Consider the following 55199-nt stretch of genomic DNA (forward strand, 5'->3'; position numbering starts at 1 on the left):
ATAGGCCAGCAGCAGAAACGGCGCGTTGATGACAATGATGAGCACCGACAGCGGCCAGCCCGTCACGTGGGCCGTCAGCAAGGACATGCCCGTCACGCCGCCGTCGATGAAGTCGTTGGGCAGCAGAAAGCCCTTCAGCCCCAGCGCCGCCGAGAAAATACCGGCCACCATCAGGCCCGCGTTGACGAGCTGCCGCCGCAGCAGCCGCCGGGCCTGCTGCCACAACTCATGGTTGGAGGGGCCGGGCGTGGGGCCGCCGGCCTGTTGCTGGCGAAGGACGTTGCGGATGATGAGTTGTTGGATGAGCATGCGGCGGCTAGGCTTGGTGTAAGTTCTGGGTACGGCCAAAGATGGGTTTTTGCCCGGAATGAGCGGGCCCCAACCGGGCGGGCATAAAAAAGGGCGGCCCAACGGGCCGCCCTTTTCCGGGTTAGTATGCGAGCGGAGCGCGGCGGCCTTAGATGCCGGCGCGGATGATGATCCAGTTCGTGCCGTCGGATATGACCGTGACGACCTTGGACGAGCCCGTGGTGTTCATGTCGAAGGTGTTGCCGCTGCTGATGGTGTTCGTGCCGTCGAAGATGGAGCTGTTGCTGGAGAGCTTGGCCGCGATGCTGCCGCCGTTGCGCAGGTAGTAGATGCGCCCCTTGCAGGAGCTGGCCGCCGGCAGAAAGTAGTGCTGGTTGCTGGTGCTGCTGGGCGCCAGGCCATAGTAGCCGGCACCCAGGTCCGTCTGGCTGGGTATGCCCTGGTCCAGGCCGTTGGCGCTGCCGAGGGGGCCGCCGCCGCCGCCGTAGCCCGTTTGCACGCCCACGGCAAAGGTGCCGTTTACCTGCAGGCTGCTGCTGGGCGCCGACGTGCCGATACCCACCCGAATGGCGTCGTTATTGCCAGGTAATGCCCCGATTACCAGGGAATTGCTCTGGGTGACCGAGGCGCTGTTGCCGATGATGTAGGCATCGTACAAGCCCGGACTGGCCTGCACGCTGCCGCCGATGAGGATGTTGTTGTTGCTGTTGTTGCTCAGGCCGGTACCGGAAAAGCCCCCGAGAATGATGTTGCCGTTGCCCAGGGCCCGGCTTGCGGTCTGACTGCCGGCGGAGTTGCCGACGAACACGTTGTTGCCGCCACTGGTCATGTTCACCCCGGCCTCGGTGCCCAGCAGGGTATTGCCCGCATCCGTCGCCTGTTGGCCGGCGCGGTAGCCGACGAACGTATTCGAGCCGGCGTTGCTGCTTTCCCCGGCTTTGGCCCCCACGAAAACGTTCTGCGTGGCAGTGGTCACCGCCGCGCCGGCATTGAAGCCCAGCAGCACCGAATACGAGGAGGGCGTGTTGTTGCCCAAGCTTACCCGTCCGTTGCTGAACACCCGGAAGGCCTCCGCCCCGTTGCGCTTAAAGATCAGGTCCTCGTTGTTGTTCGAGCCCAGGAATTGGTTGCCGTCGATGGTATTGCCGCTCAGGCTCCAGCCGCTGCTGGTAGGCAGGGTGGCCCAGGTGTTGTCGCCGCGCAGGTAGGTGGTGGCGCTGGCCGTACCCGTAGCCGCTAGCTTCGGAATGGTCACCGCGTCGTCGGCCAGCTTGGCGCTGGTTACGGCGTTATTGATCAGCTTATTGGTCGTCACGGCGTTATCGACCAGCTTGCCGCTGTTCACCGCGTTATCGGCCAGCTCGCTGGTACCAACGACGCCGGCCGCTATAGAAGGGTTCGGGTAGGTGCCCGTCAGGTCGCCGCCGGCCGTGCCGCTGGCCGTGGCGGTGGGCGTGGCCCAGGTGTTGTCGCCGCGCAGGAAAGTGGTGGCGCTGGCCGTACCGGTGGCCGCCAGCTTCGGGATGGTTACCGCGTCGTCGGCCAGCTTGCTGGTGTTGATGGCGCTGGCCGCCACCGTGGGGTTCGGATAGGTACCGGTCAGGTCGCCGCCGGCCGTGCCGGTGGGGGTGGTGGCCGGGTTCAGGTACACCCAGGCGGCGGGGTTGCCGGCGTAGTACCAGAAGCCCGTCTGGGTGCCGCCTGAAGCCGTGCCGTCGGTCTGGTACACCATCAGGCCCTGCGGCGGCGAGGCAATGGCCGTGCGCTGGGCCTGCGTCAGGCGCGGAATCAGCAGGCCCCGGTCGGTAGCTGACACCTCAAGGGCCGCTTTGGTGTTCGGCGAAGTGGTGCCGATGCCGATGTTCTGGGCCAGGGCGGCCGGGGCAGCCCCCAGCAGTAGGGCAGCGGTCAACCAGGCGGGCGCAAGTTGTGGGCGGCGTATCATGTTGGTCATAGGCGTGTAGCGCGTCGAATCTGGCCCCAAATCTAGCCGCTACCCCCCGCCGGAAGGGGAAAGTCCCTTGTACCCTAATCAGGTGACAAGGGACTTTCCTAATCGAAACCGCTCCGGCGGCCCGGCCAGGCTACACCGGCACCGGGCAGTTCCAGAGCCGGCGCAGCCCGTCGAGCGTGCCGTTGAACTGGTCCCGGTCGCAGGGGCCGATGCCGTCCACCGCGTGCGGGGCGGGGCCGTTCACGCCGTCGGTGTACTGCCACATGGTCCAGGTATGCCAGGCGGCCGGGTGCGTGGGGTAGGGCACGTCGGCGTAGCGGGCCACCCACAGCCAGCACTGGGTCAGGATGGCGCTTTTGTCGGCCTGGAGCTGGGTCAGGTAGCTGTCGGTGGCGTACAGGCCGGGGTAGCGGCCGGTTTGCTGGTGCACGTACTGCACGAAGTCCTCGGCCTGCTTCACCGTCATGCACCCGCCGCTGCCGCTGCCGCTGCCGCTGCCGCTGCTGTTGTCCTCGAAGTCGAGTACCAGCAAATCGGTGGGCGTGGGCGCCGTCACGGCCAGAAAGTGCTTGGCCTGGGCGGTGCCGTCGGCATTGGTGCCGAAGTGGTAAGCACCCCACAGCAGCCCGACCGACTGGGCCAGCGGCTTGCGGCTGGAGTAGCGCGAATCCACGCTCTGCGTGTCCTGGGTAGCCTTGTGGAACATCCCCACGATGCCCTGCGCGGCCACGGTGTTGAAGTTGATGTTGTCCTGCCAGTGCGAGACGTCGACGACGGCGTTGAGCATGGGAGTAAGGGGGAATAAAGGTGAAACTGGAATAGGGCGCGGCCCAGCTAGCCCTGCAGCCGCGCGGCCAGCGGGGCGCTGATGTTGTGGACCGAGAACAGGATGCGCACCGGCAGGCTGGTGGCGCTGTCCACCGTGCTGCCGGCGGGGAGCTGGCCGAAGGCAGCCAGCTCGCGGCTCCACAGCAAGCTGGGCTTGAGCAGGTACAGGCGCACGGTGTAGGCTTCGCCGGGGGCCAGCGGGTTTAGAAACTCGGTCAGCTTCAGGCCCCAGTCGTGGCCGGTGGTGGCGCTGGCGCCCAGCTCGCTCGACAGCTTGGCGCCCAGCAGCAGGAAGCCCTTTTCGGCGGCTGCCTCGGCCTCCACCTCCACGATAAAGTCCAGCCCGACCTCTTCTTCCTGGTCCCAGGCCAGCCCCGTGTAGAACGAGCCGTCGATGAAGGCCGAGCCGCCGAGGGTGAAGGCCGTGGTCGACTGGTATTCGCTGCGCTGCACGCCGGTTTCGGAAAACGAGTATTCCAGGTAAGGCAGGTTGTTATTGGGCCCGAACACGTTGCTGCCGAACTCCTCCACCACCTTCGCCAAGTAGTTGCCGCCGGAGTAGAGGGCGCCGTAGTCCTGGCCGTCGATGACGAACTGGTCCTGGTGCGCGTAGTTGTCGTAGAGCGACTTCATGGTCGCGCCGATGGCCTCGGGCTCGTAGCTGAGCAGGTTGCCCGGCTGGTAGCAGTACGAGCGGAAGTCGCCGGCCGCGGCGGCAATGGAGTCGTCGAGGCGGGGCCGCACCACGGCGCCGCGCGTGCCGGTGGGCGTGGTGGCGTCGCGGCGCAGCACCAGGGCGGTATCCACGTAGAGCGTGGCCGGGGGCTTCATGCCGAAGTAGGCGCCGTCGCCCGAGATGAGCAGTTGCTGCGCGTCGGGGTCGGCGGCGGGCAGGGCCTTGCCGGCGACGGTAAAGGAAGTGGCCTGCCGCACGTGGGCGGAATGCCCCAGCACCTGCGAAAACCCGACCGAGGCCTCAAAATCGGTCTGGTTGCCGACGCCCAGCGCCAGCGTGGTTTCCGACGCCTTGATGCCGACGCTGCTGCGCATGTTGTACGTCAGGTCAACGGCCTGGTCGTTACCCACCAGGTACTCGTAGCTGCTCAGCGCCCAGTTGACCATGCCCGAGGGGCTGTCGGCGCCCCACACGTCGGGGCTGGGCACGGGGTACGGAAACGTGTCGGCCAGCAGCGTGAGCTGGGTGCGGTCGGCCCCGGGTTTCAGCGTGCCCGTCCGGTAGCCGCGCACCGCGAAGATGCAGCCCCAGTAGAGGGTGTAGAAGCTGGGCACGTGCTGCTCGTTGCTGAAAAACGTCAGCTGCACGAAGTTCTGGATCAGGCAGTCCGGGTAGGTCTGCGTCTGGTCCGAGTCGGCGGCGGGCACCGGGCAGGGCGAGGGGCCGGTGGTGGCGGCCAGCGGCACGAACACCGAGCAGGGCGTATTGTGCGAGGCGTCCTTGTACGTGACGCTGGTGTAGTGCGACGTCCAGGCGGGGCTGTGCAGGCCGGCCGGGGCGTCGCTGGTGGTGGAGGGGTTGAACGCATCCACCGCCACGTAGCCGCTGGCGTTGTAGTAGGTGGCCAGCAGGTTGCCGTCGGGCGCCGGGCTCAGCGTCACGCCGCTGTTCGGGTTTACGGTGGTGGGCCCCGTGACGAGCATGGCACTCGGGGAGCCGCCTACGCCGGCCTTCGCCCGGTAGTTCATGTCGAATGCCACCCCCAGATCAACCGCCAGCGACAAGACGTCCGCGGTCGAGGGGTTGCGGCAGACGACTACCAGCTGCACGTACTGCACCGGCGACGGGTTGGTGCCCCCCGCCGGGGCCGGAAACGTGCCCTGGGTGTAGCTGCCGGCGCTGATGTTGGTGTAGCCGGTCGCCAGCTGGCTACCGTCCGCGTCGCCGGGGGCTACGTAGTTGACGGTGGTCTGCTTGCTCTGGGTGAAATCCTGGGGCACCCAGCGGCCATTGGGCACGAAGGCCGCCGGATCCAGCACCAGGCAGTACAGGCGGCCCGAGTAGCTCATGCCCGTGGAATTGTGGCGCGTACCCAGAAACACGATGCCTAGCTTACCGGCCAGGTCCGGGCGGTAGTCGGGCAGATTCACCACGCCCAGGTTGCTGGTGCAGGCCAGCGTATAGTCCGCCGACGGCAGGGCCACGTTCGACAGGTCGATGGTCGTCAGCTCGGGCGGGGCGGCCAGGTCGGGCCGGGCGCGCAGGGCGTGGTACGTCTGGCCGCCGCCGGTGCCGCTGGCCCAGAACACGTAGTTGTAGCCGCCCAGCGAGGCTATGGTCAGCGGGCTGCCCACCTTCAGGTTGGCCTGCAGGGCCTTCGGCAGCAGCTTGGCGAGGTCCGTGACTTTCCAGTGGTTGAGGTCGGCAAACGAGTGGGACTCCCGGTAGGCGGCCGTGTCGCTGCTCAGCAGTTGCAGGTCGTGGTTGCTGTCGGGCACGGCGTAGAGCACGTGGCCGCTGTAGCAGGTGGCCACGCCGGCCCCGCCCTGCGGACCGTTCCAGCCGTTCAGGGCATGGGCGTGGTCAAAAGCGTCCTGGGGGAGGTTGGTGTTGGGAATGTTCATGTCGGAAACAGGAAACTGCCGGGGCCCGGCCGCGCGGCAACAAGTCAGAAAGCATATTCGACGGGCTTGGCAGCCGCCGCCCCCGCGTTGCCGGTGGGCGCGGGCTACCTGGGTCGGAAGGGCGCAGGGGCGCCGCGCCCTGGGCCCGCCCCCGCCCGGTAGCGGGAGCGGGCCGGGCTACCGGCGGGCCGCCCGGGCCGTCGGCGCTAGGCCCGCACCGACTTGATGAAGCACTGGCTGATCATCATGGCCACGTAGGCGAAGCCCTTGCGGCCGGCGTTGTCGCGGTCGTCGCCGTAGTCCACCTTCTTCTGCGTGTCGCGCATGGCGTTGTAGAGGCCCTCGCTCACGTCGTTGCCCACGCCGTCGGTGTTGGCAATGACGGGGCTGATCTTGAAGTTCTTGTCGTCGGCGCCGTGAAACTGGGCCGCCGCCTGCGCCAGCACCAGCTTGCCGGTCGCGTCGAAGCCGCAGATCAGGGTAAGATGGTCGTCGCGGTTGCCCCGGTCGTAGTCGATTTTGCACGACACGATCAGGCCCATGTTGTCGCCCACCACCGAGGTTTCCATGTACCACACGCGGTAGTTGAGCGGGTCGTCGTCGCCAGGCACCTGGTTCTGGTACTGGAAGCTGACCACCTTGTCGTAGTTGCTGGATTTGAAGTTGCCGTAGTACTCCCAGGCGTCTTTGCCGTTGTCGCTGGTTTTGAAGTCCGGGATGTTCAGGTCTTTCCCCGATTCCAGCATCAGGGGGAAGTAATTGTAGTCGAGGGCAATGGTACTCATCGGGTTGTTAGGATAAGTGGGGAGAAATGATTAGGCCGACACGCAGCTGCAGGCCCGGTTGACGGCGTGGCACACCACGGCCGTGGTGTAGAGGCGGCCGCCGTCGTCGCTGAGCTTGATCAGCTTGGGGCTGATGTAGTTGAAGAGCGCGCTGTACACGTCGAAGGCAACGGCGGCGGCCGTAACGACCAGGCCGACCGCGGCCGAGAGGCCCGCCGTTTCGGGGGCGGCCACCGCGGCGCCCGCCACGATGACGGCGGCGGCGCTATCCACGGCCAGCACCACCACCGGCGGAATCTTAAACCCGTCGCCGCCCGCTTCCCAGTCGCCGGCCACCTGCTGCAGGGTGCCGTCGGGGTTGAAGGTCAGCACCAAGTTGGCGTGGTCGTCGGTGGCGTTGTTGCGGATGTGGTCGATTTGCATCGACAGCTCGGTCTTGTTGCCGTTCCAGGTGGGCATGTACACGCGGTAATCCGAATCCTGGATGGTGTATTTAATCCTGCTGGAATTGGTGTCGGCATTGGGGAACAGTTTCTGAAACTTTCCCTCATCAAATTTCAAACTCATGAACGGGTACGGATTTAGTTGGGGAGGCCTACTCTATGGGCTTTTCGGCGGCGGCCACCTGCGTTGAAGGTCGTCGGTGTCTTCCTCGCAATAGGTATTTGGCAGAAGGGCGGGTGGACGGCTACGGGCGCGCTCCGCGGCCGTCCGGTTGGTGGGTCAAAGGTGCCGGGTCGCGGGTGATTGGCTAAATAAAAATTGTACCCTGTTTAGGGGAAAGTAATTTTGCGGGGTAGGCCAGGTATTTCTACGGGGGCTGGCCCCTGTCCCCTGAACCGGGTACAGCGCCCGTGCGGCGGCCGGCGCGGCGCGTTGCACCTTTGCCATTGGTTATGACTTTCTCCTCTTTCCCCGTCGCCCTGGCCATTGTCGAAGACGACGCCCGCGTGCGGGAGCTGCTGCGCGAGTACCTGAGCCGCCAGCCCGAGTTTAGCTGCACCATCGTCGTGGGCTCGATGGAGGAATTCTGGGACGAGCTGGCCCTGGGGCTGCCCCCGCGCGTCATCCTGCTCGACGTAAGCCTGCCCGGCCAAAGCGGCATCCAGGCCCTGCCCATGCTGAAAAAGCGCCTGCCCGAAGTCGACGTGGTGCTGCAGACCATGCACGACGACGCTGACCGCATCTACCAGGCGCTGCGGGCCGGGGCCACGGGCTACGTCATCAAGAACGCCACCAGCCTGCCCCAGTACAAGCAGGCCCTGCTCGACGTGCTGCAGGGCGGGGCGGCCCTGTCGCCCTCGGTGGCCCGCAAGGCCCTCCACCACTTCCAGCCGGCGCCCAGCCAGCAGCCGGCCCTGCTCTCGGCCCGGGAGCAGCAGGTGCTGCAGGCCCTGCTCGACGGCCTGAGCGAAAAACAGGTGGCCGCCCGCCTCACCCTCTCGCCCGACACGGTGCACACCTACGTCAAGCGTCTCTACGACAAGCTGCGCGTGAATTCGCGGGCGGAGCTGCTGAGCCGCGCCGCCAAAGGCGACCTGTAGAGGCCGTCACGCTGCCGCTACAGCGGCACCCGCAGGCGCACCTGCCAGCCGCCCGGGGCCGGGCCAGCTTCCAGCGAGGCCCGCAGCAGTGCCGCGCGGTGGCGCATGTTGCGCAGGCCCTGCCCGGCCCGGGAGCTGGCCGCCGGCGCGCCCAGGCTGCTGACGCTCAGCTCCAGCTGCGCACTGCTGCTCAGGACTACGGCAATGGGCGTGCCCGGCCGGCTGTACTTCAGCGCGTTGGTCAGGGCCTCCTTGAATACCAGGTACACGTGCTGGCGCACCGCCGGCGGCAGCGGCCGGTCGAGCGTGGGCGGCAGGGCCGTATCGTCCAGCGAGAGGGTGCGGCCGGTGGCGCGGGCCGTGGCGTCGAGGTGGTCCTGCACCCGGTCAACCAGCGCCGTCAGGGTATCGGCCCCGGCATCGACGCTCCAGATGATGTCGCGCACGGTGCTGGCCGCCGCCCGGCTGTCGTCGACCAGGGCTTCCAGGTGCGACACTGGGGCCGCTTCCAGCTCCCGCAGCAGCTCGGCCTGCATGGTCACGCGGGTGAGCAGGGCCCCCACCTCGTCGTGCAGGTCGGCGGCCAGGCGGGCGCGTAGCTCATTTTCGCGCCGCAGGTGCTGCAGCCGGCCCCGCTGCCAGAGGTACACGCCCAGCACCGCCGCCGCCGCCGCCAGGGCCCAGGTGAGCGGGCGGTTCCACCACGCGGCGGTTACCGTCAGGGGCAGGCGCAGCACGTTGGCGGCCGGCACACCCTGGCCCGTCTCCCCCCGGATTTCGAGGGTGTAGTGGCCCGGTGGCAGGCCCTGCAGGCGCAGCTGCGGCGTGGTGCCCAGCCCCATCCACTGGTCGGCCAGCAGCCCCCGGATGCGGTAGGCGTAGCGGGCCTGGCTGGGGTCGGCGGCGTTGGTCAGGGCCAGGCTCAGGTCCACCAGCGGCACGTCGGGGGCCAGGTGCAGGGCGGGCAGCGCGTCGTGGGCCAGCTGGTAGCGGGTGCGGCTGGCTTCGGCCGAAGCGCTGAGCGAGGTGAAGCCGGCCAGCAGCAAGCGCGGCCGCAGGGCGCCCCCGGCCGGCACGCGGCCCGGCCATACCCGGTGCAGCCCGGCCACGCCCCCGATCAGCAGGGAGCCGTCGGTCGGGTCGGTATAGGCGGCGCGGGCGTTGCACTCGTCAGACAGCAGGCCGTCGGCGGTGGTGAATACGGCCAGCTGCCCGGTGGCGGGCTGGTAGCGCACCAGGCCCTGGTAGGTGCCCAGCCAAAGGTCGCCGCCGGGGCTGGGCGTGATGGTGGCCACCGAGGCGCTGGGCAGGCCCTGGCCCAGCGTCAGCACCGAATGCACGCGGCCATCGGGCTCGATGACGGCCAGGCCGTGGCCGCGGGTGCCCACCCACAGGCGGCCGTCGGGGCCCAGGTACAGGCAGCGGGCCCCGTCGAGGGCGGCGCGGCGCGGGGCGGGGGCCGTGGGGCCGTAGTGCAGGCGGGCGCCGGTGCGCAGCGTGAGCCGCTCCACGCCCTCGGGAGTAGCCAGCCAAAGGTGGCCGCGGCCGTCGGGGCTCAGGTCTTCCAGCAGGCGGCCGGCCAGCGGCGGGGCGGCGCCTGGGTGGCGGGTGGGGACGTAGGGGCGGTAGGTTTGCACCGCCGGGTCGTAGGAATACAGCCCGATGCGGGTGGCGGCCCACACGCGGCCGTTGCTGGCATCCCGCGTCAGGCCGTTCACGCCGATATCCGCCTGGGACTGGCCCTGGGCTACCAGCCGGTCGAAGGCGCCCGTGCGCGGGTTGAAGCGCAGCAGCGGGAAAGCCCCGGCCGCCAGCCAGTCGCCACCGGGGCCCAGCGGCGCCGGCACGATGCCCTGCAGCACGGGGGCGTTGCCGCTGGGCAGCACCGCCGCCAGCCAGGGCCGCAGCGGCGCCAGCGGCGAATCGGCGGCCTGGGTGAGGAGGCGGCCGTAGCTGCTGACCAGCAGGCGGCCGTCGGGCAGGCGCACCGAGGCCCGCACGCTGTAGGCCTGCCCGCCCGGCCCCGGCAGGGCCCGGATGAAATCGACCGTGGCCGCGCGCGACCAACACCCGCGGGTACCGGTATCGAACACCCACCAGCGGCCGGTGTGGTCGGCCAGGAGGCGCCCGTTCCAGATAAGCTGGGGGGGCAACGGCAGCGGCCAGGCCGCCCGCAGCCGGGGCTGCGGGGTCGGGCCGGTGGTCCATTCCAGCTGCCGCACCTGCTCCGGCGTAATCAGGGCCGGCCCGTCGGGCAGGCGCAGGACGTCGGTGCCGGTTTCGCGGGCGTCGGGCGCCCAGCGCAGGCCTTCCACCAGCCGGCCGCCGGAATCCAGGCGGTAGATAGCGGCGGCTCCCACCAGCCAGGGCCGGCCGCTGGGGTCGTACACGGGGTGAAACCGGGCGGGAATGACGGGATGCCGCCAGGCATTTTGCAGGCGGCCCGCCGGGGTGAATTGCCAGAGGCTGTCGAGGCTGTTCAGCCACAGGCTGTGGTCGGGAGCCGTCCAGATTTCGTTGATACTCCGCCCCCGCACCAACAGCGGGCCCACGGGCCGGCCGGCCCGTGAGTAGGCCCGCAGGCCGCCCTGATCCTGGGCCACCCACACGCGTTGGCCGTCGTCGGCCGGGGCCAGGGCCCTGATGTTGCGGCTGCCGCTGGTGGGCAGCGGGAGCGGCAAGGCTTCGAGCACGCCGTCGGGCCGGAAGCGGTAAAGGCCCGCTTCGGTACCTAGCCAGACCGTCCCGTCGGGCCGGGACAACAGTTCATTGCAGGGCACCGGGGGCAGGGCCACTCCGCCCCGGCGCAGGGCGTTGAGCGACACCAGGCGGTGGCCGTCGTAGCGGTACACGCCGTCGTCGGCCCCTGCCCACACCAGGCCGTCGGGAGTGGAGGTCAGGGTCCGCAGCATCAGGCGGCTCAGCAGCGCGTCGGGCCGCCAACCGCTGGGCGGGGCCGGATCGGCCCGGGCCCACCACGCGCTCAGCACGCCGAGTATGCACAGGAGCAAACGCCGGGCAGTCATGGCGGCAAGTTACAGCGCGCCCGTTTGCCTACGCGCAGACACTGAACGGTTAGCAAAAAAATAAACAGCGGGTGCCCTGCCTGCCAGCAACCGGCCGCGCCGAACGCACGACGCCCCTCCGGGTGGGGAGGGGCGTCGCCGAAATACACCGGGGCCGGGCCGCTTACTTGCCGCCGGCCGAAGTCGAGCCGCTGGCCGAGGCCGTGGCCTGCTGGGCCAACTGCACGGCGCGGTAGAGGTTGACCACCCCGCCGGTGTTCGAAAGCGTCGTGAAATCCACCTTTTTCTTCTCCTCGCCGGGCTTGACGACCTGCGTGTGCACCGGCTCGGCCGACTGCATGATGATGCGCTTCAAATCGGCGGCCTGCAGCTGCGGGAAGTAGCTTTTGAGCACCGCCGCCACGCCGGCCACCGTGGGCGCGGCCATGCTGGTGCCGCTTTCGTTGCCGTACTTGCTGCCCGGCAGGGTGTTGTAGATGTTCACGCCCGGGGCGAAAACGTCGACGCGCTTGCCGTAGTTGGAGAAGTCAGCGGCCAGCTTCTCGTCGTTCTTGCTGCTGCTGGCGCCCACCGTCAGCACGTTGGGGTAGGTGGCCTTGGCGCCTTCGGCAATGGCGGCCGGGAAGTGGTCCACCACGTCGATGTTGTTCGACTCGTTGCCGGCCGCGTGCACCAGCAGCACGCCCTTCGAGCCGGCGTAGCGGATGGCGTCCTCCACGGCCTTGCGCTGGGGCGAGTAGTACTTGCCGAAGCTCATGTTGATGACCGTCGCGCCGTTGTCGACGGCGTAGCGGATGGCGTTGGCCACGTCCTTGTCGTGCTCGTCGCCGTCGGGCACGGCGCGCACGGCCATGATGCGCACGGGCGCATCGGCCACGCCCAGCACGCCCTCGTTGTTGCGGCGGTCGGCGGCGATGATGCCCGACACGTGGGTGCCGTGCAGGGGGTCGGGGCCCATCACGTCGGGGTTGCCGTAGCCGCGCTGGTCCACCTTGCTCTCGTCGTCCTGCACGATGTCGGCCCGCGGGTTATAGCTCAGGTTCAGCGAGTACTCCACCCGCTTCTGCGCCGATTCGGCCGCCTCGCGCATCTGCGTCACCACCGATTCCATGTCGGGGGCGCCGGTGGCTTTCAGGCTTTCGTACCACTGCGCGGCCACCGTTTTCAGGCGCGCGTCCTGGGTGGGCGGGTTGCGCAGCACGGCCGTATCCAGCCGCTGCACGCCGAGCACCTGCTTGACGATGTCCACGTTCTTGCCGATGGTTTCGCTCATCGGGCCGTACTGCTGGGCGTTTTCGGAGTCCTCCTTGACCTTCTTCTCGTAGTCCTTCTTCACGCGCTGGTACAGGTCGTACTCGGCCTGCTTGTCCTTGGCTACCGACGAGCGGCTTTTGCCCTCGTACAGCGGCTTGAGCTTGGCCACCAGGCGCGTCTCTTCGTAGGTGTCGGTGCCCACGTTGCGGCCGTCCTTGCCGCCGAGGAAGTTCCAGCCGTACACGTCGTCGACGTAGCCGTTGTTGTCGTCGTCCTTGCCGTTGCCGGCAATTTCGCGGGGGTTATGCCAGAGCACGCGCTTCAGGTCGACGTGGGCCGTGTCGACGCCCGAGTCGATGACGGCCACCACCACCGGCGCGGCGGTACGGCCTTTCAGCAGCTCGGCGTAGGCGCGGTCGGCGCTGATGCCCATCGTGTTGTTGGCTTTGGGGTCGAGCAGCGTCCACTGGGGCGCGGCAGCCGCAGCCGGAGCGGCGGCGCTCTGCGCGAAGGAGGCGGCGGGCAGCAAAGCCACGCCGAGTACGGTCAGCCAGGGACGAAAGGAATTGCGCATGGGCAAGGAGAAAATCAGATGATGGAGCGGCGGCAATGACAAATTGCGGGCCGGAAGATAGGCTACGGACACCGGCCGCGCGGCGGGCGTTGCGGCCGGGGTAGGTTTTTCTGTCTGCGGGTTTTTTCTGTCTATGGTCGTTAACCGATATTGCCGCATGACTCGTTCCCGGCCCGACGAATACCGCCCCGGTTTCGGCCCGCTACGGCGCTACCTGCGGCCGGGGCTGCGCCTCCTGCTGCACTACCTGCTGCTGCCGGTAGCGGTGGCGGCGGCCCTGGCCACGGCGGGTACCTGGCTGCTGCACCAGTGGCCGGGGGCGCTCAGGGCAGTGGGCAGCCTCGCCGACGCCTTCGAAGGCATTCTGGCGGTGTGGCTGTACATGCGCCTGCAACTCGATGTGTTCGGTGCCGCGCTGGGGCTGCTGGTGCTCAGTTGCCTGCTGCCCATCCGCTGGCGCCCCGCCGCCCAATGGGCCATAGCGCTGGCTTATGCAGGCGTGGGGGCTTATCTGGCGTATGGGCTGCAGGTGTACCGCCACCTCGAAGTATGGCTCTGGCTCACCAGCGGACTGCTGGGGCTGCTGCTGCCCTGGTGGCTGGAACGCCGGGCGGCCTGATACCAACCGGTTGCCGCACCTTGCCCGCTATCAACCTTACTTGGTGTTATAAACATTTCTCGCCCCCGCCTTGTGAACACCCACCCGCACCCGCTGCGTCGCCTGCCGCCGCGCTTCTGGGCCGATCTGCTGGGCATTGCCTGGCGCCTGCTTGTTGCCTTCGGTGGTTTTTACGGCGTGGTATACCTCGGAGAAGGGCTGCAGTTGCGCTTCCGGGGTGAGTACCATACGCCCAGCAGTTGGGCCATTTCCATTTTCCTGACGTTTCTCTCGTTTGCCTTATTGGCCCTGCTGCTGGCCGTGGCGGCGCAGTTCCGGCACTGGCCGCGTCGGGCCAACCGCTTGACTCTGGCTGCTTGCGTACTGTACCTGCTGGCGGCGCTGGGTTGGTGCGGAGTCTGGGCCGGCTACCCCGACCGGCCCCTGCGCCTGCTATTCGTCATTGGCTGCGGCCTGGCGGGCTTGCTGCTGCCCCGGCTAATCGAACAGTTGGGCCGCCGGCTATAACGCGCGGGGCGCAATGCCCTCAACGGTAGTTTCGCCCCACTATAACTGCGAGTTAAAGCAGTTCCCCAGTCCGTATCCGCACCGGTCAGCCGGCCCCAAGCCGGCCGACCGGTCGTTGGAAGGACAAGGATGATCCACGGACGGGAGAACCGCTATAAGAGCACCGAAAGCCCCATCGAAACCCCAGGAGCAAGTCAGGGCAACAGAAGCAGTAGGTGCGGGGGCAGTAGCGGGTTGCGGGAGCGGGGCCGAACCAAAACATCTTACCCCTTCGGCGGTCTACCTTTACGCCCCGCGTTTCTAGCCCTCGTCCCCGATGCTCCGTCGCCTCCTCCGCGCCGCCCTGCCGGCCATCATAATCACTCATTCACTCATTCACGCCTTCACGGCGGAGGCGCAAGCGCCGAAGACCTACTCGTCCTCAGAAATCCTGCTGGGCCTCAAAAAGCTCAACGTGCTGGGCTCGGTGCTCTACATCGCCGCCCACCCCGACGACGAAAACACCCGCCTGATTGCCTACCTGGCCAACGGCCGCCTGGTGGAAACCGGCTACTTCAGCTGCACCCGCGGCGACGGCGGCCAGAACCTCATCGGGCCGGAGCTGCGCGAGCAGCTGGGCGTCATCCGCACCCAGGAGCTGCTGGCCGCCCGCCGCATCGACGGCGGCCGACAGTTCTTCAGCCGCGCCAACGACTTCGGCTTCAGCAAAACCCCCGAGGAGACGTTCAAAATCTGGGACCGGGAGCAGGTGCTGGCCGATATGGTCTGGGTTATCCGCCAGCGCCGCCCCGACGTGCTCATCACCCGCTTCCCGCCCGACGCCCGCGCCGGCCACGGCCACCACACCGCCTCGGCCATCCTCGCCGCCGAAGCCTTCGACGCCGCCGGCGACCCAAAACGCTTCCCCGAGCAGCTCCCGTACGTGCAGCCCTGGCAGCCCAAGCGGCTATTCTGGAACACCGGCTCCTTCTTCGTCAAGCCCGGAGAGAGCATGGACGGCTACCTCAAGCTCGACGCCGGCGGCTACAACCCGCTGCTTGGGCAGTCGTACGGCGAAATTGCCGCCCGCAGCCGCTCCCAGCACCGCAGCCAGGGCTTCGGCTCGGCCGCCCAGCGCGGCGAAGCCCTCGAATACCTGCAGCTGGTGAAAGGCGACAAAGCCACTAAAGACCCGCTCGAAGGCGTGGACCTGAGCTGGAACCGCGTGAAAGGCGGCGCCGCCGTGCAGAAGCTCCTCGATGAGGTCATCCGCAAGTTCGACCCGAGCAACCCGGCCGCGAGTGTGCCGGGGCTGCTGAAGGTGCGGTCCGGGTTGGGCAAAGTAGAACCGAACAACCGCTTTTGGGCGGCTGAAAAGGGGGAAGAACTGAATGCGCTGATACAGGCGTGTTACGGGCTGCGCGTCGAGGCCATTGCCACGGAGCCATCTGTTACGCCGGGGGGGAATTTGCAGGTCAAAATTGACGCTGTGTCCCTCAATGGATTTTCGCTCACTGGGCTCTACTTCAACTGGTCTGTAAACGACTCTACCCTGTACCAACCACCGTTGCCGCCTGGCAAAGTTCGAACGGACGGCCCGCTTGATATGGAAGTACAGGCAGGACCTAATAAGCTGTACTCCAAAACGGTCACGCTACGTGTACCCCCAAGCCAGGCACTATCACAGCCGTATTGGCTGCGGGAGCAAGGTTCTGTCGGCATGTACAAGCTGCCAAACGTGTATGAGGTAGAACCCGCGCAGTTCCGGGGCTACATGAGTTATTACAAAGCGAAGGTTGCCCCCGAGGATTTGGTTGGCTTGCCAGAAAATCCACCTGCCGCTTACGTCTATGTGCAGAAAGGAGAAGATTACGGGGTATTGCGCATCAAAGTCCCCATCCAGTACAAGCGCACCGACCCTGCCCTCGGCGAGCTGTACCAGCCCCTCGCCGTCGTGCCGCCCGTGGCCGTCAACGTGCTGGGCAAGGCCTACGTCTTCGCCGACGAGCAGGCCAAGATGGTGCCCGTCACCCTCAAGGCCGGCCGCGCCGGCGCCAAAGGCTCGGTGGCCCTGCAGGTGCCCGCCGGCTGGCAGGTGCTGCCCGCCAGCATTGCCTTCGACATTGCCAACAAGGACGAGGAACGCACCGTCACCTTCCTGGTGCAGCCCGTCAAGAACAGCCCCGAAAGCAGTGGGCAGCTGCGCGCCGTGGCCACCCTCGACGGCCAGCCGTATTCGCGCGGCATCCAGACCATCAACTACCCCCACATCCCCACCCAGACGCTCTTCCCCGAAGCCGTGGCCCCGCTCGTGCGCCTCGACGTGAAGCGCCGCAAGGAGGAAATCGGCTACCTCATGGGCGCCGGCGACGAAGTGCCCGAGGCCCTGCGTCAGCTCGGCTACCGCGTCACCCTGCTCAAGCCCGAAGACCTCACCGCCGACAAGCTCAAGCGCTTCGACGCCGTTATGCTCGGCGTGCGCGCCTACAACACCATCGACCGCCTCAAGTACCAGCAAAAAGAGCTGCTCGAATACGTGGAAAAGGGCGGCAACCTGGTGGTGCAGTACACCGTCAACCGCGGCACCGTGCTGCCCGAAATCGGCCCCTACCCCCTGCAGCTGTCGAATGACCGCGTGACCGTGGAAGACGCCCCCGTCACCATCACCCGGCCCCAGCACCCGCTCATGAGCCTGCCCAACAAGATTACCCCCAAGGACTTCGAAGGCTGGCAGCAGGAGCAGGGCCTCTACTACCCCAGCTCCTGGGACCCGAAGTACCAGACCGTCATCAGCAGCCAGGACCCCGGCGAGAAGCCCAAGGAATCGGCCATCCTCGTCACCGACTACGGCAAGGGCCACTACATCTACACCGGCCTTAGCTTCTTCCGCGAGCTGCCCGCCGGCGTGCCCGGCGCCTACCGCCTCATCACCAACATGATCGAGCTGGGCAAGGACAAGGCCAATTAGATTGAGCGGGCAGGAGGATTTGAGAGGGGAAGAGGGTAGAGGGGAAGAGTTGACAGCGAATCGGGCGAAAAAAAGAACGGCAAGCTCCCCTCCTCAGATGAGGAGGGGACGCCGCGCCGCAGGCGCGGCTGGGGTGGTTGACCGTCGTTGCTGACGCCCACGCGGCCCAGGCGTCGCTACCCAATGACATCCCCCGCCACCGTCATTCCGCACGCCCCCACCGCCTCGCCAACGGTATCCATCACCTCGCCGCCCATTCCCCTCGTCTCCTCGACATCACCTGCCACCTCGCAGTTACCCTCCACCACCTCGGAGTCGTCATCCACCGCTTCGCAGTTATCATCCACCACTTCGGAGTCATCATCCACCGCCTCGAACTTATAATCCTCCAAGTCGAATTTGGATTCCACAAGCTCGCAGTGAGTCCCCACCACCTCGCAGCCATCATCCACCGCCTCGAATTTATAATCCACAAAGTCGAATTTGGATTCCACCGGCTCACAGCCAGTCCCCACCGCCTCTCCGCCTGGTTTACCCATCTGGCACGATATTGCCGGCTGCACGGCAACCCCATCCTTACCCGCCGCGTCCCTTCCCCGCACCTGCTCCACCACCCATGCCCCAGCCCGCCGCTTCCCCCCCCGATGCCCCCGACGCCCAGCCCCCGCTGCTGCCCTCCTGGCGGGCCTGGTACGCGCTGGTGCTGGCCGCGCTGGCCGCCGAAATAGCCCTGATGGTGGCCCTCACCCGCTATTTCGCCGCATGAGCCCGCTCGACTGGGCCGTGCTCACCGGCGCCCTGCTCTTCATCATCGGCTACGGCACCTGGCGCACCCGCCGCGCCGGCCACTCCCTCGACGGCTACCTGCTCGGCGGCCGCCAAACGCGCTGGTGGGGCGTGGGCCTGAGCATCATTGCCACCCAAGCCTCGGCCGTCACCTTCCTGAGCACCCCCGGCCAGGCCTACGCCGACGGCATGCGCTTCATTCAGTTCTACTTCGGCCTGCCCCTGGCCATGGTGCTGATTGCCGTCGTGGCCGTGCCCATCTACCACCGCCTGCGCGTCTATACCGCCTACGAGTACCTGCAAAGCCGCTTCGACCGCCGCACCCGCACCCTGGCGGCCAGCCTGTTCCTGGTGCAGCGCGGCTTCAGCAACGGCCTCTCACTCTACGCCCCGGCGCTGGTGCTGTCGGCCATTCTGGGCTGGAACACCACCGCCACCGTGCTGTTGCTCGGCACCGTCATGATTGCCTACACCGTCAGCGGGGGCACCCGGGCCGTCACCGTCACCCAGCAGGGGCAGGTGGCCGTCATCTTCGCCGGCATGGCCACGGCCGGCTACCTCCTCGTGCATTACCTGCCCCCGCAGGTCGGCTTCTCCGATGCCCTGCACGTGGCCGGCCGCCTCGGCAAGCTCAACCTCGTCGACTTCCACTTCAGCTGGACCGACCGCTACAACTTCTGGACCGGCATGAGCGGCGGCCTGTTCCTGGCCCTCTCGTACTTCGGCACCGACCAAAGCCAGGTGCAGCGCTACCTCAGCGGGCAGAGCGTCACCCAAAGCCGCCTCGGCCTGCTCATGAACGGCCTCGTAAAAGTGCCCATGCAGCTCGGCATCCTGCTCATCGGCGTGCTGCTGTTCGTGTTCTACCTCTTCCAGCCCGCCCCGCTGAGCTTCAACCGCCCCGTCTACGAGCGGGTGATGCACGGCCCCCGCGCCGCCGACGCCCGCCGTCTCGAAGCCGAGCACCGGGCCGTCCAGCAGGCCCAGCAGGAGGCCGCCGCAGCCTTCGTGCAAGCCCGCCACGCCCACGACGCCCCCGCCCAGGCCGCCGCCCAGCAGCGCCTGCAGCTCACCCAGGCCGCCGCCGCCGGCCTGCGCACCGACTGGCAGCAGCTCGTCCAGCAAGCCGCCCCCGCCGCCGACGTCAAGGACACTGACTACGTGTTCATCTCCTTCGTGCTGCGCTACCTGCCCCGGGGCCTCGTCGGCCTGCTGGTGGCCGTGGTGCTGAGCGCCGCCCTGGGCAGCGCGGCCGGCGGCCTGAACTCCCTCGGCTCCACCACCCTCATCGACCTCTACCGCCCCTTCACCCGCCGCCAGGATCAGACCGAGGCGGAGCTGGTGCGCGTCTCGCGCTGGGCCACCGTGGGCTGGGGCGTCCTGGGCATCGGCTTCGCCCTGTTCGCGGCCCGCATGGAAAACCTCATCCAGGCCGTCAATATCCTCGGCTCCCTGTTCTACGGCACCATCCTGGGCATCTTCGCCGTGGCCTTCTTCCAGAAGCACGTCCACGGCCGCGCCGTGTTCTGGGCCGCCGCCGCCACCCAGCTGGCCACCGTGCTCTGCTTCTGGCTCACCGACATTGCCTACCTCTGGTTCAACATCCTCGGCTGCGCCGCCGTCATGCTCCTGGCCGAGCTGCTCCAGCGCCTCTGGCCCGAACCCGCCAAACGCGCCCTAGCGCCCGCCTAGCCACCAGACGGTGCAACTAGCAGTCATTGCGAGCGAAGCGAAGCAATCTTTCCTCCCGAGGTAGAAGCGGTACAAGACGCAGCAACCGAAAACCCATCCGCACGAAAACGGCCCCGCTCGAAACCAGAGTTACTCGGTTTCGGGCGGGGCCGTTTTAGGTCAGCAAGTATTGAATCGGCGCTGCTACTAGAGGAACGATTGCCGCGCTTCGCTCGCAATGACGGCTACCCGCACCGTCTGCCTGCGCTACCGATACCCTTAGGCAATGCTCATAAAACCAAACCGGCCCGCTGCCGAATGGCAGCGGGCCGGTTTTACCGGCAACGGAAAGCTAGCTTTTCTTCGCCGGCTCCTCCGTTTTCTTGGCGTCGGCCTTGGGCTTGTAGAGCGCCTTTTCCTTCACCTCGGTCTTCTTGCCGTCAGCTTTGGTCTTAGCCTCCGTCTTCTTGTCGTCGGCTTTCACTTTCACCTCGGCTTTCTTGTCGTCGGCCTTCACCTTCACTTTGCCGTCCGGGCTGGGGGCCACGCCGCCGTTCTTCGCCTCGATCATCAGCAGCTCGTTCATCTTCACGTAGTCGATGTTCTTGGCTTCCAGCGCCAGCTTGCGCGACTGGTCGGCGGATGCTTCGGCGCCGACGTAGTCCTTCAGCTTCAGCTTGATCTTGGCCTCGGTGTGCACGTTCCAGAACTTGGGCTCCGTCGCGTTGGCCTTCTGAATCCAGCTCAGGGCCTGGTTCAGGTCCTTGCCGTTGTCGTAGTAGTAGAGGGCGGCGGCGGCCAGGTCGTTGGCGGCCGGCGTGGCATTCTTCACCACTTTCTCGTCGATCTGGGCCATTACCTTGGGCTCCACGTCGGCCGAGATTTTAAACTTGGCGCCGGTCAGCTCCCACTGCATATCCACGTTGGCAGTGGCCGGGGTGAGGTCGGCGAAGTTGATGGTGAACGTTTCCACCTTCGAGGCCAGCTTGTAGGGCTTGATGCTCACGCGGGCCACGTCCTGGTCGTCCTTGAAGTTGTCCACGTCGGCGCCCTGCTTGGTGCTCTTGTTGAACACCACCAGCCACTCCGTCTTGTTCGGAATGGTGTAGATGCCGTACTCGCCGGCCGGAATCTTCTTGCCCTCCACCGTCACGTCGTCCGAAAACTTGATGCTGGTGGTGGCGTTGGCGCCCGTGCGCCAGCGTTTGCCGAAGGGCACCAGCTCGCCGAAGACGGCGCGGCCCCGGGCGCTGGGGCGCGAGTAGGTGATGGTGACGTCGGTGAGGCCTACGCGCTGCTGCACGGTGCTTTTGGGGCTGGCGGCCGGGGTGCTAAGCTGGGCCTGAGCGGCCGAAGCGGTGAAGAGCAGAACGCCTGCCACGGCCGAGCCGGCCAGCCGCGAAATCCGGGTTTGTAGCAACATGAGAGAAGGGTAAGTGGAGTTGATACGTACCGGTAAAAGTACGGCTTTCGGCCAATGGCGCCCGGTTCGTGCTAAAGGATTTGTCACGCCGGCAGCCAAGCCGCTGTCAGCCAGCGTACAGGCGCCCGTCGACCAGCAGTTGGGCGAAGGAATCGTGGTGGTGCAGTAGCCGCCCGAACCGCTGCAGCGACACCTGCGTGTAGCCCCCGTAAATGGTGAAGGTGACCGTGCCGCGGGCGGGACTGTAGCCGCGGCTGTAGTCTGCCGCAGCGTCCATGGCGGCGTAGAACAGCTGCTGCACCATGGGCACGTCGAGGTAGTTTTCGTTGAACGTGACGCGGAGGCGGGTTTGCATGAAGAATTAGTACGGAGGAGTTGGCGCGGCCTCGTCGAACCAACGGCCATTGCGGCGCTGCAAGGCGCACAATTCTTTTAATCCCACCCGGTTGAGCCCGGCCTTCGGCTCTTGCAGAGTATAGTCCCGGTGTGAGAAGGGCCGGGTTTTGGCTAAAGATAGCCGGTCTTTTTGCCACTGAGCGCAGCCGAATTCATGGGGGAGACGGCCCACGCCGCGGCGGGCGTATGAGCCAGCAAGAAGGCTCGCAGGGGCTTGTGTAGCCCGGCCGTGTCCTGGTAATAGAAGTGCTACGCCGTCGCTTCCTTGCGCGCGTGGTTCATGCCTACCACCCGGCCGTCGGCGCACGGGTGCGCTGCTGGCTGAACGAGCCGGACCCAACGCTGTATTGGCAGATGCGGCCCCCACGATGCCCGCCCGGGAAGATGCACGCGCCACGGATACCCGCCCCGCCGCGGGATGTTAGGTTTTAAGGCGCGTCATCCGAAGCGCAGTGAACCGGTGGTCGGCCCAGCCAAGGATGACGCATTATCGTCCCGCGCCAACTAGCCGTACAATTTACCCTGGCACCCGAAAGTGCATCACGTAACCCCAAAAGACCAGCCAGTTAAGCCCGTAGTTAATAGCCCCGACCAGCACGCTGATTACCAGGGCGCTGCCTACGGCTCGCGGCCAACTCAGGCCCAGGCTGCCCCGCCCGATCCAGGTGAGATACCCCACGTACACCGTAGCCTGCATCAGCGCAGTGCTGCTGCCCGGCTCCAGCCCCACCACCAAAAACACGCTTACCAGGGCCAGAATCAGGTATAGCTGAAAAGCGCTGCCGACGATGACCAGCAGAAAAAACGACTCGGCGTAGTTGAGCCGACGCCGGTACGCGGCCCAGACTATCAGCGCGTGCACGGGCATCAGCGCCAGCCACCACACGTTGAAAAACTTGCCGACGGCGTGGAAATACTGCCCCACCCGCGCCAGCACGGCGGCCGGCGCCCCGTGCGCCCGCATGGCTTGCTGCACCTGCTCGCCGATGCGCTCATAGTAATGCAGCTGCACGGCCAGCACGGTGGCCACGCCCACGGCCAGCAGCAGAAACTGAAACGGGTTGAAATAACGCTTGCGCCGCCCGGCCAGGTAATCAGCCACCACGCGGGCAGGGCGCGTGAGCACCTGCCCCACGAAGCCGAAGATGCTTTTGTCGGCGTGGGTGAAGACGTGCAGGATTTCGTGGAGCACGTGGGCCGTGGAGAGGCGGTGCGGGCGCGGCTGCCCGCAGTGCGGGCAGTAGCCGGCCCCGGCCAGCAGGGCGCCGGCGCAGTTGGGGCAGGCATCCGGCGCGGGCGCGGCGGCAGTTTCCGGGGCTTCGGCGGGCAAAGGAGCGGCGGGCAGCATAGGCAGGGGGCCGCGCTGATCGGCCACGGCGGCGCAGTTTACCCCCTTTCGCACTCCCGCGCAAGCCGTACCTTCGCCCCATGGCCGATACCTCCGCTCCGCTTACCCTCACCGATTTATACCTCTACCCCGTCAAGTCGCTCGGCGGCCTGCGCGTGCCCGAGGCCCAGCTCACCACCCGCGGCCTGCGTCACGACCGGCGCTGGCTGGTGGTGGATGAGCGCGGGCAGTTCCTGACGCAGCGCAGCCACCCGCAGATGGCCCTGCTTCACCTCGACTACGCCCACAACGGCTTCATCATCCGCCACATTCAGCGGCCCGACCTGCGCCCCCTGCTAGTGCCCTTCGCAGCCGAGCACAAGGGCACGCAGTTCGTCACCATTTGGGACGACATGGTGTTTGCCTTCCGTGGGCTGAAAGAGCACGACGAGTGGCTGACGGAGGCCCTGGGCCTGCCCGTGCGCCTGGTGCACATGCCCGAAGCCGCCCTGCGCGACGCCGACGGCGGCCACGCCCCCGGCCTAGTCAGCTTCGCCGATGCCTACCCCTACCTGCTCATCGGCCAGGCCTCGCTCGACGACCTGAACCAGCGCCTGCCCGCGGCCGTGCCCATGAACCGCTTCCGCCCCAACCTGGTGGTGAGCGGCGCCGCCCCCTACGCCGAAGACACCTGGTACGAGTTTCAGCTCGGCGACCTGACCTTCCACGGTATCCGGCCCTGCGCCCGCTGCGTGCTCACCACCACCGACCAGGAAACCGCCCAGCGCGGCCCCGAGCCCCTGCGCACCCTGGCCAGCTACCGCACCCGGGCCAACAAGGTCATGTTCGGCATGAACGTGGTCGGGCCGGCCCAGGGCCTCGTGCGCGTGGGCGACACGGCCAGCGTCGTCAGCCACCACCCGCTCACCTAGAGCAGTTCCCCAGGCAGTATCCGCGCCGGTCAGCCGGCCCAAAGCCGGCCGACCGGTCGTTGGAAGAACAAGGATGATCCACGGACGTGAGAATAGCTATAGCGTTGTTGAGCACGTAACGCAACGTCAACCGCTCCGCCCGCTGCCCTGTAACTGCCAAATACTATTGTAGTGATGCCCCAGACCACCGCCGCCCCCGCCATTGCCCCGCCCCCGCTGCTGCTGCCGCGCCTCGTGGCGCTGTGGGCCCTGAGCGAAGCCCTGCTCGGCGGGGTGCTGCACGCGCTTCGGCTGCCGGTGACGGGCCTGCTGGTGGGCGGCGCGGCCGTGCTGGTGCTGACGCTGCTGGGCCACTACAGCCGCCGGCCCGGGACCATACTGCGCGCCCTGCTGGTGGTTCTCACCATCAAGGCCCTGCTCAGCCCGCACACCTCGCCCAATGCCTACGTGGCGGTGGCCTTCCAGGGCCTGCTGGGCGAAATGCTGAGCTGGCCCCGCGCGCTGCCCCGTCTGCGCGGCCTGCTGCTGGGTTTGCTGACGATGGTGGAGTCGGCCGGGCAGCGGGTGCTCACGCTGTGGCTGCTCGGCGGCAAGGCCCTGCCCGCGGCCTTCAACGATTTTGTGCGCGGCCTGCTCGGGGCCGATGCCGCCCTGCAGCCCAACTACGCCCTCTGGCTGGTGGGCCTTTACTTCGCCGCGCACGCCGTGGTGGGGGCGGCGCTGGGCTGGTGGGCCGGCGGCCTGCCCGCGCGGCTGCCCAGCCTCGTGCAGCGCTACGCCTGGCTACAGCTCCGCCCCGAGCCCTCCGACGAGGACGAGGAGTCAGCACCCGACGCCCCCGCTCCTACGCACCGGCCCCGCCGCTGGCGCGTCAGCCGCCTGCTGCTGGGGCTGTGGGCCGCCTGCCTGCTGCTGTGGCTGGCCGCCGCGCTGGGCTGGGCCCCGGCCACCGTGGCCAACGAGCACCGGCTGGGCGGCCTGCTGCTGCGCTCGGTGCTGCTCTACGGCGCCTGGGCCCTGCTGCTCGGTCCCTGGCTGACGCAGCGCCTGCACCACTGGCTCACCCGCCCGCGCGGCCGCTGGGCCGCCGACCTGCGCCAGACGCTGGCCCTGCTGCCCGCCACCCGGCAGCTGGTGGCCCGCTGCTGGCGCCACTCGGCCGGGCACCGCGGCCTGAGCCGGCTGCGCTGGTTTGGCCGCGCCCTGGCCGTCAACACCCTACTCAGCCCCGACGACGCCCCGACGGCCTGACGCAATGCGGATTCACCTGCTCAGCGGCCCCATTCGCAGCGGCAAAACCACCCGCCTGCGCCATTGGGCGGCCGGCCGCACCGACGTGGGCGGCCTGCTGATGCCCACCGATGCCCACGGGCAGCGCCATTTCCTCGACCTGCGCAGCGGGCTGCGGTGGCCCGTGAGTGCCCGGCCGGGCCAGTGGCCGGTGCAGCAGGTAGGCCGGTTCCGCTTTTCCCCGGCGGCATTCGATTGGGCTAATGCGGCCCTGCGCGGAGCGGCCACCGAACCTGCCGTGCAGTGGCTGGTCGTCGATGAAATCGGGCCGCTGGAACTGCGCGGCCAAGGTTTGGCACCGGCCTTTACGGCGCTACTGGCGGCTCGGCGGCTGCCCAACCATCTTGTGCTGGTGGTGCGAGCCGGTTTGGTAGAAGCGGTCTGGCAGCGGTTCCAACTGCACCGCTGGGCCCCAATCTCATTTTGGGACTAATAAAATCTTGCGTACAACTTTTCTACGGTAAAGTTTTATCAACTATTGGCAAAATGCCGATGCCATTGTACTTTTGCCGCGCGCAAGTAGTTGATTCCTATCCCAAAGCAGGAAAACGCCTTGTCATTAGTTCTTTCGCGCCCCGCCTACACCTAAGCAATGTTCCAAACCCGTTTCGCCTGGCCGCAGCTGCTCCTGTGGTTGGTCCTGCTGGCTGCTACCAGCGCCCGCGCCGACAACAACACCCTTGAGCTGCTGCACCAGCCCTGGGACGACTTGCTGAAACGAAACGTGCTGGCCGATGGCCGCCTGAGCTACGCCAACCTGGCCGAGCACGACGACCAGCTGCGCGGCTACCTGCAGGCCCTGCGCCACACCACGCCCCAGGCCGACTGGTCGCGCCCGGATCAGGCCGCCTTCTGGCTGAACGTGTACAACGCCTACACCGTGCAGCTGGCCGTGGCCTACTACCCGGTGCAGCGCCTGAGCGACATCAAGGTGAAAACCGTGGGCGGCTACCGCTCGGTATGGGAAGCGCCCGAGGTCAACGTAGGCGGCAAGCAGTACTCGCTCAACCAGATTGAGCGCGAAATCCTGCCCCGCCTGCTGCCCCAGGACCCGCGCCGCTTCCTGGCCCTGCACTGCGCCGCCGCCTCCAGCCCCACCCTGCTGCCCGAAGCCTACAGCGGCCCGCGCCTCAACGAGCAGCTCGACGCCCAGGCCCGGCGCTTTGTCAACGACCCTAAGCGCAACCAGCTCACGGCCGAGGCCGTGCAGGTATCCAGCGTATTCGACTGGCACGCCGCCGAGTTTGGCGACGCGGCCCGGTTGATTGCCTTTCTCAACCGCTACGCCACCACGCCGGTAACGCCCGGTGCTGCCGTGCAGTACCTGCCCTACGACTGGTCGCTCAACGACGCGGAACACCCCGGCGTGATGGCTCAGCAGCTGCGCCGCCACTAGCCACGGCTCCAATCCTGCTCCTTGTTCCAATGAAGGCCCGGCAACGGGCCTTTTTCTTTTGGGGCGGCACTAACCGCGGGCGCAGCTGGTTGTTCATCACCGGGTCGGCCGCCGGCCCGTTTTCCGTTCCCCTCACTCCTCTTTTCCGCCCGTGACGGACCTTGCCCCCGTACTTGAGTTTCTGCGCCAGCTCAAGCAGAACAACAACAAGCCCTGGATGGACGCGAACCGCGCCGAGTACCAGCGCGCCCGCAAACGCTATACCACGCTCATTACCGAGCTGCTGCAGCGCGCCCAGCAGTTCGAGCCCGCACTGCTGGCCCTCAGCCCCTCCGACGTGATGTACCGCATCAACAAAAACGACCGGTTTCAGCAGAGCGACGAGCCCTACAAAAACCACATGGGCTCGGGCCTGAAGCGCGACGGACGCCAGAGCCCCTGGGCGGGCTACTTCGTGGCCCTCGAAGCCGGCGGCGAAACCTACGTGGGCGCCGGCCGCTGGCAGCCCGAGCCCCAGCAGCTGGCCCGCATCCGCCAGGAAATCCACTACAACGCCGACGCCTTTCATGCCCTGCGCCAGGCGCCGGAGCTGCTGCGCGAATTCCCGGGCGGCCTCGACCAAAGCCAGGCCCTGCGCACTGCCCCCAAGGGCTACGACCGCAACGACCCCGACATCGAGTGGCTGCGGCTGAAAAGCTTTTTCGTCTGGCGCTCCTTCTCCGACAAGGAAGTGCTCCGCCCCGACTTTCCCGACCGCGTGCTGGCCGCCTGGCAAGCCGCCCAGCCCCTGGTCGGGTTCCTGAACGAGGCCATGATGGGGGATTAGGCGCCTACGGCAGCTAGTGAAATAAGAACGTCATCCTGAGGCGCAGCCGAAGGACCTTCCTCGAACCCTGCACCAACGAAGAAGCGCCGCTACCAACGCCCAATCGGCAGGGCTGGTAGCTGCGCTTCGCCGTTATTGAAAAGCGTCACCGCGTTGTTGGTAGCGGCGGTGCGGGGTGCCAGGAAGGTCCTTCGGCTGCGCCTCAGGATGACGGGCTTTTTTGCGCTACTGCTCTTCTAACCAGTTCTAAAACAACCCGAACAACGTGCCCTGAATCTTCTCGATGATGGTGCCCAGGTCTTCGGGGCGGGCCACGTAATCGAGCTGGTTCACGTCGATGATGAGCAGCTTACCCGCGTCGTAGTGGCTGATCCACTGCTCGTAGTGCTCGTTGAGGTTTTTGAGGTACTCGATGCGCATGTGCGTCTCGTAGTCGCGGCCGCGCTTCTCAATCTGGTGGATGAGCTTGGGCAGGTCGGCCTTGAGGTAGAGCAGCAGGTCGGGCGGCTCCACCATGCTGATCATCGAGTCGAACAGGGCGCGGTAGTTCTGAAAGTCGCGCGGGTTCATCAGGCCCGACTCGTGCAGGTTGGCGGCGAAGATGTGGGCGTCCTCGTAGATGGTGCGGTCCTGAATCACGCCCTTGTTGCCGGCCTGCAGCTGCTTGATGCGCTGCGTCTGGCGGAAGCGGCTGTTGAGGAAATACACCTGCAGGTGGAAGGCCCACCGCGGCATATCGTCGTAGAAATCCTTCAGATAGGGGTTGTCGTCGACGTCTTCCAGGAACACTTCCCACTGAAAGTGGTGCGCCAGCTTGTGAGCCAGGGTGGTCTTACCGGCGCCGATGTTGCCGACAATGGCGATATGCATGGGTGGAGGGCGAATTCAGAATGAGGCCGGCAAAAATACAGGAAAGCCACCGCTCGATTGCGCGAGGCGCGAAGGAATTGCACCGCCGCAAAAAATAAGGTAACTTATATATATGCCGCTGTCCAACCCCTTGCCCCACGCCTGCAAAATTCACTCGCCCGCCGAGCTGGTCTACCACGTCGACGACGACCACGGGCAGCGCGTAGCCGACTTCGGCTTCTTCGCCACCGAACGCGTGCTCTACGTGCGCTGGCACGGCCACCTCACCGCCGACGAAGTCATCCGGGTGGCCGAAGCCAGCCTGCCCTGGCACGAGCAGCTGCACCCGGTGGGCCTGCTCAACGACAAGCGCGGCACCAGTGGCGAATGGGGCGAGTCCATGGCTTGGATTGAGTACGAATGGATTCCGCGGGCCAAAGCCAGCGGCCTGCAGGCCTTCGCCTACGTCATCAACCCCGACATGATGGTGTCGTTCGAAAACGCGGCCCTGATCGAGAAAATCCGCCAGAAAGTGGACCTGCGCACGTTCTACAGTGTGGGCGCGGCCTGGAAATGGCTGCGCCAGCACGCCTTCCGACGCACTGGCGCAGCCGCTTAGGGTTTGGGCCCTAGTCTGATCAGCTCGTCATGTCGAGCTTGTCGAGACATCTCGCCCGATAGTATTCTTCTTGTTGAACGAGAAAATTACTTGTGAACGTCAGCACGCGAGATGTCTCGGTCCCTCGCTTGATTCGCGACATGCTCGACATGACGTTCTGGAAGACGTCCGTTACTTCTCACTGATGACCTCCTTGGTCTTCTTGGCCTGTTCCAGGGTGCGGAACTCGGCCTGCCAGGAGCGGATGCGCAGGCGGTCATCCACGTCGATCAGGTCGCGCACTTTCTCGTAGCGCTGGTTGAGGCGGGTGAGTACCACCGAGGCCTGGGCCCAGTCCTCGGGCGCCCAGTTTTTGCGGTTGGTGCGCACGTAGTCGATGAAGCGGCCATAGAGGTCGGTCATTTCCGAGGCGCGGGCCGTGGTGATGTTCACGTTTTCGCCGAGCATGCGCGTCTGGGTCTGCTGGGCCGTTTCGGGCTGGCTGGCCTGCTTTTCGAGGCGCTCCTGGCGGGCTTCCCAGCTTTCGTAGCGGTTTTTCAGGCCGGCGTACTCGCGCTTGCCCGCCGCCGTGAGGCTGTCGATGCCGCGGTCGATGCGCGTGCTCTGGGTTTCGTATTCTTCCTTGATGCGCGGCAGTTCGCGCTTGGTCACCACGTCAGCCTTGTCGAGCCGGTCGTTGATCCACTCGCGGAACACGCCCAGGTCGCGCTCCACGTCGGACAGCACCTGGTCGGTGGTGGAGGAAGTTTTGGCGGGCGTCTTAGCGGGCGTGGAAGTCTTGGTGGGCGTTTTGGCCGGCGTCGTTTGGGCCGAGGCCGCGGAAGCAGCCAGCAGCGCGGCGGCGGCAAAGGCGGCGGAACGCAGGATTCGTTTCATAGCGAGCAATTATTGGGGAAAAGAGCCACGACCCCGGAGTGGGCCGCGCAGCCCGCAACCGGGCTACGACCCGGCTCTTTAAATTTCGGGCCAAACCCACTTACGGGCCGGAAGAACGTTCGTTATTTTTGCGAAAGTATATTCCGTCTGCGTCCCATGCCCGATCCGGTAGCCGCTCCCGTCACCATTCAGCCGGCCACCACGGCCGATATTCCCGTCATCATCGAGCTGGCTGAAGCCACCTGGGAGCCTACCTACCGCTTCATTATCAGCAAGGAGCAGATCGACTACATGTACCGCGTCATCTACACGCCCGCCTCGCTGGCGCGGCAGATGCAGGACGACGGCCACCGCTTTCTGCTGGTGTTCTACGACGGCCACCCCGCCGGCTACGCCTCCTACGGCGCCCGTCCCACCGAACCCGAAGTCTTCAAGCTGCACAAGCTTTACGTGCTGTCCTCGCACCAGGGCCTGGGCCTGGGCCAGCGCCTGGTAACGGCCGTGGAGGGCGGCGCCCGCATGGCCGGCGGCCAGTGGCTGGAGCTGAACGTGAACCGCCACAACCCCGCCCTCAGCTTCTACCAGCGCCTGGGCTTTCAGCAGTACCGCGAGGAAGACATTCCCATCGGCCCCTACTGGATGAACGACTTCGTGATGCGCAAAAAGCTGAACGGGGATTAGGACGTATCGGTCCGCCTCGGGGGAGTTGCCGTATAGCAGCTACTTTTGGGACTTGGGTTATTGGGTGATGCCCATTCCGTCGCGTGACGGGGCGGGTAGCACGCCTACCTCATCACCTGATTTCCCAATCACCTAATCCCCCCTCCAGCAATGCCCACGAAACTCACCGTCAACAACAACGGCTCTTTGCGCGTCGAAGGCGAAGACTTCATCATCGTCGATGCCCAGGGCAACGAGTACGGCCTGCAGGGCCGCACCCTGGTCAGCATCTGCCGCTGCGGCCTCTCCCAGAACAAGCCCTTCTGCGACGGTTCGCACAAAGGCCACTTCGAGCACAACGCCGTAGCCTTCGACCTGCCGCCCAAGAAGGCATAAGTCACGCCGCCGCCGGCACTGGCCGTCATTGCGAGCGAACCGTAGGTCGACGTAGTCAAGTGAAGCAATCTTTCCGCTCGCGGTACGACGGCCCCGCTGGCAGAAGCCGAAAATAGCACCGCCCGAAACCGGAGTTACTGGTTTCGGGCGGTGCTATTTTTAGGGTTGGCACACTGGCCAGGACCGATTATCACGCTTTGCTCGCCGTGACTACCAGTGCCGCCGGCGGTAATGCAGCAAGAAAGCGAACTAGGCGCCTTGGAACAGCTGGTTGACCAGGTCCACGTACTCCTGGCGGGCGTCGTCCTGGCCTTTGCCGTTGAGGCCGGCCCAGGCGTCGTACTTGGCAATGGCCTTGAAGTCGAAGCCGCCGGGACGGTCGCCGCTCACGTCGCCTTCGGTGGCCTGCTTGTAGAGGGCGTAGAGCTTGAGCAGGGTCAGGTTGTCGGGTTTTTTGGGGAGCTGCTGGGCGCGGTCGGCCGCATCCTGAAATTCTTGCTGGGTAGCCATGGGAATGGAAGGGTGAGAAAGTGAGCGGGCCGCCGCAGCGGCTACGGGCCGTAAGGTACGGATTGCGGCGAATTTGGTAGGCATGCAGCATTCTTTTAGCACCAATCCTCCATTTACCGCCCCAGGCACGCCGGCTCCGGCACCGGCGCCGAAGAACAGTTAGTCGGCTGCCGGCAGCGCGCGCAGCACCCGGCAGGGGTTGCCCACGGCCACCACGCCCGCCGGAATATCCCGCGTGACCACGCTGCCGGCCCCGATGGTGCTGCCCGCCCCGATGCTGACGCCGGGCAGCACGATGACGCCCGCGCCCAGCCACGCATTGGCCCCGATGGTAATGGGCCGGGCAAATTCCCAGCCCGCCACCCGCGGCCCGGGCTCCACCGGGTGCCCGGCGGTGCTCAGCACCACGTTCGGGGCGATGAACACGTTGTCGCCGATGGTGACGGGGGCGCAGTCGAGCACGGTGAGGTTGTAGTTGGCATACACGTTGCGGCCCAGGCGCAGGTTGTAGCCGTAGTCGAGGCGCAGCGGGGCTTCGAGGTGGGCGTCGGTTTCGTAGCCGAGCAGCTCGGCCAGCACGGCGCGGTCGAGGTCCACGGGCTGCTGATTGTAGCGGTGGCAGAGGGCCTTGGCGTGGCGGCGCTCGGCCACCAGCTGCGGGTCGTTGGCCTGGTACAGCACACCGGCCAGCATCTTTTCTTTCTCGGAGAGGGTGCTCATCGGGCCGAAGGTAAGGGCGCCGGCTTTTTGCGGCGCCGCACCAGCGCTCAGACGTAAAAAGCCCCGCCGATAACTCGGCGGGGCTTCTGCTCGGGCAGTGCCGTCCGGGTTAGTACAGCGTCACGCGGCGGCTGACGGTGTACTCCCCCGCCTGCACCTGCAGCAGGTACACCCCGGCGGCCAGCTTGCGCGCGTCGAAAGTGGCGCGGGCGCCGGAGGCGGGCAGCGCTACGGTCTGGGTGCGTACGCGCTGGCCCAGGGCGTTGAAGAGCGTAGCTTCGGCCTGCGTGGCACCGGCTTCGGCCGGCAGCAGCAGCGTGAAGCTGCCGGTGGCGGGGTTAGGGTATAGATGGAACCCCGCGGCCCGCGTCGGCGAAGCCAGGGCCAGCGGCGCGCCTTCGTTGACCACGGCCACCACGGTGGCGCTGCCCCCGATGGAGTTGGCCAGATTGGTGCGGCCGAAGCTGGCCGCGTCGGTGAAGTAGCCGGCCACGTAGGCCCGGCCGTTGCGCACGGCCAGCCCGATGCCACGGTCGTCGCTGGTGCCGCCGCCCACCTGCGCCCAGGCCAGGGTGGCCCGGGGCCCGAGGTCGGTGTATTTGGCCAGCACCAGGTCGAAGCTCTCAATGGCCGAAGCCCCGCCCCGCACGATGGTGCCGGGGGTGCTGCCCGAGCCGCCGAAGCGCGCCGTGCTGATGTCGGTGCTGCTGTTGGTGAGCAGCCCGGCCACGTATACATTGGCGCCCTCGGCCGCCACGGCAAACCCGGTGTCGACGTGCCGGCCACCGGCTACCTGCGTCCAGCCCAGGGTGGCCGAGGTGCCGTTGTCGGTGTATTTGGCCAGGATAAGGTCGGTGCTTTGGTCGGAGGCGCCCCATTGCACGGCCGTACCGAGCGCGGTGCCCGCGGCCCCGAAGCGGATGCCGGCCCCGTCCTGCGTTTCGCTGGTGACGTAGCCCGTCAGGTACACGCTGTTGCCGCTGACGGCCACGCCGGTGGCCTCGTCGTGGAAGCGCCCGCCGCCGGCCTGCGTCCAGCCCACGACAGCGGCGGTGTCGTTGTCGATGTATTTCACCAGCACGATGTCGCCGTTGTAATAGGCGCTGTTACCGTATTGCCGCACCGTGCCAGGTACCAGGCCCGAGCCGCCAAAGCGGACACTGTCGGCGTCGGTGGCGGTGTTCTCGACGTAGCCGGCCAGGTACACGCTGCGGCCCTGCACGGCCACGGCCATCCCGGCATCGGAGCCGGTGCCGCCGCCCACCTGCGTCCAGCGTAGGGTGGCACTGCTGCCGTTGTCGGTGTACTTGACGAGCACCAGGTCATTGTCGGGGGCGGTGCTGGCACCGGCCTGCGCCACCGTGGCGGGCGTGGTGCCGGAGCCGCCGAAGCGGACCACAAGATGATCGGCCCGGTCGTTGCGAATCATGCCGCCCACGTACACGCTGTTGCCGCTGACGGCCACGCCGGAGCCGCAGTCCGCCAGCCGGCCGCCGCCCACCTGGGTCCAGGCCAGGCTGGCCGACGCCCCGTTGTCGACGTATTTGGCCAGCACCAGGTCGGCGTTGGGTCCGATGGACGCCCCGAGCTGGGTGACGTTGTTGCCGAAGCGCACGCGCTGGGCGTCACTGCGCGTGTTGGTGATGAAGCCGGTCAGGTACACATTGGCGCCCGCGGTGGCCAGGCCGTAGCCCTGGTCGCGCCCGGTGCCGCCGGCCCGCTCGGCCCATATCCACTGCCCGGTTGCCGGCGCGTATTTGGCCAGAAAGATGTCTTCCTGCCCGGCGCTGGTCAGCACGGTGCTGCCAAACGTGACCTGCCCCGTAAACCAGCCCGCCACGAACACGTTGCCGGCATCGTCGACGGCGGTGGCCTGCGCCTGACTTTCACTGGTGGTCGGGGCCGTGCCCGTGGCCGCGCCGCCCGCGGCGGCTTGCGTCCAGGCCGGCGTCTGGGCCTGCGCCGCCCACGCGGGCAGCATTGCCCAGCACAGCAGCAGCAGCCACAAATTCAGCGGAGAGTAATTTTTCTTCATTCGGATACGCGTCGTAAAAACCTGGCTAAAAGTAGCAGGGTCCGCGCCTGTCGGCGGCCCCGTTTTCCAATTATTTTCCTCGCCCGGCCCCGACGTCGCCTCTCCCACCCCGCTGCCCCGCCGGGTGGCTGGCGCAACCCCGCGCCCCCTACCCGCCGTATGCCTGCTCGCCGCGCCGTCCTTCTTCCTTACCTACATGAAATCCCCCGACGTCGACGCGCTCGTCCAGAAATTTCTCCAGCACAAGCTCACCCTGGCCCTGGCCGAAAGCTGCACCTGCGGCTGGGTAACGGCCCAGCTTGCCGCCGCCACCGGCGTGAGCGAGGTCCTGCGCGGGTCCGTGGTTACTTACCACGCCGAAGCCAAACAGCGCCTGCTGGGCGTGAAAAAGAAAACCCTCGACGAATACACCGCCGAAAGCCAGCAGATTGCCAACGAAATGGTGGAAGGGTTGCACAAGCACCTGCCCGCCGACGTGTGCGTGGCCATTACCGGGCTGTTCGGCCCCGGCGCCTCCGAAACGCCCGACAAGCCCATCGGCACCGTCTTCGTTACCATCCTGCTGGAAGGCCGCGCCCACGAGTACCGCGAAGTGCTCAAAGGCCCCGTCGACCAGCTGCGCGACCGAGCCGCCGACTTCATCTATACCAAGCTGGGGGAGCTGCTGGAGCGCCGCCAGGCCAGCCCCACCGCCGCCGTGCGCGGCAGCTAATCAGCGGCGGCTCACATCATTAGGGGATTGACGCCGGGGCCGCCGACGCGGTTCTTTACGGCATGAACGCAACCTATCTGCTCGCCGGCGCGCTGGCGCTGGGCCTGCCCGTGCGTGCGGCCGCCGCCGAAACGCCCGGCCCCTACTACCGCACCACGCTGGGCCTGAGTGCCGGCTGGGGTGCCCCCTACGGCTGGGGCCTCGATGTCGGCCATTTTTTCAGCGAGCGGCTGGAGGGTACCGTCGGCGGCGGCCTGGCTGCCAGCGGCGCCAAGGCGGGCGTGGGGGCCCGCTACTTCCTGCTGCCCCAGCGGGCCACCTCGCCCTACTTCGGCCTGAACGCCGTGTACTCCGGCCGCCTGCGCGACCAGAACGCCTCCGTCAGCGGCGACGTACCCTACGACGTGCGCCCCGGCGCGGTGCTGCACCTGCGCAGCGGCCTGCGCTGGCAGAGCGACCGGGTGGGCTTTCTGGGCACCTTGGGCTACGGGCTGCGGCTGAGCGGCTACCCCATTCGCTTCCATGAGCCCGCCGAGGGGCAAGCCGCCCCCCGCCCCGAAACCGTGCGCACGGCCCGCGCCTTCGCGCCCGGCGGGCTGGAAATTTCCTTTGGCCTGAGCATCGGTCTGGGGCCACGGCGCTAAGGCCGCTTGGCCGGCGGCGTGGGACGGGCGGCTTTTTCGCGCACGGGCAGCAACGGTGCGTGCCCCTTTTGCCATCTTCGCAGCATGAAGAAATATTCCGTCGTTGCTATCGGGGCCGCTGCCTTGGCCGTATTCACTGCTTTCGGGGCCGCGGCCCAAACCGAGCTGCACAGCCGCCCCGACCCCTCGGCCCGGCCCGCGCAGCCCGCCTCTCCGCCTACCGCCATGGCGCCCTACCAGGCGCCCGCCCTGCCCGGGCTGTACTCGACCAGTACCCTCGGCATCGAGCTGGGCTGGGGCGCGCCTTACGGCTGGGGCATGCAGTACGCCTATCTGGTGACGCCCAACCTCGACCTGAACGCCGGACTGGGCCTCGGATTGGGCGGCAAAATCGGGGTGGGCGCCCGCTACTACCTGCACCCCGAGCGCCGCGTGACGCCCTACTTCGGCGCGGCACTGGCCCGCACCGGCCGCATCGACAACGTGGACATGAGCCTGATGGTAGGCAGCCGCGAAGAAAAAGCCAACTTCAGCTTCAAGCCCAGCGGGGTGCTGCACCTGCGCGGCGGTCTGCGCTGGCAGCCCGGCACCGTGGGGCTGTTGGGCACCCTCGGCTACGGCGCCCGCCTCACCGGCGACCCGGTGGTGTTCAACGACACGTACAGCTACGGCACTCCGTCGCGGGAAATGGTCAATTTCGTGCGGGCCCTGACCGCCGGCGGCGTGGAGGTATCCATCGGGGTGCTCTTCAACCTGGGCCGGTATTAGCGGGCCGGGGATAAGTGGATGAGTAGATGAAAGCAGAACCTCCATCCGCTCACTGATTGCGGGGGCGGCCCAGTACCAGGCGCAGGTTCAGGCGCACCACGTCGCCCATGGAGTCGCAGCGGTCGAATTCCTGGGTCTGGTGGTGCAGGTTCAGCTCCTTTTTCAGCTGGGCAATCTTGTCGGGCGGCGAGAGTTCCTCCTCACGCATGCAGTCGACCAGGTCCTTGAGGCGGTACCGCTCGGCGCGGGCGCGGCGGGCCATCAGGGCGCGCTCTTCCACCTGGTACTGCCGGATGGTTTCGGGCGAGAGGAGGCGGCGCACCAGGTCCACCACCGGGCGGTTGTCCCGGAAGTACTGGGGCAGGTACATGGCCTTGTGACCCTCGTAGCTCTGCTGGTCGAAGTCGATGGCGCGCACGCGGTACTGCTCGTCCTCGAAGTCGGGCGTCACGTCGATGACGTAGTTGTAGGAGCGCATGTCGCCGAGCAGGCGGGCAAAGCAGCGCTCATTGAACTTGACGAATTCCTTGGCAATGCGCACCTGGTTGAGGTGGGGCCGGTCGAGCCGGGTCTTGATGAAATCGTCGCCGGGAATGCCGGCAATGTGCTCCTCGATGAGCGTGTCGCCGGCCACCAGGAAGTTGATGCTGTTGGGGCTCAGCAGGTGCTCCAGCTCCAGCCCGTACACGCGGGAGGCGTCGGCGCGCTTGACGTAGAAGTAGTCGTAGTTGTCGTTGAACTGGTTGACGATGCGCACCCGGAACGGGTTGGAGTTGCCGAAGCGGCAGTAGTCGACGCGGTCGGCAATGAGGTGCTCGGTGAAGGACAGGTCGCCGTCGGTTTTCAGGCGGGCGTACACTTCGGTGAGGCCCTGGCTGAGCTCCAGCAGGGTGTGCGGCTCGTACTGCACGGTTTCCCAGAGCGTGTCGTGGCCCTGCCGGTCGAGCAGGGGGAAGGAGCCGGTGTGGCGCAGCAGGTCGGCGTACATGACGGGCAGGCGGGTTTCGCGGTCGTACTGGTGCAGGTACTGGCGCAGGCCGGCGCTGATGCGGTAGCTGGGCTTCTTCTTCGAGATGTTGTCGTTCATCGGGCGGGGAGCAGGGAGGTGCTACAAGAACGGCAAACTCCCCTTCTCAGATGAGGAGGGGAGGCAGCGAGTAAACTCGCCGCCGGGGTGGTTGACGGGCGGCCGCGCCGTTTGAGGTGGCCTTGATGCATCCATTTCCAAGCGTGGCACCCCGGCAAAAACAACGTCAGCAAAGCCGGTCAACCACCCCCGCCACCGCTAAAGCGGCGGCATCCCCTCCTCATCTGAGGAGGGGAGTTCGGGCGACGCCGAAAATTCCCGAACTTTAACCGCCTGACTGCACCTTCGGCTTCCTGCCCATGAAAAAAGCTTTACTTCCTCTCGCGCTGGCGCTGCTCGTGCCGGTGATTTCGCCCGGTTGGGGCTTCTTCGGCCACCGCACCATCACGCAGGTGGCCGTGTACGCGCTGCCGAGCGGTATGCAGAACTTCTACTTCCGGCACATGGCCCAACTGGTGAAGCTGAGCACCGCCCCGGATGAGCGCCGCAGCGACGACCCGACGGAGGAATCCAAGCACTTTATCGACATGGACCACTTCGGCGACAACCCCTTCGGGCTGATGCCGAAAGCCTACGACAAGGCCGTGGCCAAGTACACGGCCGATACGCTGAAGAAGTACGGCACCGTGCCCTGGACGGTACTCGACGTGAAGGAGAAGCTCACCGACGCCTTCAAGGAGGGCGACACCACCGCCATCATTGCCCTCTCGGCCGACCTCGACCACTACGTGGCCGACGCCTTCGTGCCGCTGCACACCACCGAAAACTACGACGGGCAGCTCACCAAGCAGCAGGGCATTCACTCGCTCTGGGAATCCAAGCTGCCCGAGCTGTTCATTGCCCAATACAAGCTCGACTCGGAAAAGGCGGACTACCTGAAGGACCCGCAGGCGGCCATCTGGCAGGTGCTGCAGGCTTCCTACGGCTTCCTCGGCGCCACCTTCGACATCGAGGCCGAAATCAACAAGAAGTTCAGCACCGAGAAGAAGTACACCTACTCGCACAAGTACGGCAAGACCCGCCGCTCCTACTCCGACGACTTTGCCAAGGAATACAACAAGAAAGTGGGCGGCATGGTGGCCTACCGCCTGAAAGGGGCGCCCACGATGGTGGCCTCGTTCTGGTACACGGCCTGGAAAGACGCCGGCAGCCCCGACCTCAACAAGCTCATGCATCCGAGCAAGCTCAGCAAGGACGAGAAAGAGCAGCTCGACACCCAGCTGAAGGCCTGGAAGGAAAACCAGCTGGTGGACCAGAGCCTGCTGCTGGCCCTGCAGAAGCCCGAAGCCGCCCCCACCAATCCGGCTGACATCCCTGACGAAAACGCCCCGAAAGCGCCGGCCGCCCCGGCCGCCGACCAGCCAGCCAAGGTGAAAGTGAAGCAGAAGCAGGACGACGGCCCCAAGCAAAAGACCAAGGTGAAGAAGGACGACGCGAAAAAACCCGACGACGCTTTCGGCGACTAAGCGGCCTGGCTGCGGCCCCGCCCCCGAGCCACCGGCAACGCGTATGTTTGTCCCCCGGACCCGCCAGTGGATCCGGGGGATTTTTCTTGCCCGCCTATGCCCCGCTCCTGCCCCACCCTGCTGCTCCCGGCCGCCTGCGGCCTGCTGATGCTGCTGGCCGCCTGCAACCAGCAGCCCCCGCCCGCGCAGGAAAAACCCGCCCCGGCCGCCCCCGTCATTCCCGGCCCCGACCTGGCGGCCATGCGCGACTCCAACGCCGTGCGCCTGCTGACGGCCTACGGCCAGGAGCACCCCGAAACGCAGGTGCTCTTCCACACCTCCATGGGCGACGTGAAAGTGAAGCTCTACGAAGACACCCCGCTGCACCGGGCCAGCTTCCTGCTGCTCACCAACAAGGGCTACTTCGACCAAACCGTGTTTTACCGGGTGGAGAAGGGCTTCGTGGTGCAGGGCGGCAACTCCGACAAGCGCGAAATCAAGCTGGGCAAATACCACATTCCGCCCGAGTTCCGGCCCGGCCACTTTCACCGCCGCGGCGCCCTGGGCATGGCCCGCTACGACGACGAGAAAAACCCCGGCAAGCTCTCCTCCTCCCACGACTTCTACTTTACCGTGGGCCAGAAATACACCCCGCAGCAGGCCCAGAGCATTGCCGGCCGCAAGCTCACGCCCGCCGAGCTGAAAGCCTACGCCACCGAAGGCGGCGCCCCCGCCCTCGACGGGCAGTACACCGTGTTCGGCGAAGTCATCGAAGGCATGGACGTGGTGGAGAAAATCAACCAAGTCCCCGTCGACCCCTACGACTGGCCCGAAAAGGACGTGACCATGAAGGTGGAGGTGATTAGGTAATCAGGCTGTACTGGCTGCGTTACGTGGGATTTTGTCTACAGCCGCGTAGCGGCGCCATATTGGTAGCTCGTGCGGCTGGGAGATAAACCGAGCTGCACCGCAGCGGCACCTTTCCGCGCCGTCTGGGCGTCAGCAATGCCATGCCGCTGCGCTTCGGCTACCGATATGGCGCCGCTGCGCGGCTGGGAACGTACCCGAAACTGCCATCTATTACGTGTCACCCGTTACTTGTTCCCCCTGCGCACCCGCACCAGCCGGGAGTGCAGCGGGTCGGAAGGGGACTCCTGTTGGTACTCGGCCAGCTCGCGGCGGGTGTAGGCGCGGGTAGCTTCGGGCGCGAAGATGTCGGGACGGCTGGCGTCGGCGTCGGGCGCGGCCACGGGCTGGCGGGCCGGGTGCGTGTACACCGTGTCGCCGCCGAGCTTGTAGACCTGGTAGAAGTAGAACTGCTCGGCCGCGCTGCCCTCGGGCACGAAGCGCACCACCAGCACGTCGCCCAGCTGCGGGTTGGCCAGGTATTCGGCCGTTTTATCGGCGGGCGGGGCGGGTACGGCCAGCGTGGTCGATTCGGCTTGGGCCGGCGCAGTGGCGGATTGCTCGGGTTTGGTTTCGGACTGACAGGCCCCCAGGCCCGCCAGCAACAGGGCCGCCGCAGCGGCAACGGATTTACTCATACACGCAAAGAAAAGGACTGGCCTACGGCCCGACGCCGCTTGTACGGCTTCAGCGCCATCGAGAGCAATCAAAAAGGCGGCCCGCATGACGCGGGCCGCCTTTTTTAGTTATTCGGCAATGCTACAATTGAGCAATTAAGCCCCTACCACACCTTGGCGCGGTCGGCCTGGGCGCGCATCATCTTCGCGTCCTCCTTGCAGCCGAAGGCCTCGTAGAACTGCGGCATGTTCATCAGCGGGCCGTTGGTACGGAACTGCGCCGGGCTGTGCGGGTCGGTCATCACCTGTTGACGCAGGTACTCGGGGCGGGCGTTGGTGCGCCACACCTGGGCCCACGAGAGGAAGAAGCGCTGATCGGGCGTCAGGCCGTCGTACTTGGGGTAGTTGCCGTTGGGGTACTGCTTCTTCAGCTCCTTGTGCAGGGCGGTGTAGGCAATGTTCAGCCCGCCGAGGTCGGCCAGGTTTTCGCCCATGGTCAGCTTGCCGTTCACGAACACCGAGTCGACGGGCGAGAAGGCGTCGTACTGCTTGCCCACCACGGCGGCGCGGGCCTCAAACTTCTCCGCGTCTTCTTTGGTCCACCAGTCTTTCAGGTTGCCCTCGGCGTCGTACTGGCGGCCCTGGTCGTCGAAGCCGTGGGTGATTTCGTGGCCGATGACGGCGCCCATGCCGCCGTAGTTCACCGCGTCGTCGGCCTTCGGGTCGAAGAACGGGGGCTGCATGATGCCGGCCGGGAAGACGATTTCGTTCATGGCCGGGTTGTAGTAGGCATTCACCGTGGGCGGCGTCATGCCCCACTCCTTCCGGTCGATGGGCTTCCCAAACTTGCTGGTGTTGTCCTTCGACTGCCACATGCGCGTGGCAATGACGTTCTGCAGGTAGGAGTCGCGCGAGATGGTCAGCGCCGAGTAGTCCTTCCACTGGTCCGGGTAGCCGATTTTCACCGTGAAGGCGTTGAGCTTCCGCATGGCTTCCTTCTTGGTGGCCTCGCTCATCCAGTCGCTCTGCTGGATATGCTCACCCATGGCCTCCTTGATGTTTTGCACCATCGCCATGGCCTTGGCCTTGGTTTCGGGCGTGAAGGCCTTGTCGACGTACAGTTGGCCGAAGGCTTCGCCCAGGGCGCCGTCGGTGGCGCGGTTCATGCGCTTCCAGCGGGGCTGCTGCTTTTTGGCTCCGGTCAGCACCTGCGTTAGCTTAAACGACTCGTCGCCGAAAGCCTGGGGCAGCGCCGAGGTCATCGACGTGACCAGATGCCAGCGCAGGTAGGTTTTGAGGTCGGCCAGGGGCTCCTGCTTGAGCATGGTGTTCAGCTCCTGGAAGAAGGCCGGCTGGCCCACAATCACCTCCTTGGCCGCCTTCAGATCGAGGTGCTCCAGCAGGTGCTTGGGGTTCAGATTCGGGTACTTCTTTTGCAGCTCGGCCACCGTCATCTTGTTGTAGTTGGCGTACGGGTCGCGCAGCTCCACCCGGCTCTTGGAGGCCTTCGCTAGACGCGTTTCCAGGCGCATGATGGTGGCGGCGTTCTTCTTGGCGGTGGCTTCGTTGTCGCCGGCCAGCTTGAAGGTGTTGACCAGGTAGGTCTGGTACGCGGCCCGGATGTTCTTCGAACGCGCGTCGTCCTTCAGGTAGTAGTCGCGGTCGGGCAGCGAGAGGCCGCCCTGGTTGAAGTTGACGGCGTACTGCGTGCTGATTTTGTCGTCCTGGCCCACGTAGGTGTTGAAGAACGCCCCGGTCTGCAGCTGCTGGCTGCGCGCAATCTGAATCTGCAGCCCGTCGAGGTTCTTGATGGCGCCGATGCGGTCCATCTCGGGCTTCAGCGGCGCAATGCCGGCCTTCTCGATGGCCATGGTATCCATGGCCGTGGCGTAGTAGTCGCCTACTTTCTGGGCATTGGTGCCCTTGGCGGCCGATTTGTTGGCCGCGGCCTCCTGCAGAATCTGCCGCATCACGGCGTTGTTCTTGTCGGCCAGCTCGTTGAACGAGCCCCAGCGGACCTCAGCGGCCGGAATGGGGTTGTTCTTGTACCAGTTGCCCGAGGCGTACTGGTTGAAGTCCTGGCAAGGCGAGGCCGCCTTGTCGATGTTGCTCACATTCAAGCCCGTGCCCTGCGGAAAGGTTTCGGCAACTGGGGCCGGCGTAGCGCTGGCGGTAGGCTGCGAAGCGGGGGCGGTGCTGGCCGTGGTGGTCTTGGAGCTGGAGGCGCAGCCTCCCAGCGCCAGGGCGCCCCAGGCCGTAGCGACCAGCGCCGCGCGGTTGCGGTTTTTCATAAAATGGTGCAAAAAAGCGGTGATGATGGTGGGAATCGGGCCGGTAAGGTAGCACAGCGCCGCCTTTTTACCGGCTTGGCGGCTGGTTTTCCCAACAGCGGCCCGTCCCGGCCAGTTCAGCCGTCCGGGCGCCCGCCCTATCTTCGCTCTCCCATGAAGCAGCCCAACGAGCAGAACCGCAATTTCTTCCACGACGTGTACGAGGTGGTGCGCCTGATTCCGCCCGGCCGCGTGAGCACCTACGGCGCCATTGCCGGCTACCTGGGCAGCCGGCAGGGCGCCCGCACCGTGGGCTGGGCCATGCAGGCCGCCCACGCCCTCCGCGGCCCGGAGTACGTACCCTGCCACCGCGTCATCAACCGCCTCGGCCTGCTTACCGGCAAGCAGTTTTTCGGCTCGCCCACGGCCATGCAGGACGCACTCGAAGCCGAAGGCGTGCGCGTGGTCGACGACCAGGTGCAGGACTTCCCGCGCCTGTTCTGGGACCCGAGCGTGGAGCTGCAACCCTGAGCCGGCTTATTTCGGGCGGCCGGCCTGCTTGCGCTGGGCCTGTTGCTGGCGCAGCACGCCGCGGCGCAGGTCGAACAGGGCTTCCCGGGCGGGCATTTCCACCAACGCCCCGGGCATCCATTTCAGGTACACCGTTTGGCCAGCATAGGGGTACACCGAAGCGCAGGCCTCGGGCTGCCCGGCCGTCCGGATGCACAGCTGCGCGGGGCCACGCTGTTCCTTCCAGGTTAGGGTCGTCTGCACGGAATCGGCGCTGAGCGAGCCGTAGGGCTGGCCGTTCACCTCCACCGTGGCGGCGGCCGGCGTGCGCCAGTACAGCACTAGGCGTGCGGGCTGGCCGGGCACGGCGGGCCGGTAGTGCGCCGGCGGATCGGCCAGGGCCGCTACGGGTTCGGCCTCCACGGCCCCGGTGAGCAGGTTCAGCCAGTGCTGCTGCCGGTAGCCGCTCGTGTTGTTGGCGGCAATCAGCCCGCCGACCAGCCCGTACGTTAAGGCGGCGGAATTCACGGCATTGGCATCGGGGGTACTCGGCGCCTCAAACTGATAGCCCTCGGTCGTGCGTTCCAGCTGGTAGAAATGGCGGCGGTGCAGAATGTAGGTGTGCTTTCCATCGCAGTAGCCCCAAGCGTCGCGCACGGGGGTGCGCTGGCCGTCAGCCGCCACGTAATACACGTCGATATCGTCGGAGCCAGCCCAGCCGGCTTTCGTGCTGGGGGTTCGGGCCAGGGCCGTCAGGTGCCGGGCGTCGGGCTGGTTGTAGCGGAATGCCTGGAAACTGCGGTAGATGCCGGGCGCTGGAGCCGCCGCCTGCTCGATGGGAAACGGCAGCAACGCCAGCAGCGGCGTCACCGGCGTTGCTACTTCTGCGGCCGTGAGCACCGCGTACCCCGTCAGCCCCCGGGCGGCGGCCGAATCCAACTGCGCGAGGCACTGCTGCAGCGTAGCCGCAATGTTGACCGGGTGCCGGGCCGTCACTTCTACGCCGCGGTACTCGGCCCGGGCAGCGGCCCGCAGCACCAGCTCGTAGCGCTGCTCGGGCAATACCCGCAGAAAGTCCACGACCAGCTCCGCCGTACCGGTTTCGGTGCTGTTGGTGGTCAGCTCGCTCACGCGCAGCCGGTGCACGCGCATGGCGTACGGCGTGGTCCCGGCGCCGACGCCCGTGGCCAGCACGTCCATCAGGGCCTGCGGCAGCGGGTCGCGCAGCACGGCCGGCGTGCGTTTGTTGTCGAGGCCCTTTTGCACCCAGCCAATACCGGCCCGGTCGGCGCGGGCATCAATTACCTGCTGCACCCGCCCGCAGCGCAACGGGGCCGTCAGCCGCTGCTCGGCCAGCGAAATGTATTTGACCTGCGCCAGGGCCGCCGTTGGCAGCGCCATCAGGGTCCATATCAGTACGTATACCCGTTGAGTCATCCCCAACATCGTTAATCACCAATAATTTATCGATTAGCGTAGCTGCTTACACCGCGGCCGTCACCTTGCGGCCCACAGCGGCATAAATCAGCCGGCGCATTTCCTCGGGGCTGGCGTTTTTGAGCAGGTAGCCGAAGGCACCTTCGCTTTTCAGGCTTTCAATCAGCTCGGGCTCATCATGCATGGAAATGATGATGACGCGCACCTGCGGGTACTGCACGCGCAGCAGGCGGGTGGTCTGCAGCCCGTCGAGCACGGGCATCTGCAGGTCCATCAAAATCACGTCGGGGCGCACGGGCACCGAGTCGAGCCGTTCGAGCAGGTCCTGCCCGTCGCCGGCTTCGAAGAGTACTTCCATCTCGTCAAACCCCGTCAGCAGGGCGCGCAGGCCCTTGCGAAACAGGATGTGGTCGTCGGCAATGGCTAGCCGGATCGTGGGAGTTGGACTCATGAGGTAAGCGAAACGGTAAGCGGCGCGGCAGCCGCCGGGGTGGTGTGGATAGTAGGAAGATAGGCGGCCGGGAAGGATATCCAAACCCGGGTGCCGGCCCCGGGGGCCGACTCGTGGCGGAGCACGCCGCGGAGCACGGCCACGCGGCTGCGCAGGTTGGTCAGGCCCAGCCCGGTGCGGGTATCGGGCGTGGCCATGGCTTCGATGGCGGCGTGGTTGTAGCCCACCCCGTCGTCGGCGTATTCGATGGCGAGGCGGTGGTCACCGTACTCCAGGCGCACGGTGATTTGGCGGGCCTGGGCGTGCTTGAGGCCGTTACCGAGCAGCTCCTGCACCACGCGGTACACGGCCAGCTCGTGATGCGGGGGCAGGCGGCGCGGCTCGCCCAGCTGCTGAATCAGCACGCGGGGGCCACCCTCGGGCACGGCCCGGCCCAGGGCTTCCACGGCAAACGCCAGCCCGAACTTCTGGAGCACGGCCGGCAGCAGGTTGCGCGAGATGCGGCGCACCTCGGAAATGGCCTGGTCGAGCATGGCCGTCATTTCCACCGTGGTGGCCGATTCGGGCAGGCCGCTCAGGTGCAGCTTCACGATGGAGAGCATGGTGCCCACCGCGTCGTGCAGGTCGCCGGCAATGCGGCGGCGCTCCTCCTCCTGGGCCAGCAGGGCGGCTTCCAGGGCCTGGGCCTGGGCGTATTCCCGTTCGCGGCGCAGCTCTTCCTGCTGCTGCAGCAGCCGGCGCTGGTAGCGCAGCACAAAGCCCACGATGCCCAGCGCCAGTATCAGCAGTACCGGCGTGACGAGCATCAGGGACATAAGCAGGGAGTTCATTCAGTAAACCACATCAGGACCTGAACCGGGCTGCGCGGGGCGCCGCTGCTCAGAAGCAGAAGAAATCGAATGCAAAGCCCTGTGAGGCAGAAGCACTGGTCGGGAAGGTATAAATGTAACCGATGTTGACGGCATTTCCCAATGGGCAAGTTACAAGGGGCTCGTCATAAGTCAAGTTATCCTAAATCATATTCTATTTGCGCAAGGATTCTCTACCGGGGCCAGCACCGGCGACAGAAGCCGTACTGCGCGCTGCGGCCCCAGAACTTGGTCGACCGCCTACCCCAGCCGCTGGTTTCCGCAGTTAGGCCGGGGTGGTCTCGTAGGCGGGGCTGGTTCGCGGGTGAATTTCGCGCCAGAGGCCGAGCGTCATCAGCCCCAGGGCCACGATGTAGGTGATGTCGATAATGACGCTCATGATGAGGCTGGCCACCGCACTCGAATTGTCGTCGATCAGCAAGTAGCTCATGACCGAGCCCGCGTAATAGATGGCCAAGCCCACGCTGACCAAGAACATGAGGTTGTGCCAGGGATTGTCGAGGCGCATGTCGCGCACCCACTGCTCGAAATACAGCAGCACCAGGCTCAGCATGATCATCACCTGCACCGCCCGCGTCACCACGTTCAAGTGGTCGAGGCCCGCAATCCAGCAGGCATCGGCTATGGCCAGCAACGTGAAAGCCAGCGCAACGGGCAACATGGCCCGCCGCACTGGTTTCAGGTCGTAGGAATGGTAATAGGCCCAGCCCAACAGCCAGGTTTCGACCAGCACACTCAGGTGGTAGAGGTAAATGTTGTTGTGGAGCACTTTGCGGCTCCATTGGTCAACAACGGCTTCGACTGCCCAAAAACCGAAGTAGCCCACGATGATTTTGGCGGGCAAGGACAGGCTGCGCCAGCGCCACAGCCCGATGAGCAGGGGAATCCAGACGCCAAACCCACTTACAAGGATAAGAACGGTTCTGGTTGTCTGTAACCAGGCGGTGTTGGGCAGCGGGGCATCCATACCCCAAAGGTACGCTTACGCCCCGACTGCTGCCAGCGGGCTTTCGGCGCAACATTCACTCGGGCAGGGAAACCCTTTGTTGCCCACTTTGTCCTGGATGTCATTGCCGTTGCTGTTGGCCGCCACCGTGACCAGGGTCATTTGGTTTTCGCCATTGAGCGCGAAGTAAAAGCGCAGGCCCATGGCATCTGGCTGGTTGAGCAATTCATTAAGCATGGTTTTGCCAAAGAAGATGCACAAGTTGCTGTTGGGCTGCGCCGCGCGAAAGTTAGCCGTCATTTGGGCGCCTTCGTCCATCAGGATCAGGCTGCCCTCGTTGCCGTCGAATACCATAGAGTTGTTGTTTGGACAGGTGAAGTTTGTGAAAGGTCGATGCCTGGTTCAGGCGGCCAAATATATGTAGACACCTACTTTAGTAAGCTAATAATTTTCCGGATTCTTCTTAGCAAAATCCAGTCGTACTGCTATTCCTCAGGTCATCAGCGGTCCGGGCTGACTTCGGATACCCGTCAGGCTTACAGTGTGGATTCCGGAGAATGATAAGCGCGGGACGGCTCGCGCCAAAGATTGCGCCGACCGTGCCCGTCGGCTACGGTAGTACGCAGCAATTGCGCGTTGGAGCAAGCACTACCCAGCTTGCCGCTATTTGGCCAGAGCAGTTGCCGCTCGTCGGCCCGAAGCGCCGCATCATAAGCTAATACAGCTGCCCCGCCATCGAAGCGTAGGTTACGCATCGGAAGCAGTACCTTCTTCTGCGTCTTCCTCGTCCAGCGCGTCGAAGACGCGGTCCAGGGTGGCTTCGGCGGTGCGCAGGCGCTGCTTGCAGAAACGGATCAGCTCGGCGGCGCGCTCGGCGCTGCTCGTCAGGTCGTCTACGTCCACGGATTCGGTTTCGAGGCGGCGCAGCAGCACTTCCAGCTCGGCAATGGCGTCGCGGTAGGTGCGGTCGGCGGCGGGTTGTTGGTCAGGCATGTCAGGTAGTAGTCGGAATGGAGTAGTCGGTAGGCTGACGCGGCCGGGCCAGGCGCCGGGCCGCGGGCCGGCCCCTAGAACGGCAGGCGCGGGGCGGCGGGATTGATGACCTGCACCGGCAGCGGGCCGGCGGGCAGCTGCAGCACCAGCACGGTGCCGGCGGGCGTAGCGGGCGTGAGCGGCTGCAGGCTGTCGGCGTGCAGGTAGCCGCGCTGGGCCAGCGGCACCGGGTCGAGGGCGGCGTGGCGGGTGGTGGCGGCCGAAAGGGCCAGGGCGTGACGGGCGGTGGCGCGCACGGCGGCCAGTTCCAGCTCGTAGCGCTGGCGCAGCAGGGCTTCGCGGCGGCGCTGGTGCTGGCGGCGGCAACGGCGCAGCAGCTCGCGGCCGAGGTGGCGCAGGTAGCGGCGCTGGCCTTCCACGGCGCGGCGGGCGGCGCGCTGCAGCTGGTGGCGCTGGGCCGTGAGCTGGCGGGTTTCGCGCAGCAGGGCTTCGCGGGGGGCTTCGGTGGCGCGGCGCAGGCGCTGGCGCAGGGCATTTTGCTCAGAAGCGAGGCGGCCCTGGCTGGCCTGCACCAGCTGCCGGCCCAGGCGCTCCAGCCCGGCGCCGTATTGGGCCAGCTGCTGCAGCATCAGCTCGTGAATGCGCACGCCGTAGCCGTCGAAGGCCGCGTCGAGCCGGGCCAGGCGCTCGACCAGGAAGATGGCTACGGCGGTGGGCGTCTTGAGGGCCGTGTGGGCGGTGAGGTCGACCACGGCCTCGTCACGGTCGTGGCCGATGCCGGTGAGGACGGGCAGCGGGAAGGCCCCGACGGCGGCGGCCAAGCCGAAGTCGTCGAAGCACAGCAGATCGGTGCGGGAGCCGCCGCCGCGGATGATGATAACCGCGTCGAAATCGGCGCGCTGGCGGCGAATCAGGTCCAGCGCGGCCAGAATGCTGGCGGGCGCGTCCTGGCCCTGCATCTGGGCCGGAAACAGGGCCACTTCGAAGGCGTAGGGCGCTTCCTCCAGCTGCCGCACGAAGTCCTGCCAGCCCGCCGCCGTAGCCGACGAAACGACGGCCAGCCGCTGCGGGGCCAGCGGCAGCGCGAGGCGCTTGTTGCGCTCCAGCAGGTCGCGCTCCTGCAGCTTGGCAATGGTTTCGAGGCGCTGCCGGGCCAAGTCGCCCACGGTGTAGGAGGCGTCGAGGGCAATGACGTCGAAGCTGAGGCCGTACTGCTCGTGGAAGCGCACCTGGCAGCGGGCCAGCACGCGCAAGCCGGCCTGCAACGACTGCCCGGTCTGCTCCTCGAAGTGCGGGCCGAGTAGCTCGTAGCGACTGCGCCAGATGGTGGCCCGCACCTGGGTGCGCAGCTCGGTGCCGCCGGGGCCCGGGGCGGGGTCGGTCAGGGAGAGGTAGCAGTGGCCGGCACCGAAGCGCGGCAGCGTTATTTCGGCAATTTCGGCCGTCACCCAGTAGGCGTCGTCGAAGGCCAGGTGCAGCACATCGCGCACGCGGCGCAGCAGCTCGGCCAGGGGCACGGGGGCCAGCGGGAGCAACGGGGCGGCGGTACGGCGGGGACTACGGGGAGGCATGCAACCGGCAAGGTACGCAACCCCGGCGGCAAGACGCAACGCCGCGCCCCGAACGCAGGCAACAACCCAACCGGCCCGGCACCGGCAATTTCCGTCGGCACTGATTGCCGCCGCCGGCCGGCCAGCCTGCCGGGCCCGCGCCTCTGCCCCAACCCGCTGACCGCAAGCCGCCTGATCTTCGTGCGCCTGATATCAGCCGGCGCGGCGGGCAACGCCGTATACTCCCGGCGCCCGGCCGGACGGCCAGCTTCCTCGGGGCAGCCTGCAACGCGCAGGCTTTTTCGGGGTCTAGTGGACTTGTCCGTGAACTGGCCGGAAGTTTGCGCGCCGCCGGGCAAACTTTCCGAGGCCGCGCCGCTGTTGTAGCGGGTCTGGCCGGCACTAAGCCCGGCTGTTTTGTTTTTTATCCTCTCGTCATGCCCCAAACCGAGCCGCTAACCGACTCCCCGAACGTTCACCACGAAACCGAGCCCGACGAGCCCCGCTCCGGCGGCGGCGCCTGGCGCTGGTGGTTGCTGGCCGCGGTGGTGGTGGCGGCGCTGGCCTTCGTGAAGATCAAGTATTTCCCCTCCCAATCGGCTGAAGGCGGCAAGGGCGGCGGGGGCAAAGGCGCCGCTGGTGGCGGGGCGGGTGCCAAAGGCGGCAAAGGCGGCGGCGGACCGGTGCCCGTGCAGGTGTACGTGGTGCAGCCCACCAAGCTGACCGACGCGGTGGCCGCTACCGGCTCGGTGCTGGCCGACGAGCAGGTGACCGTGCGCAGCGAAATCAACGGGCGCATCACCAGCCTGAACTTTAAGGAGGGCCAGCCGGTGAGCAAGGGTCAGCTGCTGCTGACCATCAACGCCGACGAAATTCAGGCCCAGCTGCAGAAGCTGCGCTACAACATCAAGCTCTACTCCGACCAGGAAAAGCGCCAGCGCACCCTGCTTGAAAAGGAGTACATCAGCGCCCAGGAGTACGAGCAGTCGAACAACGCCCTGCTCACCGCCCAGGCCGATTTGCGCCTGTTGCAGGCCCAACTGGCCAAGGCCTACGTGCGGGCGCCCTTCAGCGGGGTAGTGGGACTGCGCACCCTCTCGGTGGGGGCCTACGTCTCGCCGAATACGCCCGTCACTACCGTGTCGCGGGTGTCGCCGGTGAAGGTGGACTTTGCCGTGCCGGGCCGCTACGCCTCGGCCGTGAAGGTGGGCGACCAGGTGCAGGTGCTCGATGAAGCTTCGAATAAGAAGTACAACGCCAAGGTCTACGCCATCAACCCGCAGATCGACCCGACTTCGCGCACCCTCTCGGTGCGGGCCATCTACCCCAACGGCAAGCTGGAGCTGCGTCCCGGCGCCTTCGTGCGGGTGAACCTGCAGATCGGGCAGGTGGAGGAGGCCATCCAGATTCCGACCGAGTCGGTGTCGCCGGAAGCCTCGGGCTACATCGTGTATAAGGTGAAGGGCGGCAAGGCCGAGCGGCAGCCGGTGAAAATTGGTATCCGCTCGGAAAGCGTGATTCAGATTACCGACGGCCTGGCCCAGGGCGACACGATTCTGCGCACCGGCATCCTGCAGGTGAAGCCCGGCGACAGGGTTCGAATTAATAATTAAGAATTAGTAATTAATAATTGATACTTGTGCTGCTATCGGCTTTTAAACTATGAAGCAGGAAAATATTATTCTTGAAAAGAGCTACTTGTTTTCGGTACGCATCATTCGCTTGTATCAGCACTTGATGCGGGAACGGTGTCCGCCACGGTTGGCGGACCAGATTGTGGGCAGTGGAACGGCCATTGGGTCGAATATTGAAGAAGCCGTGGGTGGACAGTCCCGGCGTGATTTTGTTTCGAAATGCAGCATATCATACAAGGAAGCACGCGAAACCCATTATTGGCTCCGCCTGCTTCGCGACACGAACTACCTCACCGCCAAGCAGGCCGATTCGCTGCTGCAGGATTGCGAAGAGTTGTTGAAAGTATTGACGGCAATCATCCGCTCCTCCAAAGAGAGCCAGTAGCACCAAAGCCCCAATTATTAATTACTAATTCTTAATTATTAATTACATGAGTATATCCTCCACCAGTATCGACCGGCCCGTATTGGCCATCGTGATGAGCGTGGTCATCGTGCTCTTCGGCGTGATTGGCTACCGCTACCTCTCGGTGCGCGAGTACCCCAGCGTCGACCCGCCCATCATCACCGTGCAGGGCTCGTACACCGGCGCCTCGGCCGACGTGATTCAGTCGCAGGTGACCGAGCCGCTGGAAGAAGGCATCAACGGCATTGCCGGCATCAAGAACCTGACCTCGACCTCGCGCGACGGCCGGGCCAGCATCACCGTCGAGTTTGACCTGGAGGCCGACCTGGAAACGGCCGCCAACGACGTGCGCGACAAGGTATCGAGCGCCCAGGGCCGCCTGCCGCGCGACATGGACCCGCCCACCGTCACCAAGGCCAACGCCGACTCGCAGCCCATCATGATGGTGTACCTCAGCTCCGATCGGCGCAGCCTGCTGGAGCTGACCGACTACGCCGTGAACGTGCTCAAGGAGCGCATTCAGACGATTCCGGGCGTGTCGGAGGTGCGCATCTTCGGCGAGCGGCGCTACTCCATGCGCCTCTGGCTCGACCCGGTGAAGCTCACCGCCCTGCGCGTGTCGCCGACGGAGGTGCAGCAGGCCCTGACCCGCGAAAACGTGGAGCTGCCCTCCGGCTCGGTGCAGGGCAGCAGCACCCAGCTCACCTTGCGCACCATGGGCCGCCTCACCACCGAGGCCGACTTCAACAACCTCATCCTGCGCCGCGACTCCACTTCGCTGATTCGCCTCTCCGACATAGGCTACGCCGAGCTCTACCCCGAAAACGACCAGACGCTGTTTCGCGTCAACGGCATTCCGCAGGTGGGCGTGGCGGTGATTCCGCAGCCGGGCTCCAACCAGATTGACATTGCCGACGCCTTCAACAAGCGCGTCAAGCAATTGAGCACCGACCTGCCCAAGGATCTGAAAATCACCCCGGGCTTCGACAACTCGCAGTTCGTGCGCAAGTCCTTGAACGAGGTGAAGCACACCATCTTCGAGGCCTTCGTGCTCGTGGTGGTCATCATCTTCCTCTTCCTGCGCGACTGGCGCAGCACCATCATCCCGATGGTGGCCATTCCGGTGTCGCTGGTGGGTATTTTCTTCGTGATGTACCTGCTCGACTTCTCGGTGAACGTGCTCACCACCCTGGCCATCGTGCTGGCCATCGGCCTGGTGGTCGACGACGCCATCGTGGTGCTCGAAAACATCTATTCGCGCATCGAGGCCGGCGAGGAGCCCATGGAAGCGGCCCACAAGGGCTCGAATGAAATCTTCTTCGCCATCGTTTCCACCACGGTGGTGCTGGCAGCGGTGTTTCTGCCGGTGGTGTTCCTGTCGGGCATCACGGGCCGTTTGTTCCGCGAGTTTGGCATCGTGGTGGCCGGCTCGGTGCTGATTTCAGCCTTCGTGTCGTTGACCTTGACGCCGATGATGTCGTCCAGGCTGCTGCGGCGCACCGAGACGCACAACTGGTTTTACCGCAAGACCGAGCCCTTCTTCGAGGCGCTGACCAACGGCTACAAGCACAGCCTGGAGGCCTTTCTGCGCCGCCGCATCTGGGCCTGGCTGATGGTGGCGGCTACTGTGGGCGGCATTTTCTTCTTCGTGAAGGCCATTCCCTCGGAGCTGGCCCCGATTGAGGACCGCTCGCGCGTGAACATCAGCGCCACGGCCCCGGAAGGCTCCTCGTTTGAGTTCATGGACAAGTACATGCAGCAGATGCAGCAGGCCGCCATGGACTCGACCGGCGCGGCCATGAGCAGCGTGTTTGCCGTGACCTCGCCCGGCTCCGGCTCGGGCGCCAACTCCGGCATTGCCCGCGTGCTCCTCACCGACCCGGACCAGCGCAACGTCACCCAGCAGCAGCTGGCCGACAAGCTCAGCGGCATGGTGAAGAAGTTTTCGGCCGCCCGCGCCTCGGTGTCGCAGGACCAGAGCATCGGCGGCGGGGGCGGTGGTGGCGGTGGCGGCGGCGGGCTGCCGGTGCAGTTCGTGGTGCAAAACCAGGACTTCGAGAAGCTGCGCACCATCGTGCCCAAGTTTCTGGCCGCCGCGCAGGCCGACCCGACCTTCCAGTTCGCCGACGTGAATCTGAAGTTCAACAAGCCCGAGCTGCGCATCATCATCGACCGCGACAAGGCGCAGACGCTGGGCGTATCGGTGCAGGATATTTCGCAGACGCTGCAGGCCGGCCTCTCGGGGCAGCGCTACGGCTACTTCCTGCGGGAGGGCAAGCAGTACCAGATCATCGGGCAGGTGGCCCGCGAGGACCGCAACCAGCCGCTGGACGTGCGCCTGCTCTCGGTGAAAAACAACCGCGGCGAGCAGGTGCAGCTCGATAACGTGGTGCGCCTGGTGGAAAGCAGCACGCCCCCGCAGCTCTACCGCTTCAACCGCTACAACGCCGCTACCTTCTCGGCCTCCCTGGCCAAGGGCAAGACGGTGGGCGACGGTATTGCCGCCATGCAGGCCATTGCCGACAAGCTGCTCGACGACACCTACAGCACCGAGCTGGCCGGCACCTCCCGCGACTTCCAGGAAAGCTCCTCCTCGCTGGTCTTCGCCTTCGGCTTGGCGCTGCTGCTGATTTACCTTACCCTGGCGGCCCAGTTCGAGAGCTTCAAGGACCCGGCCATCATCATGGTGACGGTGCCGCTGGCCCTGGCCGGGGCCCTGCTGAGTTTGTGGTACTTCAACCAGACCCTGAACATCTTCTCGCAGATTGGCATCATCATGCTCATCGGTCTGGTGACCAAAAACGGTATCCTCATCGTGGAGTTTGCCAACCAGCGGGCCGAGCAGGGTGTGCACTACCTGGAGGCGCTGGTGGAAGCCGCCGCCACCCGCTTCCGCCCCATCCTGATGACCTCGCTCTGCGCCATCCTGGGCATCATGCCCATTGCCATTGCCACCGGCGCCGGCGCCCTGAGCCGCCGCGCCATGGGCATCGGCGTGGTGGGCGGCCTGGTGTTTGCCACCGGCCTCACGCTCTACATCGTGCCGGTAATGTACTCGTACTTCGCCACGGCCAAGAAAAAGCACGGCAAGGCCAAGCCGGAACCCACCGAGGACACCAGCAAGCACGCCGTGGCGTAGGGCCTCCCCCCCGGCCCCCTCTCCAGAATAGAGGGGGTGCGTTCTGAAATCGTTAAATTTTATTTTGCTTCTGCCACAGAGGCTTTCACCTGACAGGACCCGACGCCCCGCCCCTAGCCAATCGTCAGGCTCCCCCTCTCCCCCTGGAGAGGGGGTCGGGGGGTGAGGCTTTCCATATGCTTTTCCCCTCGCCCATAGCCTCGTTCCGCTCTCTCCTGCCCACCGTGGCGCTGCTGCTGCCGCTGGCCGCGGCGGCCCAGCAGCCCGGCACGCCCCGAACGCCCAATCCCGGCGCCCAGCTCGACAAACCGCAAACGGTAGCCCCGGCCCCGGCCCTGTCGCTGGAAGAGGCGGTGCGCATCGGGCTGGAAAACAACTACGGCATCCGCATTGCCCAGCGCGACGAGCAGATTGCCAGCAACAACGTCACGCGCGGCAACGCCGGGCAGCTGCCCACCGTCAACGGCAACCTCACCCGCACCTTCACGCTGAACAACGTGCGGCAGGAGTCCTCGTCGCGCCCCGAACCGAGCGTGGCGTCGGGCGCCCGCTCCAACCTGTTTAACACCAACGTGGCGCTGACCTGGACGGTGTTCGACGGCCTGGGCATGTTCATTGCCTACGACCGACTGCGCGCCCTGGAAGCCCAGCAGAAGCAGGTGACGCGCAACACCGTGGAGCAGACCGTGGCCAGCATCACCGACGCGTACTACACGGTGGTGCGCGAGTCGGGCCGCATCCGCGCCTTCGAGGAGGCGCTTAAGGTTGGGCAGGCCCGCATCGATCTGACCCAGGCCCAGGTGGACGTGGGCGTGGCTGCCAAAGTAGAACTGCTCACCGCGCAGGTCGACTTCAACGCCGACCGGGCGCTGCTCATCCAACAGCAGGAGGCGCTGGCCACGGCCAAGGTCAACCTGAACAACCTGCTGGCCCGCGCCCCCGAAACCGACCTGGCCCCTTCCGACTCCATCGTGGTGCGCCAGGACCTGCGCAAGGACGAAGTGGTGGCCGGCATCCTACAGCGCAACCCGCAGCTGCAGCAGGCCCGCCTGGGCGTGGACGTGGCCGGCTACGACCGCCGCCTGGTAACGGCCAGCCGCTTTCCGCAGGTGGGCGTGCAGGGCGGCTACGGCCTGAACCGCAACGTGAACGGCGCGGCCTTCTTCGGCAACACGC

51 protein-coding genes (2 of these 51 only partly in view) are annotated in these 55199 nt (G+C 66.1%); 24 read left to right on the forward strand and 27 right to left on the reverse strand.

Features of this window, described 5'->3' with window-relative positions; translation table 11 throughout:
• From FDY95_RS20740 to FDY95_RS20765, 6 genes are all read right to left on the reverse strand, one after another.
• Positions 1–309 carry the start of a YitT family protein gene (locus FDY95_RS20740; RefSeq protein ID WP_138080562.1) on the reverse strand. It extends 651 nt beyond the left edge of the window, so only the first 309 of its 960 coding nucleotides appear in the window; it begins with the start codon at positions 307–309; its stop codon lies beyond the left edge, outside the window.
• Between the two features lie 148 nt (positions 310–457).
• The gene (locus tag FDY95_RS20745) at positions 458–2221 is read right to left on the reverse strand and encodes a hypothetical protein (RefSeq protein WP_138080564.1); all 1764 of its coding nucleotides are present in this window, start codon (positions 2219–2221) and stop codon (positions 458–460) included.
• Between the two features lie 172 nt (positions 2222–2393).
• A complete protein-coding gene (locus tag FDY95_RS20750; protein WP_138080566.1) occupies positions 2394–3050 on the reverse strand; it encodes a glycoside hydrolase family 25 protein in 657 nt (218 codons plus the stop codon).
• 47 nt (positions 3051–3097) lie between these two features.
• The gene (locus FDY95_RS20755) at positions 3098–5671 is read right to left on the reverse strand and encodes a hypothetical protein (protein WP_138080568.1); all 2574 of its coding nucleotides are present in this window, start codon (positions 5669–5671) and stop codon (positions 3098–3100) included.
• A 206-nt stretch (positions 5672–5877) separates the two neighbouring features.
• Positions 5878–6456, reverse strand: a complete 579-nt coding sequence (locus FDY95_RS20760) for a hypothetical protein (protein WP_138080570.1) — start codon at positions 6454–6456, stop codon at positions 5878–5880.
• Positions 6457–6486: 30 nt separating this feature from the next.
• Positions 6487–7023 carry a hypothetical protein gene (locus FDY95_RS20765; protein ID WP_138080572.1) on the reverse strand — a complete coding sequence of 179 codons (537 nt, stop codon included), beginning with the start codon at positions 7021–7023 and terminating at the stop codon, positions 6487–6489.
• Between the two features lie 329 nt (positions 7024–7352).
• On the opposite strand from FDY95_RS20765, the gene FDY95_RS20770 reads away from it, so the two are divergent.
• Positions 7353–8000: a LuxR C-terminal-related transcriptional regulator gene (locus tag FDY95_RS20770; protein WP_138080573.1), complete on the forward strand. Its 648-nt coding sequence runs from the start codon at positions 7353–7355 to the stop codon at positions 7998–8000.
• A gap of 17 nt (positions 8001–8017) precedes the next feature.
• Here the strand turns inward: FDY95_RS20770 and FDY95_RS20775 are convergent, their stop codons facing one another.
• The gene (locus tag FDY95_RS20775; protein WP_138080575.1) at positions 8018–11026 is read right to left on the reverse strand and encodes a sensor histidine kinase; all 3009 of its coding nucleotides are present in this window, start codon (positions 11024–11026) and stop codon (positions 8018–8020) included.
• Between the two features lie 163 nt (positions 11027–11189).
• Positions 11190–12854 (reverse strand): S8 family serine peptidase, encoded by a 1665-nt coding sequence (locus tag FDY95_RS20780; RefSeq protein WP_138080577.1) that lies wholly within the window; start codon positions 12852–12854, stop codon positions 11190–11192.
• A 157-nt stretch (positions 12855–13011) separates the two neighbouring features.
• On the opposite strand from FDY95_RS20780, the gene FDY95_RS20785 reads away from it, so the two are divergent.
• The 3 genes from FDY95_RS20785 to FDY95_RS20795 all read left to right on the forward strand — a co-directional run bounded on the left by FDY95_RS20785 (position 13012) and on the right by FDY95_RS20795 (position 16927).
• Positions 13012–13473 carry a hypothetical protein gene (locus FDY95_RS20785; RefSeq protein WP_138080579.1) on the forward strand — a complete coding sequence of 154 codons (462 nt, stop codon included), beginning with the start codon at positions 13012–13014 and terminating at the stop codon, positions 13471–13473.
• 72 nt (positions 13474–13545) lie between these two features.
• Positions 13546–13980 carry a hypothetical protein gene (locus FDY95_RS20790; protein WP_138080581.1) on the forward strand — a complete coding sequence of 145 codons (435 nt, stop codon included), beginning with the start codon at positions 13546–13548 and terminating at the stop codon, positions 13978–13980.
• A 316-nt stretch (positions 13981–14296) separates the two neighbouring features.
• A complete protein-coding gene (locus FDY95_RS20795; RefSeq protein WP_138080583.1) occupies positions 14297–16927 on the forward strand; it encodes a PIG-L family deacetylase in 2631 nt (876 codons plus the stop codon).
• A gap of 176 nt (positions 16928–17103) precedes the next feature.
• Here FDY95_RS20795 and FDY95_RS26420 read toward each other — a convergent pair whose 3' ends face one another.
• Positions 17104–17466 (reverse strand): hypothetical protein, encoded by a 363-nt coding sequence (locus FDY95_RS26420; protein WP_171025773.1) that lies wholly within the window; start codon positions 17464–17466, stop codon positions 17104–17106.
• Between the two features lie 77 nt (positions 17467–17543).
• On the opposite strand from FDY95_RS26420, the gene FDY95_RS26425 reads away from it, so the two are divergent.
• Complete coding sequence (locus FDY95_RS26425; RefSeq protein WP_171025774.1) at positions 17544–17693, forward strand: hypothetical protein; 150 nt, start codon at positions 17544–17546, stop codon at positions 17691–17693.
• Entirely contained in the window at positions 17690–19405 is a 1716-nt protein-coding gene (locus FDY95_RS20805) for a sodium:solute symporter (RefSeq protein ID WP_138080585.1), read from the forward strand. The genes FDY95_RS26425 and FDY95_RS20805 overlap by 4 nt, the downstream gene beginning before the upstream one ends.
• A 331-nt stretch (positions 19406–19736) precedes the next feature.
• Here the strand turns inward: FDY95_RS20805 and FDY95_RS20810 are convergent, their stop codons facing one another.
• The 3 genes from FDY95_RS20810 to FDY95_RS20820 form a co-directional block, all read right to left on the reverse strand.
• Positions 19737–20807, reverse strand: a complete 1071-nt coding sequence (locus FDY95_RS20810) for a DUF2911 domain-containing protein (RefSeq protein ID WP_171025775.1) — start codon at positions 20805–20807, stop codon at positions 19737–19739.
• A gap of 106 nt (positions 20808–20913) precedes the next feature.
• Positions 20914–21162, reverse strand: coding sequence for a hypothetical protein (locus tag FDY95_RS20815; protein ID WP_138080587.1), 249 nt, complete (start codon positions 21160–21162; stop codon positions 20914–20916).
• Positions 21163–21720: 558 nt separating this feature from the next.
• Positions 21721–22551 (reverse strand): DUF3667 domain-containing protein, encoded by an 831-nt coding sequence (locus FDY95_RS20820; RefSeq protein WP_138080589.1) that lies wholly within the window; start codon positions 22549–22551, stop codon positions 21721–21723.
• 80 nt (positions 22552–22631) lie between these two features.
• On the opposite strand from FDY95_RS20820, the gene FDY95_RS20825 reads away from it, so the two are divergent.
• The 5 genes from FDY95_RS20825 to FDY95_RS20845 all read left to right on the forward strand — a co-directional run bounded on the left by FDY95_RS20825 (position 22632) and on the right by FDY95_RS20845 (position 26974).
• Entirely contained in the window at positions 22632–23462 is an 831-nt protein-coding gene (locus FDY95_RS20825; protein WP_138080591.1) for an MOSC domain-containing protein, read from the forward strand.
• A gap of 174 nt (positions 23463–23636) precedes the next feature.
• Positions 23637–24713, forward strand: coding sequence for a hypothetical protein (locus FDY95_RS20830; protein WP_138080593.1), 1077 nt, complete (start codon positions 23637–23639; stop codon positions 24711–24713).
• 4 nt (positions 24714–24717) lie between these two features.
• On the forward strand, positions 24718–25185 hold the full coding sequence (locus tag FDY95_RS20835; RefSeq protein ID WP_138080595.1) for a hypothetical protein: 468 nt from the start codon (positions 24718–24720) through the stop codon (positions 25183–25185).
• A 159-nt stretch (positions 25186–25344) separates the two neighbouring features.
• On the forward strand, positions 25345–26148 hold the full coding sequence (locus tag FDY95_RS20840) for a DUF547 domain-containing protein (RefSeq protein WP_138080597.1): 804 nt from the start codon (positions 25345–25347) through the stop codon (positions 26146–26148).
• Positions 26149–26299: 151 nt separating this feature from the next.
• On the forward strand, positions 26300–26974 hold the full coding sequence (locus FDY95_RS20845) for a DUF2461 domain-containing protein (RefSeq protein ID WP_171025776.1): 675 nt from the start codon (positions 26300–26302) through the stop codon (positions 26972–26974).
• Positions 26975–27220: 246 nt separating this feature from the next.
• Here FDY95_RS20845 and FDY95_RS20850 read toward each other — a convergent pair whose 3' ends face one another.
• Positions 27221–27844, reverse strand: coding sequence for a deoxynucleoside kinase (locus tag FDY95_RS20850; protein WP_138080601.1), 624 nt, complete (start codon positions 27842–27844; stop codon positions 27221–27223).
• A 112-nt stretch (positions 27845–27956) separates the two neighbouring features.
• Between FDY95_RS20850 and FDY95_RS20855 the strand changes: the two genes are divergently transcribed.
• Positions 27957–28442 (forward strand): STAS/SEC14 domain-containing protein, encoded by a 486-nt coding sequence (locus tag FDY95_RS20855; protein ID WP_138080603.1) that lies wholly within the window; start codon positions 27957–27959, stop codon positions 28440–28442.
• Between the two features lie 171 nt (positions 28443–28613).
• Here the strand turns inward: FDY95_RS20855 and FDY95_RS20860 are convergent, their stop codons facing one another.
• On the reverse strand, positions 28614–29318 hold the full coding sequence (locus FDY95_RS20860; protein ID WP_138080605.1) for a hypothetical protein: 705 nt from the start codon (positions 29316–29318) through the stop codon (positions 28614–28616).
• A gap of 156 nt (positions 29319–29474) precedes the next feature.
• Between FDY95_RS20860 and FDY95_RS20865 the strand changes: the two genes are divergently transcribed.
• On the forward strand, positions 29475–29999 hold the full coding sequence (locus FDY95_RS20865) for a GNAT family N-acetyltransferase (protein WP_138080607.1): 525 nt from the start codon (positions 29475–29477) through the stop codon (positions 29997–29999).
• A 150-nt stretch (positions 30000–30149) separates the two neighbouring features.
• Positions 30150–30374, forward strand: coding sequence for a CDGSH iron-sulfur domain-containing protein (locus FDY95_RS20870; RefSeq protein WP_138080609.1), 225 nt, complete (start codon positions 30150–30152; stop codon positions 30372–30374).
• A gap of 249 nt (positions 30375–30623) precedes the next feature.
• Here FDY95_RS20870 and FDY95_RS20875 read toward each other — a convergent pair whose 3' ends face one another.
• The 3 genes from FDY95_RS20875 to FDY95_RS20885 form a co-directional block, all read right to left on the reverse strand.
• Positions 30624–30884, reverse strand: coding sequence for an acyl-CoA-binding protein (locus FDY95_RS20875; protein WP_138080612.1), 261 nt, complete (start codon positions 30882–30884; stop codon positions 30624–30626).
• 159 nt (positions 30885–31043) lie between these two features.
• The gene (locus FDY95_RS20880; protein WP_138080614.1) at positions 31044–31604 is read right to left on the reverse strand and encodes a sugar O-acetyltransferase; all 561 of its coding nucleotides are present in this window, start codon (positions 31602–31604) and stop codon (positions 31044–31046) included.
• Positions 31605–31713: 109 nt separating this feature from the next.
• Positions 31714–33639, reverse strand: coding sequence for a T9SS type A sorting domain-containing protein (locus FDY95_RS20885; RefSeq protein ID WP_138080616.1), 1926 nt, complete (start codon positions 33637–33639; stop codon positions 31714–31716).
• A 196-nt stretch (positions 33640–33835) separates the two neighbouring features.
• Here FDY95_RS20885 and FDY95_RS20890 point away from each other — a divergent pair, with 196 nt between their 5' ends.
• The 3 genes from FDY95_RS20890 to FDY95_RS20900 all read left to right on the forward strand — a co-directional run bounded on the left by FDY95_RS20890 (position 33836) and on the right by FDY95_RS20900 (position 35763).
• Positions 33836–34351 (forward strand): CinA family protein, encoded by a 516-nt coding sequence (locus FDY95_RS20890; RefSeq protein WP_138080618.1) that lies wholly within the window; start codon positions 33836–33838, stop codon positions 34349–34351.
• A gap of 62 nt (positions 34352–34413) precedes the next feature.
• A complete protein-coding gene (locus FDY95_RS20895) occupies positions 34414–34995 on the forward strand; it encodes a hypothetical protein (protein ID WP_138080620.1) in 582 nt (193 codons plus the stop codon).
• Between the two features lie 84 nt (positions 34996–35079).
• Positions 35080–35763, forward strand: coding sequence for a hypothetical protein (locus tag FDY95_RS20900; RefSeq protein ID WP_138080622.1), 684 nt, complete (start codon positions 35080–35082; stop codon positions 35761–35763).
• A 49-nt stretch (positions 35764–35812) separates the two neighbouring features.
• On the opposite strand, the gene FDY95_RS20905 is transcribed toward FDY95_RS20900, so the two are convergent.
• Complete coding sequence (locus FDY95_RS20905; RefSeq protein ID WP_138080624.1) at positions 35813–36850, reverse strand: hypothetical protein; 1038 nt, start codon at positions 36848–36850, stop codon at positions 35813–35815.
• Positions 36851–37149: 299 nt separating this feature from the next.
• Here FDY95_RS20905 and FDY95_RS20910 point away from each other — a divergent pair, with 299 nt between their 5' ends.
• Positions 37150–38316: a zinc dependent phospholipase C family protein gene (locus FDY95_RS20910; RefSeq protein ID WP_138080626.1), complete on the forward strand. Its 1167-nt coding sequence runs from the start codon at positions 37150–37152 to the stop codon at positions 38314–38316.
• 96 nt (positions 38317–38412) lie between these two features.
• Positions 38413–39165: a peptidylprolyl isomerase gene (locus tag FDY95_RS20915; RefSeq protein WP_138080628.1), complete on the forward strand. Its 753-nt coding sequence runs from the start codon at positions 38413–38415 to the stop codon at positions 39163–39165.
• A gap of 224 nt (positions 39166–39389) precedes the next feature.
• On the opposite strand, the gene FDY95_RS20920 is transcribed toward FDY95_RS20915, so the two are convergent.
• Positions 39390–39839: a hypothetical protein gene (locus FDY95_RS20920; protein ID WP_138080630.1), complete on the reverse strand. Its 450-nt coding sequence runs from the start codon at positions 39837–39839 to the stop codon at positions 39390–39392.
• A 143-nt stretch (positions 39840–39982) separates the two neighbouring features.
• Positions 39983–42109, reverse strand: coding sequence for a M13 family metallopeptidase (locus FDY95_RS20925; protein ID WP_138080632.1), 2127 nt, complete (start codon positions 42107–42109; stop codon positions 39983–39985).
• Positions 42110–42262: 153 nt separating this feature from the next.
• On the opposite strand from FDY95_RS20925, the gene FDY95_RS20930 reads away from it, so the two are divergent.
• The gene (locus FDY95_RS20930) at positions 42263–42619 is read left to right on the forward strand and encodes an MGMT family protein (RefSeq protein WP_138080634.1); all 357 of its coding nucleotides are present in this window, start codon (positions 42263–42265) and stop codon (positions 42617–42619) included.
• Between the two features lie 6 nt (positions 42620–42625).
• Here FDY95_RS20930 and FDY95_RS20935 read toward each other — a convergent pair whose 3' ends face one another.
• The 7 genes from FDY95_RS20935 to xseA form a co-directional block, all read right to left on the reverse strand.
• Positions 42626–43999: a hypothetical protein gene (locus FDY95_RS20935; protein ID WP_138080636.1), complete on the reverse strand. Its 1374-nt coding sequence runs from the start codon at positions 43997–43999 to the stop codon at positions 42626–42628.
• Positions 44000–44081: 82 nt separating this feature from the next.
• Positions 44082–44486, reverse strand: a complete 405-nt coding sequence (locus FDY95_RS20940) for a response regulator (RefSeq protein ID WP_138080638.1) — start codon at positions 44484–44486, stop codon at positions 44082–44084.
• Positions 44483–45316, reverse strand: coding sequence for a sensor histidine kinase (locus tag FDY95_RS20945; RefSeq protein ID WP_138080640.1), 834 nt, complete (start codon positions 45314–45316; stop codon positions 44483–44485). Before FDY95_RS20945 ends, FDY95_RS20940 begins: the two co-directional genes overlap by 4 nt.
• 304 nt (positions 45317–45620) lie before the next feature.
• On the reverse strand, positions 45621–46322 hold the full coding sequence (locus tag FDY95_RS20950; protein WP_138080642.1) for a hypothetical protein: 702 nt from the start codon (positions 46320–46322) through the stop codon (positions 45621–45623).
• Between the two features lie 15 nt (positions 46323–46337).
• On the reverse strand, positions 46338–46655 hold the full coding sequence (locus FDY95_RS20955; protein ID WP_138080644.1) for a hypothetical protein: 318 nt from the start codon (positions 46653–46655) through the stop codon (positions 46338–46340).
• 393 nt (positions 46656–47048) lie between these two features.
• Positions 47049–47294, reverse strand: coding sequence for an exodeoxyribonuclease VII small subunit (gene xseB, locus FDY95_RS20960; protein WP_138080646.1), 246 nt, complete (start codon positions 47292–47294; stop codon positions 47049–47051).
• Between the two features lie 74 nt (positions 47295–47368).
• Positions 47369–48865 carry an exodeoxyribonuclease VII large subunit gene (gene xseA, locus FDY95_RS20965; RefSeq protein WP_138080648.1) on the reverse strand — a complete coding sequence of 499 codons (1497 nt, stop codon included), beginning with the start codon at positions 48863–48865 and terminating at the stop codon, positions 47369–47371.
• A gap of 416 nt (positions 48866–49281) precedes the next feature.
• Between xseA and FDY95_RS20970 the strand changes: the two genes are divergently transcribed.
• The 4 genes from FDY95_RS20970 to FDY95_RS20985 all read left to right on the forward strand — a co-directional run.
• The gene (locus FDY95_RS20970) at positions 49282–50457 is read left to right on the forward strand and encodes an efflux RND transporter periplasmic adaptor subunit (protein WP_138080650.1); all 1176 of its coding nucleotides are present in this window, start codon (positions 49282–49284) and stop codon (positions 50455–50457) included.
• Positions 50458–50506: 49 nt separating this feature from the next.
• Positions 50507–50863, forward strand: a complete 357-nt coding sequence (locus FDY95_RS20975; protein ID WP_138080652.1) for a four helix bundle protein — start codon at positions 50507–50509, stop codon at positions 50861–50863.
• A gap of 46 nt (positions 50864–50909) precedes the next feature.
• Complete coding sequence (locus tag FDY95_RS20980) at positions 50910–54023, forward strand: efflux RND transporter permease subunit (protein WP_138080654.1); 3114 nt, start codon at positions 50910–50912, stop codon at positions 54021–54023.
• A gap of 176 nt (positions 54024–54199) precedes the next feature.
• On the forward strand, positions 54200–55199 hold the 5' portion of the coding sequence (locus FDY95_RS20985; RefSeq protein ID WP_138080656.1) for a TolC family protein. 437 nt of this gene lie beyond the right edge of the window; only the first 1000 of its 1437 coding nucleotides appear in the window; the start codon lies at positions 54200–54202; its stop codon lies beyond the right edge, outside the window.

The sequence above is a fragment of the Hymenobacter jeollabukensis genome (assembly GCF_005771675.1).
Classification (GTDB): Bacteria; Bacteroidota; Bacteroidia; order Cytophagales; family Hymenobacteraceae; genus Solirubrum; species Solirubrum jeollabukense.

Excerpts from the sequence above, each read along its gene's own strand:
- FDY95_RS20830 (WP_138080593.1), top strand. The coding sequence starts at position 23,637 with ATGCCCCAGACCACCGCCGCCCCCGCCATTGCCCCGCCCCCGCTGCTG.
- FDY95_RS20885 (WP_138080616.1), bottom strand. The coding sequence starts at position 33,639 with ATGAAGAAAAATTACTCTCCGCTGAATTTGTGGCTGCTGCTGCTGTGC.
- FDY95_RS20925 (WP_138080632.1), bottom strand. The coding sequence starts at position 42,109 with ATGAAAAACCGCAACCGCGCGGCGCTGGTCGCTACGGCCTGGGGCGCC.
- FDY95_RS20895 (WP_138080620.1), top strand. The coding sequence starts at position 34,414 with ATGAACGCAACCTATCTGCTCGCCGGCGCGCTGGCGCTGGGCCTGCCC.
- FDY95_RS20945 (WP_138080640.1), bottom strand. The coding sequence starts at position 45,316 with ATGAACTCCCTGCTTATGTCCCTGATGCTCGTCACGCCGGTACTGCTG.
- FDY95_RS20900 (WP_138080622.1), top strand. The coding sequence starts at position 35,080 with ATGAAGAAATATTCCGTCGTTGCTATCGGGGCCGCTGCCTTGGCCGTA.
- FDY95_RS20880 (WP_138080614.1), bottom strand. The coding sequence starts at position 31,604 with ATGAGCACCCTCTCCGAGAAAGAAAAGATGCTGGCCGGTGTGCTGTAC.
- FDY95_RS20855 (WP_138080603.1), top strand. The coding sequence starts at position 27,957 with ATGCCGCTGTCCAACCCCTTGCCCCACGCCTGCAAAATTCACTCGCCC.
- FDY95_RS20915 (WP_138080628.1), top strand. The coding sequence starts at position 38,413 with ATGCCCCGCTCCTGCCCCACCCTGCTGCTCCCGGCCGCCTGCGGCCTG.
- FDY95_RS20850 (WP_138080601.1), bottom strand. The coding sequence starts at position 27,844 with ATGCATATCGCCATTGTCGGCAACATCGGCGCCGGTAAGACCACCCTG.
- FDY95_RS20955 (WP_138080644.1), bottom strand. The coding sequence starts at position 46,655 with ATGGTATTCGACGGCAACGAGGGCAGCCTGATCCTGATGGACGAAGGC.
- FDY95_RS20860 (WP_138080605.1), bottom strand. The coding sequence starts at position 29,318 with ATGAAACGAATCCTGCGTTCCGCCGCCTTTGCCGCCGCCGCGCTGCTG.
- FDY95_RS20760 (WP_138080570.1), bottom strand. The coding sequence starts at position 6,456 with ATGAGTACCATTGCCCTCGACTACAATTACTTCCCCCTGATGCTGGAA.
- FDY95_RS20870 (WP_138080609.1), top strand. The coding sequence starts at position 30,150 with ATGCCCACGAAACTCACCGTCAACAACAACGGCTCTTTGCGCGTCGAA.
- FDY95_RS20940 (WP_138080638.1), bottom strand. The coding sequence starts at position 44,486 with ATGAGTCCAACTCCCACGATCCGGCTAGCCATTGCCGACGACCACATC.
- FDY95_RS20875 (WP_138080612.1), bottom strand. The coding sequence starts at position 30,884 with ATGGCTACCCAGCAAGAATTTCAGGATGCGGCCGACCGCGCCCAGCAG.
- FDY95_RS20770 (WP_138080573.1), top strand. The coding sequence starts at position 7,353 with ATGACTTTCTCCTCTTTCCCCGTCGCCCTGGCCATTGTCGAAGACGAC.
- FDY95_RS20865 (WP_138080607.1), top strand. The coding sequence starts at position 29,475 with ATGCCCGATCCGGTAGCCGCTCCCGTCACCATTCAGCCGGCCACCACG.
- FDY95_RS20835 (WP_138080595.1), top strand. The coding sequence starts at position 24,718 with ATGCGGATTCACCTGCTCAGCGGCCCCATTCGCAGCGGCAAAACCACC.
- FDY95_RS20810 (WP_171025775.1), bottom strand. The coding sequence starts at position 20,807 with ATGTTGCTACAAACCCGGATTTCGCGGCTGGCCGGCTCGGCCGTGGCA.
- FDY95_RS20825 (WP_138080591.1), top strand. The coding sequence starts at position 22,632 with ATGGCCGATACCTCCGCTCCGCTTACCCTCACCGATTTATACCTCTAC.
- FDY95_RS26420 (WP_171025773.1), bottom strand. The coding sequence starts at position 17,466 with ATGGGTAAACCAGGCGGAGAGGCGGTGGGGACTGGCTGTGAGCCGGTG.
- FDY95_RS20910 (WP_138080626.1), top strand. The coding sequence starts at position 37,150 with ATGAAAAAAGCTTTACTTCCTCTCGCGCTGGCGCTGCTCGTGCCGGTG.
- FDY95_RS20795 (WP_138080583.1), top strand. The coding sequence starts at position 14,297 with ATGCTCCGTCGCCTCCTCCGCGCCGCCCTGCCGGCCATCATAATCACT.
- FDY95_RS20815 (WP_138080587.1), bottom strand. The coding sequence starts at position 21,162 with ATGCAAACCCGCCTCCGCGTCACGTTCAACGAAAACTACCTCGACGTG.
- FDY95_RS20750 (WP_138080566.1), bottom strand. The coding sequence starts at position 3,050 with ATGCTCAACGCCGTCGTCGACGTCTCGCACTGGCAGGACAACATCAAC.
- FDY95_RS20920 (WP_138080630.1), bottom strand. The coding sequence starts at position 39,839 with ATGAGTAAATCCGTTGCCGCTGCGGCGGCCCTGTTGCTGGCGGGCCTG.
- FDY95_RS20930 (WP_138080634.1), top strand. The coding sequence starts at position 42,263 with ATGAAGCAGCCCAACGAGCAGAACCGCAATTTCTTCCACGACGTGTAC.
- FDY95_RS20755 (WP_138080568.1), bottom strand. The coding sequence starts at position 5,671 with ATGAACATTCCCAACACCAACCTCCCCCAGGACGCTTTTGACCACGCC.
- FDY95_RS20950 (WP_138080642.1), bottom strand. The coding sequence starts at position 46,322 with ATGGATGCCCCGCTGCCCAACACCGCCTGGTTACAGACAACCAGAACC.
- FDY95_RS20820 (WP_138080589.1), bottom strand. The coding sequence starts at position 22,551 with ATGCTGCCCGCCGCTCCTTTGCCCGCCGAAGCCCCGGAAACTGCCGCC.
- xseA (WP_138080648.1), bottom strand. The coding sequence starts at position 48,865 with ATGCCTCCCCGTAGTCCCCGCCGTACCGCCGCCCCGTTGCTCCCGCTG.
- FDY95_RS20805 (WP_138080585.1), top strand. The coding sequence starts at position 17,690 with ATGAGCCCGCTCGACTGGGCCGTGCTCACCGGCGCCCTGCTCTTCATC.
- FDY95_RS20980 (WP_138080654.1), top strand. The coding sequence starts at position 50,910 with ATGAGTATATCCTCCACCAGTATCGACCGGCCCGTATTGGCCATCGTG.
- FDY95_RS20970 (WP_138080650.1), top strand. The coding sequence starts at position 49,282 with ATGCCCCAAACCGAGCCGCTAACCGACTCCCCGAACGTTCACCACGAA.
- FDY95_RS20890 (WP_138080618.1), top strand. The coding sequence starts at position 33,836 with ATGAAATCCCCCGACGTCGACGCGCTCGTCCAGAAATTTCTCCAGCAC.
- FDY95_RS20905 (WP_138080624.1), bottom strand. The coding sequence starts at position 36,850 with ATGAACGACAACATCTCGAAGAAGAAGCCCAGCTACCGCATCAGCGCC.
- FDY95_RS20975 (WP_138080652.1), top strand. The coding sequence starts at position 50,507 with ATGAAGCAGGAAAATATTATTCTTGAAAAGAGCTACTTGTTTTCGGTA.
- xseB (WP_138080646.1), bottom strand. The coding sequence starts at position 47,294 with ATGCCTGACCAACAACCCGCCGCCGACCGCACCTACCGCGACGCCATT.
- FDY95_RS20840 (WP_138080597.1), top strand. The coding sequence starts at position 25,345 with ATGTTCCAAACCCGTTTCGCCTGGCCGCAGCTGCTCCTGTGGTTGGTC.
- FDY95_RS26425 (WP_171025774.1), top strand. The coding sequence starts at position 17,544 with ATGCCCCAGCCCGCCGCTTCCCCCCCCGATGCCCCCGACGCCCAGCCC.
- FDY95_RS20780 (WP_138080577.1), bottom strand. The coding sequence starts at position 12,854 with ATGCGCAATTCCTTTCGTCCCTGGCTGACCGTACTCGGCGTGGCTTTG.
- FDY95_RS20785 (WP_138080579.1), top strand. The coding sequence starts at position 13,012 with ATGACTCGTTCCCGGCCCGACGAATACCGCCCCGGTTTCGGCCCGCTA.
- FDY95_RS20935 (WP_138080636.1), bottom strand. The coding sequence starts at position 43,999 with ATGGCGCTGCCAACGGCGGCCCTGGCGCAGGTCAAATACATTTCGCTG.
- FDY95_RS20765 (WP_138080572.1), bottom strand. The coding sequence starts at position 7,023 with ATGAGTTTGAAATTTGATGAGGGAAAGTTTCAGAAACTGTTCCCCAAT.
- FDY95_RS20775 (WP_138080575.1), bottom strand. The coding sequence starts at position 11,026 with ATGACTGCCCGGCGTTTGCTCCTGTGCATACTCGGCGTGCTGAGCGCG.